54 protein-coding genes and 1 other RNA gene (2 of these 55 running past the window's edge) are annotated in these 57671 nt (G+C 39.5%); 18 read left to right on the top strand and 37 right to left on the bottom strand.

Annotation, left to right across the window (positions count from 1 at the left end; all coding sequences use genetic code 11):
* The 5 genes from rpoD to tig form a co-directional block, all read right to left on the bottom strand.
* Positions 1-830: the 5' portion of an RNA polymerase sigma factor RpoD gene (gene rpoD, locus DBT49_RS04595; protein WP_070558029.1), read on the bottom strand. 376 nt of this gene lie to the left of the window's left edge; only the first 830 of its 1206 coding nucleotides appear in the window; the start codon lies at positions 828-830; the stop codon falls past the left edge of the window.
* Positions 831-2696 carry a DNA primase gene (dnaG, locus tag DBT49_RS04590; RefSeq protein WP_111872349.1) on the bottom strand — a complete coding sequence of 622 codons (1866 nt, stop codon included), beginning with the start codon at positions 2694-2696 and terminating at the stop codon, positions 831-833. It abuts the gene before it with no gap.
* 112 nt (positions 2697-2808) lie between these two features.
* Positions 2809-3411, bottom strand: coding sequence for a ribosome biogenesis GTP-binding protein YihA/YsxC (gene yihA, locus DBT49_RS04585; protein ID WP_070558032.1), 603 nt, complete (start codon positions 3409-3411; stop codon positions 2809-2811).
* Positions 3412-3581: 170 nt separating this feature from the next.
* Positions 3582-4838 (bottom strand): ATP-dependent Clp protease ATP-binding subunit ClpX, encoded by a 1257-nt coding sequence (gene clpX, locus DBT49_RS04580; RefSeq protein ID WP_070558034.1) that lies wholly within the window; start codon positions 4836-4838, stop codon positions 3582-3584.
* Positions 4839-4951: 113 nt separating this feature from the next.
* Positions 4952-6232, bottom strand: coding sequence for a trigger factor (gene tig / locus DBT49_RS04575; RefSeq protein ID WP_070558036.1), 1281 nt, complete (start codon positions 6230-6232; stop codon positions 4952-4954).
* A gap of 292 nt (positions 6233-6524) precedes the next feature.
* Here tig and recU point away from each other — a divergent pair, with 292 nt between their 5' ends.
* On the top strand, positions 6525-7133 hold the full coding sequence (gene recU, locus DBT49_RS04570) for a Holliday junction resolvase RecU (RefSeq protein ID WP_070558038.1): 609 nt from the start codon (positions 6525-6527) through the stop codon (positions 7131-7133).
* A gap of 7 nt (positions 7134-7140) precedes the next feature.
* Positions 7141-9609 carry a transglycosylase domain-containing protein gene (locus DBT49_RS04565; RefSeq protein WP_101560463.1) on the top strand — a complete coding sequence of 823 codons (2469 nt, stop codon included), beginning with the start codon at positions 7141-7143 and terminating at the stop codon, positions 9607-9609.
* A gap of 222 nt (positions 9610-9831) precedes the next feature.
* On the opposite strand, the gene DBT49_RS04560 is transcribed toward DBT49_RS04565, so the two are convergent.
* Entirely contained in the window at positions 9832-10992 is a 1161-nt protein-coding gene (locus tag DBT49_RS04560; RefSeq protein ID WP_070558042.1) for an ATP-grasp domain-containing protein, read from the bottom strand.
* A gap of 165 nt (positions 10993-11157) precedes the next feature.
* On the opposite strand from DBT49_RS04560, the gene DBT49_RS04555 reads away from it, so the two are divergent.
* Positions 11158-11958: an alpha/beta hydrolase gene (locus DBT49_RS04555; protein WP_111872348.1), complete on the top strand. Its 801-nt coding sequence runs from the start codon at positions 11158-11160 to the stop codon at positions 11956-11958.
* Positions 11959-12130: 172 nt separating this feature from the next.
* Positions 12131-12565, top strand: a complete 435-nt coding sequence (locus DBT49_RS04550; protein WP_070558046.1) for a BlaI/MecI/CopY family transcriptional regulator — start codon at positions 12131-12133, stop codon at positions 12563-12565.
* 5 nt (positions 12566-12570) lie between these two features.
* On the opposite strand, the gene DBT49_RS04545 is transcribed toward DBT49_RS04550, so the two are convergent.
* On the bottom strand, positions 12571-13245 hold the full coding sequence (locus tag DBT49_RS04545; RefSeq protein ID WP_070558048.1) for a uracil-DNA glycosylase: 675 nt from the start codon (positions 13243-13245) through the stop codon (positions 12571-12573).
* A 107-nt stretch (positions 13246-13352) separates the two neighbouring features.
* On the opposite strand from DBT49_RS04545, the gene DBT49_RS04540 reads away from it, so the two are divergent.
* Both DBT49_RS04540 and DBT49_RS04535 read left to right on the top strand, forming a co-directional pair.
* Positions 13353-14261: a Cof-type HAD-IIB family hydrolase gene (locus tag DBT49_RS04540; protein ID WP_070558050.1), complete on the top strand. Its 909-nt coding sequence runs from the start codon at positions 13353-13355 to the stop codon at positions 14259-14261.
* Entirely contained in the window at positions 14251-14820 is a 570-nt protein-coding gene (locus tag DBT49_RS04535; RefSeq protein ID WP_083300377.1) for a low molecular weight protein-tyrosine-phosphatase, read from the top strand. The genes DBT49_RS04540 and DBT49_RS04535 overlap by 11 nt, the downstream gene beginning before the upstream one ends.
* Positions 14821-14925: 105 nt before the next feature.
* Here the strand turns inward: DBT49_RS04535 and DBT49_RS04530 are convergent, their stop codons facing one another.
* On the bottom strand, positions 14926-15573 hold the full coding sequence (locus DBT49_RS04530) for an HAD family hydrolase (RefSeq protein ID WP_070558052.1): 648 nt from the start codon (positions 15571-15573) through the stop codon (positions 14926-14928).
* Between the two features lie 191 nt (positions 15574-15764).
* Between DBT49_RS04530 and DBT49_RS04525 the strand changes: the two genes are divergently transcribed.
* Complete coding sequence (locus DBT49_RS04525; RefSeq protein WP_070558054.1) at positions 15765-17396, top strand: ABC-F family ATP-binding cassette domain-containing protein; 1632 nt, start codon at positions 15765-15767, stop codon at positions 17394-17396.
* A gap of 107 nt (positions 17397-17503) precedes the next feature.
* On the opposite strand, the gene DBT49_RS04520 is transcribed toward DBT49_RS04525, so the two are convergent.
* The 6 genes from DBT49_RS04520 to DBT49_RS04495 all read right to left on the bottom strand — a co-directional run bounded on the left by DBT49_RS04520 (position 17504) and on the right by DBT49_RS04495 (position 21964).
* Positions 17504-17632, bottom strand: a complete 129-nt coding sequence (locus tag DBT49_RS04520) for a hypothetical protein (RefSeq protein WP_256374752.1) — start codon at positions 17630-17632, stop codon at positions 17504-17506.
* A gap of 185 nt (positions 17633-17817) precedes the next feature.
* Positions 17818-18555: an amino acid ABC transporter ATP-binding protein gene (locus DBT49_RS04515; protein ID WP_013668510.1), complete on the bottom strand. Its 738-nt coding sequence runs from the start codon at positions 18553-18555 to the stop codon at positions 17818-17820.
* Positions 18556-18567: 12 nt separating this feature from the next.
* Positions 18568-19257: an amino acid ABC transporter permease gene (locus tag DBT49_RS04510; RefSeq protein ID WP_111872347.1), complete on the bottom strand. Its 690-nt coding sequence runs from the start codon at positions 19255-19257 to the stop codon at positions 18568-18570.
* A gap of 4 nt (positions 19258-19261) precedes the next feature.
* Positions 19262-19954, bottom strand: a complete 693-nt coding sequence (locus DBT49_RS04505) for an amino acid ABC transporter permease (protein ID WP_070558058.1) — start codon at positions 19952-19954, stop codon at positions 19262-19264.
* Between the two features lie 158 nt (positions 19955-20112).
* On the bottom strand, positions 20113-20967 hold the full coding sequence (locus tag DBT49_RS04500) for a transporter substrate-binding domain-containing protein (RefSeq protein WP_064293130.1): 855 nt from the start codon (positions 20965-20967) through the stop codon (positions 20113-20115).
* Positions 20957-21964 (bottom strand): uroporphyrinogen decarboxylase family protein, encoded by a 1008-nt coding sequence (locus tag DBT49_RS04495; RefSeq protein WP_070558060.1) that lies wholly within the window; start codon positions 21962-21964, stop codon positions 20957-20959. Before DBT49_RS04495 ends, DBT49_RS04500 begins: the two co-directional genes overlap by 11 nt.
* Positions 21965-22348: 384 nt before the next feature.
* Here DBT49_RS04495 and DBT49_RS04490 point away from each other — a divergent pair, with 384 nt between their 5' ends.
* Together DBT49_RS04490 and DBT49_RS04485 are read left to right on the top strand one after the other, a co-directional pair.
* Positions 22349-24085, top strand: a complete 1737-nt coding sequence (locus tag DBT49_RS04490; RefSeq protein ID WP_070558062.1) for an ABC transporter ATP-binding protein — start codon at positions 22349-22351, stop codon at positions 24083-24085.
* Positions 24075-25874 (top strand): ABC transporter ATP-binding protein, encoded by a 1800-nt coding sequence (locus DBT49_RS04485; protein WP_111872346.1) that lies wholly within the window; start codon positions 24075-24077, stop codon positions 25872-25874. The genes DBT49_RS04490 and DBT49_RS04485 overlap by 11 nt, the downstream gene beginning before the upstream one ends.
* Before the next feature lie 114 nt (positions 25875-25988).
* On the opposite strand, the gene DBT49_RS04480 is transcribed toward DBT49_RS04485, so the two are convergent.
* Genes DBT49_RS04480 through DBT49_RS04470 form a run of 3 tightly spaced genes read right to left on the bottom strand, consistent with a single transcriptional unit; the run spans position 25989 to position 28871 of the window.
* On the bottom strand, positions 25989-27155 hold the full coding sequence (locus tag DBT49_RS04480; RefSeq protein ID WP_070558066.1) for an AI-2E family transporter: 1167 nt from the start codon (positions 27153-27155) through the stop codon (positions 25989-25991).
* A gap of 12 nt (positions 27156-27167) precedes the next feature.
* Positions 27168-28100: a type I pantothenate kinase gene (coaA, locus tag DBT49_RS04475; RefSeq protein ID WP_070558068.1), complete on the bottom strand. Its 933-nt coding sequence runs from the start codon at positions 28098-28100 to the stop codon at positions 27168-27170.
* Between the two features lie 15 nt (positions 28101-28115).
* The gene (locus DBT49_RS04470; RefSeq protein WP_070558074.1) at positions 28116-28871 is read right to left on the bottom strand and encodes an acyl-[acyl-carrier-protein] thioesterase; all 756 of its coding nucleotides are present in this window, start codon (positions 28869-28871) and stop codon (positions 28116-28118) included.
* A gap of 202 nt (positions 28872-29073) precedes the next feature.
* On the opposite strand from DBT49_RS04470, the gene DBT49_RS04465 reads away from it, so the two are divergent.
* The 3 genes from DBT49_RS04465 to DBT49_RS04455 all read left to right on the top strand — a co-directional run bounded on the left by DBT49_RS04465 (position 29074) and on the right by DBT49_RS04455 (position 31461).
* Positions 29074-29367 carry a HesB/YadR/YfhF family protein gene (locus DBT49_RS04465; protein WP_070558076.1) on the top strand — a complete coding sequence of 98 codons (294 nt, stop codon included), beginning with the start codon at positions 29074-29076 and terminating at the stop codon, positions 29365-29367.
* Between the two features lie 20 nt (positions 29368-29387).
* On the top strand, positions 29388-29654 hold the full coding sequence (locus DBT49_RS04460) for a hypothetical protein (protein WP_070558078.1): 267 nt from the start codon (positions 29388-29390) through the stop codon (positions 29652-29654).
* 211 nt (positions 29655-29865) lie between these two features.
* Positions 29866-31461: an ABC1 kinase family protein gene (locus DBT49_RS04455; RefSeq protein WP_070558079.1), complete on the top strand. Its 1596-nt coding sequence runs from the start codon at positions 29866-29868 to the stop codon at positions 31459-31461.
* Between the two features lie 119 nt (positions 31462-31580).
* On the opposite strand, the gene DBT49_RS04450 is transcribed toward DBT49_RS04455, so the two are convergent.
* Positions 31581-32738, bottom strand: coding sequence for a YcjF family protein (locus DBT49_RS04450; RefSeq protein WP_070558081.1), 1158 nt, complete (start codon positions 32736-32738; stop codon positions 31581-31583).
* Positions 32739-32912: 174 nt separating this feature from the next.
* Between DBT49_RS04450 and trhA the strand changes: the two genes are divergently transcribed.
* The 3 genes from trhA (at position 32913) to rnjA (ending at position 35615) form a co-directional block, all read left to right on the top strand.
* Complete coding sequence (gene trhA / locus DBT49_RS04445; RefSeq protein WP_111872379.1) at positions 32913-33590, top strand: PAQR family membrane homeostasis protein TrhA; 678 nt, start codon at positions 32913-32915, stop codon at positions 33588-33590.
* Positions 33591-33723: 133 nt separating this feature from the next.
* The gene (locus DBT49_RS04440; RefSeq protein ID WP_060778127.1) at positions 33724-33942 is read left to right on the top strand and encodes a DNA-dependent RNA polymerase subunit epsilon; all 219 of its coding nucleotides are present in this window, start codon (positions 33724-33726) and stop codon (positions 33940-33942) included.
* On the top strand, positions 33942-35615 hold the full coding sequence (gene rnjA / locus DBT49_RS04435) for a ribonuclease J1 (protein ID WP_070558085.1): 1674 nt from the start codon (positions 33942-33944) through the stop codon (positions 35613-35615). The genes DBT49_RS04440 and rnjA overlap by 1 nt, the downstream gene beginning before the upstream one ends.
* Before the next feature lie 74 nt (positions 35616-35689).
* On the opposite strand, the gene DBT49_RS04430 is transcribed toward rnjA, so the two are convergent.
* From DBT49_RS04430 to DBT49_RS04380, 11 genes are all read right to left on the bottom strand, one after another.
* Positions 35690-35875 (bottom strand): DNA-directed RNA polymerase subunit beta, encoded by a 186-nt coding sequence (locus DBT49_RS04430; protein ID WP_070558087.1) that lies wholly within the window; start codon positions 35873-35875, stop codon positions 35690-35692.
* Positions 35872-37185, bottom strand: coding sequence for a UDP-N-acetylglucosamine 1-carboxyvinyltransferase (gene murA, locus DBT49_RS04425; protein ID WP_070558088.1), 1314 nt, complete (start codon positions 37183-37185; stop codon positions 35872-35874). The genes DBT49_RS04430 and murA overlap by 4 nt, the downstream gene beginning before the upstream one ends.
* Before the next feature lie 54 nt (positions 37186-37239).
* Positions 37240-37881 carry a uracil phosphoribosyltransferase gene (gene upp / locus DBT49_RS04420; protein WP_060778123.1) on the bottom strand — a complete coding sequence of 214 codons (642 nt, stop codon included), beginning with the start codon at positions 37879-37881 and terminating at the stop codon, positions 37240-37242.
* Between the two features lie 35 nt (positions 37882-37916).
* Positions 37917-39134: a serine hydroxymethyltransferase gene (glyA, locus tag DBT49_RS04415; RefSeq protein WP_070558091.1), complete on the bottom strand. Its 1218-nt coding sequence runs from the start codon at positions 39132-39134 to the stop codon at positions 37917-37919.
* Positions 39135-39206: 72 nt separating this feature from the next.
* A complete protein-coding gene (locus DBT49_RS04410; protein WP_111872345.1) occupies positions 39207-40238 on the bottom strand; it encodes an L-threonylcarbamoyladenylate synthase in 1032 nt (343 codons plus the stop codon).
* A 1-nt stretch (position 40239) separates the two neighbouring features.
* On the bottom strand, positions 40240-41118 hold the full coding sequence (prmC, locus tag DBT49_RS04405) for a peptide chain release factor N(5)-glutamine methyltransferase (RefSeq protein ID WP_111872344.1): 879 nt from the start codon (positions 41116-41118) through the stop codon (positions 40240-40242).
* Positions 41102-42184, bottom strand: a complete 1083-nt coding sequence (prfA, locus tag DBT49_RS04400; protein WP_111822352.1) for a peptide chain release factor 1 — start codon at positions 42182-42184, stop codon at positions 41102-41104. Before prfA ends, prmC begins: the two co-directional genes overlap by 17 nt.
* A 15-nt stretch (positions 42185-42199) precedes the next feature.
* Positions 42200-42820, bottom strand: a complete 621-nt coding sequence (locus tag DBT49_RS04395; RefSeq protein WP_111822351.1) for a thymidine kinase — start codon at positions 42818-42820, stop codon at positions 42200-42202.
* Between the two features lie 156 nt (positions 42821-42976).
* Positions 42977-43624: a type 1 glutamine amidotransferase gene (locus DBT49_RS04390; RefSeq protein WP_111822350.1), complete on the bottom strand. Its 648-nt coding sequence runs from the start codon at positions 43622-43624 to the stop codon at positions 42977-42979.
* A complete protein-coding gene (locus DBT49_RS04385; protein WP_111822349.1) occupies positions 43621-44976 on the bottom strand; it encodes a Mur ligase family protein in 1356 nt (451 codons plus the stop codon). Before DBT49_RS04385 ends, DBT49_RS04390 begins: the two co-directional genes overlap by 4 nt.
* A 136-nt stretch (positions 44977-45112) precedes the next feature.
* Positions 45113-46357, bottom strand: a complete 1245-nt coding sequence (locus tag DBT49_RS04380) for an AI-2E family transporter (protein ID WP_083300378.1) — start codon at positions 46355-46357, stop codon at positions 45113-45115.
* Positions 46358-46457: 100 nt separating this feature from the next.
* Between DBT49_RS04380 and DBT49_RS04375 the strand changes: the two genes are divergently transcribed.
* Both DBT49_RS04375 and DBT49_RS04370 read left to right on the top strand, forming a co-directional pair.
* Entirely contained in the window at positions 46458-47471 is a 1014-nt protein-coding gene (locus DBT49_RS04375; protein WP_111822348.1) for a lactonase family protein, read from the top strand.
* A 104-nt stretch (positions 47472-47575) separates the two neighbouring features.
* The gene (locus tag DBT49_RS04370; protein ID WP_111822347.1) at positions 47576-48403 is read left to right on the top strand and encodes an undecaprenyl-diphosphate phosphatase; all 828 of its coding nucleotides are present in this window, start codon (positions 47576-47578) and stop codon (positions 48401-48403) included.
* A gap of 68 nt (positions 48404-48471) precedes the next feature.
* On the opposite strand, the gene ald is transcribed toward DBT49_RS04370, so the two are convergent.
* From ald to lysA, 3 genes are all read right to left on the bottom strand, one after another.
* Complete coding sequence (gene ald, locus DBT49_RS04365) at positions 48472-49575, bottom strand: alanine dehydrogenase (protein ID WP_111822346.1); 1104 nt, start codon at positions 49573-49575, stop codon at positions 48472-48474.
* Between the two features lie 124 nt (positions 49576-49699).
* The gene (locus DBT49_RS04360) at positions 49700-50671 is read right to left on the bottom strand and encodes a diaminopimelate dehydrogenase (RefSeq protein ID WP_111822345.1); all 972 of its coding nucleotides are present in this window, start codon (positions 50669-50671) and stop codon (positions 49700-49702) included.
* A 30-nt stretch (positions 50672-50701) separates the two neighbouring features.
* Complete coding sequence (gene lysA / locus DBT49_RS04355) at positions 50702-52018, bottom strand: diaminopimelate decarboxylase (protein WP_111822344.1); 1317 nt, start codon at positions 52016-52018, stop codon at positions 50702-50704.
* Positions 52019-52370: 352 nt separating this feature from the next.
* Here lysA and phoU point away from each other — a divergent pair, with 352 nt between their 5' ends.
* Positions 52371-53042, top strand: coding sequence for a phosphate signaling complex protein PhoU (gene phoU / locus DBT49_RS04350; protein WP_013669817.1), 672 nt, complete (start codon positions 52371-52373; stop codon positions 53040-53042).
* A gap of 560 nt (positions 53043-53602) precedes the next feature.
* Here phoU and DBT49_RS04345 read toward each other — a convergent pair.
* The 5 genes from DBT49_RS04345 to DBT49_RS04325 all read right to left on the bottom strand — a co-directional run.
* Positions 53603-54814, bottom strand: a complete 1212-nt coding sequence (locus tag DBT49_RS04345; RefSeq protein ID WP_111822343.1) for an MFS transporter — start codon at positions 54812-54814, stop codon at positions 53603-53605.
* Between the two features lie 69 nt (positions 54815-54883).
* Complete coding sequence (gene pyrE, locus DBT49_RS04340; RefSeq protein WP_111822342.1) at positions 54884-55519, bottom strand: orotate phosphoribosyltransferase; 636 nt, start codon at positions 55517-55519, stop codon at positions 54884-54886.
* Entirely contained in the window at positions 55520-56215 is a 696-nt protein-coding gene (gene pyrF, locus DBT49_RS04335; protein ID WP_060778107.1) for an orotidine-5'-phosphate decarboxylase, read from the bottom strand.
* 393 nt (positions 56216-56608) lie between these two features.
* Positions 56609-56970: a transfer-messenger RNA gene (gene ssrA, locus DBT49_RS04330) on the bottom strand.
* A gap of 130 nt (positions 56971-57100) precedes the next feature.
* Positions 57101-57671, bottom strand: the 3' portion of a protein-coding gene (locus tag DBT49_RS04325; protein ID WP_060778105.1) for a histidine phosphatase family protein. The gene runs 149 nt beyond the window's last position; the window shows 571 of its 720 coding nt (coding positions 150-720); its start codon lies beyond the right edge, outside the window; the stop codon is at positions 57101-57103.

The raw sequence follows: 57671 nt of genomic DNA, 5'->3' as shown, positions 1-57671 counted from the left end.
AGGTCCATTTCCGCACCAATTTCTTCTGGCGTGGGTTCGCGACCGAGTTCTTGGAGTAATTGCCGTTGAATGCGGACTAATTTATTAATAGTCTCCACCATATGTACCGGTATACGAATGGTACGGGCTTGGTCAGCGATCGAACGGGTAATCGCTTGACGAATCCACCAAGTGGCATAAGTGGAAAATTTGAAACCCTTGGTATAATCAAATTTTTCTACTGCCTTCATTAAGCCCATATTTCCTTCTTGGATCAGGTCTAAAAATGACATACCTCTACCGACATAACGTTTAGCAATCGACACGACTAAACGGAGATTGGCTTCGGCCAGCTCTTGCTTGGCTACTGGATCTCCGGCTTCAATTCTTTTGGCAAGGGCAACCTCTTCATCAGCTGTCAGTAAGTCTACTCGGCCAATTTCTTTAAGATACATACGTACAGGATCATTGGTTTTTACCTTTGAACTCGTTGAAGAAGTCGACTTATTAGTATCTTTTTTGTCTTTTTTATCTTTCTTCTTAGTTTTTTCTTCTTCATCTAAGATTTGATCAATATCTTTTTCAGATTCTTCATCGTCTTCTTGCATCTTAAGCGCTTCGTTTTGTAACTGACGGTTAGTTGGGCCCCCATCTTCATCAACAACGGCTACGCCACCGTCTTCAAATTTTTCAATAAGCTGATCCATTTGTTCATCATTCAAAGAATAGGGTTGAGCAATTTTATCACTTAACTCAGTATATAAAATAGAGCCCAATATTTTCTTCTCATTAAGTAATTCTTGACTGGCTTGTTTTAAAGTTTTTTCCTGCTTGTCGGTCGTTTTGCTCAATTAAATCTCTCCTGACTTCTTTTTTGACAGTTTCATTTGTCGCAATATTTGTATTCTCTGTTGATTTAAATCGCTAATTTTAGCATAATCATTAATTTGCTTAGCATCCGCTATATCCCGGTTGATCTGCCTAATTTGGTCCTGATAATGACTCTTATCTTTTATTTGATAAATTAAATCGCTAATTTCCTGACCAGTACACTCAGGCGGAAGATTCATCGCCTGAGCGTCAATAACGATCCGCCTATCAGCATCAGAGCGAAGGGTCTGATAAAAATTCCCAATATCAATACTTTCTCCTTCACTTTGCCGGTAGGCCCATAGTAAAAGATAGACACTTTCAATACTACTACTTTCAAAATGAAAGTTTCCATCAATATTTTTGATTAAATACCAAGCATTCTCAGATGTTAGTAGTCGGTTAAGTAATTGTAACTCAAAGCGCTGTAAACTGGAATATTTTTTTAAGGGGAATTTATCCAGTTGTATTTCTGCTTCCTCGCGGCTAACTTCAGAAAACTGCTCTTCTCGCTGTCCGGTCTCCTGCTCAAAGTGAAGTTGGGCTTGAAGCGAACGTTTATCAACCCCAGTGTCTTCACTCAATTCCTGTAAGTAGACATCTTGCTCAATAGTGGAAGATAAGCGGCTAATAACAGCTAGCATGGCCTTGATGTATTGGATCTTACCCTGGTCATTTGCTAAAGAAAACTCTTGCTGATAAAAGTGCCGATAGAAAGCAATCGGCGTCATTCTTTGCTCTTGGATAAATTGCTGGTAGCGTTGATCGCCATAGCGACCAATAAATTCATCAGGATCCATCCCACTTGGAAACATGAGCAGGTTAACTCGCATACTAGGACTTTGCTGGGCGATGTGTTCAAGCGCCCGCTTACTTGCCTTTAAACCGGGTTTGTCACCATCATAAGCGAGCAAAAGTTGGCGTGAGCTGCGATAGAGGACTTGAATCTGACGATCAGTTAAACTGGTCCCCAAAGAAGCGACGCCTTGCTTGACCCCGGCCTGGTAGGAATGAATGACATCCATAAAGCCTTCAAAAAGAATAATTTCCTTTTCCTTGCGAATGCTGTCTTGGGCTAAATCAAGGTTAAATAGAAAATTATTTTTTTTAAAAATCGGTGTTTCTGGACTGTTTAAGTATTTAGCCTGCGAATTTGCGCTATCGGCTTCAAGAATTCTTCCTGAGAAGCCCAAGACATGACCAAATTTATCACGTAAAGGAAATACTATACGTCCCCTAAAGCGATCGATTTTTTCCGGACCATCACCCACAAAAATGCCACTAGCTACAATTGCTTCACTGTCATACCCCTTGTTTTTTACATGGTTGAAAGTTAACTGGCCATCGTAGGGAGACCAACCAATGTGATATTGGACTAGGGTTTCCGATTTTAACCCCCGGTCTTCTAAATAGGTCAAAGCTTGGTGCCCAGCTTTGGTATTCATTAATAAATAATGGTATAAATTTGCCAGCTCTTCATGGATATCGATAAGCGTTTGCTCTTCTTCATTATACTGACGGACACTGGTCCCTGGGTCTAGCTGGTCAAAATTAAAGTCCAACTTAAGATTAGCTAATTGAGCCACTTCTTTTACAGCTTGAGGAAAGCTATATCCTTCTAAATCCATTAGGAAATTAAAGACATTGCCACCTTTACCACAAGAGAAGCACTTATAAAATTGCTTATTAGCTTCTACAGTAAATGAGGGCGTGTTTTCATCGTGAAAGGGACATTTGCCAAAGTAATTTTTTCCTCGCTTTTGAAGATCCACAAACTGACCAATAATATCTAAAATGTCAACATTTTGGCGGACCTGATCAATAACTTCCTCCGGTATAAAGGCCATTGTATCCTCCCACTTTCTCCACTGGCTATATCAGAGTAAATTATAGTGAAGATAATTTTTGAATGCAAGATAAGAGCGAAAATATTGTCAGATATTTCTTTTCAAACAATAGCTATTCGTCATAGTCTCCAGCCAATAAGGCATTGATGACTTCCCATGCCTCATCACGCCCCTCACGGTTGGCAGAAGAATAAGGTAAAATTTGATCTTCAGTCACCAAGTCTAAATCTTCTTTTATAGCTTGCAGGTGGTTGTGCCATTGATTTTTCTTCACCTTATCCGCCTTAGTCGCAATAATAAAATACGGTACCTGACACTGGTCAAGAAAATCTTTCATATTGATATCATCTTTACTCGGTCGGTGTCTAAAATCTACCAAAAGAAAGACAGCTTCTAAATTTTCCCGTTGGATAAAATAATCTGCCAGTTGTTTTTGCCAGCGACTTCGCTCCGTTTTACTTACTTTGGCGTATCCATAGCCAGGAACGTCAACTAAGTAAAGACTATTATCAAGATTATAATAATTTAACTGCTGGGTCTTCCCAGGCTTACTGGAAATACGAGCAATCTTTTTATGGTTGGTCATGGTATTAATGAAACTGCTCTTCCCCACATTGGACCGGCCAGCTAAAGCAATCTCTGGGCGGTCAGGAACTGGGTATTGTTTAGGACTGGCGGCGCTTAGCATAAATTCAATATTCTGTGCTTGTATCATGAGGTGCTCCTTACGTTATAAAACAGACTTAGGCGAGCTTGAGACTATTATTTAAAAGTGATTTTCCCTAAGCTTACTACAGGCTTAGGCGTCTTATGACTTGCTTAAATAAGGGACTGCATTGAGAAAGAGGCTGTGACTCTTGTCACAGCCCCTCTTCAATTAATTCATTAGGCAATTAACTGACCGTCTTGGTCATAGAGTTCGGGACTTGCATGATCTTTAACGACTTCTTCAGTAATGATAACCTTAGAAACATCTTCACGACTAGGAATATCATACATCACTTCTAACATCGATTCTTCAATAATGGACCTTAATCCCCGCGCTCCAGTTTTACGGTCAATAGCTTTTTGAGCAATGGCCCGTAAGGAGTCATCAGTAAACTCTAACTGAACATTATCCATGGCTAATAACTGCTTATATTGCTTAATCAAAGCATTCTTAGGTTCTGTCAGGATACGTTCCAAGTCTTCCTCATTCAATTCATCTAAACTAGCAATAATGGGTAAACGCCCGATAAATTCCGGAATTAAGCCATATTTTTGTAAGTCTTCAGGAATCACCTGCGTCATGAGGTCATGCTTTTCAGCTTTTGTCGTCTTAGTTGCTTGAAAGCCAATTACTTTATGGCCAGTACGTTCCTTAATGATATTTTCAATTCCATCGAAAGCCCCACCTACAATAAATAGGATATTAGTAGTATCGATTTGGATGAACTCTTGATGGGGATGTTTACGTCCACCTTGAGGAGGAACATTAGCAACCGTTCCTTCTAGAATTTTCAGGAGGGCCTGTTGAACCCCTTCACCACTGACATCGCGGGTAATAGAAACATTTTCCGCCTTGGTTGCTATTTTATCAATTTCATCAATATAAATAATACCTTGTTGAGCTTTATCCACATCAAAATCAGCTGCTTGTAGCAGTTTTAAGAGAATATTCTCAACGTCCTCTCCAACATAACCTGCTTCAGTTAAACTCGTGGCATCCGCAATAGCAAAGGGTACTTTCAATATGCGGGCTAGAGTTTGAGCTAAATAAGTTTTCCCTGAACCAGTTGGACCAACTAATAAGATATTACTTTTTTGTAATTCTACATTATCTTCGTCTTGATTCTTAATTTGGTTGCTGTTAATACGTTTATAGTGATTATAAACGGCCACAGATAAAGCCTTTTTGGCATCTGTCTGTCCAATCACGTAATCATCCAAAATTTGACGGATTTCAGTTGGCTTAGGAGGGTTCACGATAAACTCTTGGTTATCTGATTGAACGTTTAAGTCATCTTCAATAATTTCTTGACAGAGTTTCACACATTCATCACAGATATAAACATCCGGTCCTGCAATTAACTTGGTCACTTGGTCTTGTGACTTTCCACAAAAGGAACAATGGATATTGCTATCGTTATCGTCATTAAACATTCTACGCATTCCTCCTTCTCTATCTAATGTATTGTGACAAAAAACGAGTGTGAAGTCAATCAATGCGACCTCCCACTCGATTTCTGACCTATTTTTTAAAATAGCTGTTCAGATTATTTTTCTTTAGCTGTTGAGGTAATTAAGTTCATGGCTTGTTTTAATTCAATGTCATGTTTGAGCATATCTTCAGTAACCACGTTCTTAACGGCTTCAACTTCCATATTATAGGTTTCTGCTAGGTTTTCAATTTCCTTAGCAATATCCTCTTCACTCACTTCAATGTTTTCTTCAGCAATGATTTGTTCTAATAATAAATTGGTTTTTACCCGAGTATCGGCGTCTTCAGCAAATTGTTGACGTAAGTCTTCTTCAGAAGTACCAGTTAATTGATAGAACATTTCAGGGCTAATCCCTTGACGTTGCATTTCATTCAAGTAGTGGTCTAGTTGACGGTTAACTTCTTCATCGATCATTGCTTGAGGAACAGAAGAAAATTCAGCGTTGTCAACAGCTTGACGGATTGCTTGGTCTTCCACTTGTTCATCAGCTTGTTGGTCTTTAGCTTCTTGAAGTTGTTCACGATACTTAGCCTTCAATTCGTCTAAGCTTTCAACATCGTCATCAACATCCTTAGCAAATTCATCATCAAGTTCTGGGACTGATTTTTCTTTTACTTCATGAACTTTCACTTTAAAAATAGCGTCTTGACCAGCTAGATCTTCAGCGTGGTATTCTTCTGGGAAAGTGACTTTTACTTCTACTTCATCTCCAGATTTTGAACCCACTAATTGGTCTTCAAAGCCAGGAATAAAAGAATTTGAACCTAATTCTAGGGAGTGATTTTCTGCGCTACCCCCGGCAAAGTTTTCCCCATCGACAGAACCTTCATAGTCAATCACAACGGTGTCGCCTTCTTGAGCTTCTCCTTCCTTAATGGAAAGTTCTGCTAAGTTTTCTTGGGCTTGTTTTAAGCGGTTATCCACATCTTCATCAGTTACTTCACGGTCTTGTTTGTCAACAGTTAAGTCCTTGTAATCGCCTAAAGAAACTGAAGGCTTGGTGGCTACTTCAGCTTTTAATTCCCAAGAACCACCCTTGTGCATTTTTTCTACATCAAATTTAGGTTGGCCTACAACATCCAAATCAGCTTCTTTTACGGCATTAGCGTAAGCTTGTGGCAAGGCATAGTTTAAAGCATCTTCATATAAGGCTTCTTCACCAATCATTTTAACAAAAACTGGGTAACTTACTTTACCTTTACGGAAACCAGGAATATTAACTTTTCCTTTAACCCGGTTGTATGCTTGTTTTAAAGCTTTTTGAGCATCTTCTTTAGAAACGGTAAAGTGTAAAACACCTTCATTTGTCGCTGTTTCTTCAAATTTTACTGACATGCGGTCATTCCCCTAACTATAAATAAATTTCTAAATCAAGAATTAATCCTTAAGATTAATCTACACGTTCAGATATATTACACTAATTCCAAGGCTTTGTCCAATTTATCGCAAAATAATTCTTATCCATTGCAATTTTATAGGCTAGTCTTTAATATCTTTAGATGCATATCCATACTGTGCATTGATAAAAAGATTGCCTATATTATAATTATATTAAATAGAGGATGTATTTCTCTTAATAATGCCAATTTTTGCTATAATAAATTAATGGTTTGAGAGGAGGTAGGTCATGTATTATCCCAATGGGAAGAAGTACCATAAAGCTCCCTCGCTGAATAAGCATTCAAGACGTCAGCCAAAGACAATTTATGCTAAAAGAGGCATGTTGCTGGAGGACATGTTAAATGATTCCAATGCCTGGTATCTATCTCATGACTTGGCAGTTATCCATAAAAAACCAACGCCTATACAAGTGGTCCATGTCGATTATCCCAATCGTCAACATGCTAAAATCACGGAGGCCTACTATCGACAAGCCTCAACCACTGATTATAATGGAGTCTACCAAGGCAGGTATATTGATTTTGAAGCCAAGCAAACAAAAACAAAAACCCGTTTTCCCCTCAATAACTTCCATGACCATCAGATTAAACACATGGAAAAATGTAGTCAGCAAGGAGGTATAAGTTTTGTTATCTTACATTTCACCACCTTGTCGCAAAGCTATCTATACCCGCTTAGTGCTTTATTAGAGGACTGGCAAGCTTTTCAAGAGGGGCAAAAAGCTTCAATTAGTCTCAAACGCATCAAAAACCATGGTTATTTGATTAAAATCGGATACCAACCTCCCCTCGATTATTTAGCTGCTCTGGATAAGTATTTACAAAATAACAATTAAAAAGGAAGTGACTCTTTTGTCTACTCATTATCCCCATAATAGAAGGCGTACCTCTAGCTTAAATAAAGAGGAAAAGACACGACAAAGAAAAAATAATAATTTTAGCAATAAGCCCTTGTGGCAGAAAATATTACTGATTGGCCTTGGCGCTGTAGGCAGTGTCTTTATTATTTTAGCTATTATTGCCCTGATCTGGATTGCCCAAGCACCAGAAATTAGCGAAGGCGATTTACAAGGTTCAGTAGCCTCTGTCGTATATGATAACCAAGGAAACGAAGTCTTTGAAACCAGTCAAAATGAGCGGATTATTGTCGAAGGCGATGAAATCTCTCAAGAAACCTTTGACGCAGTGACTTCAATAGAAGATCGTCGCTTTCTCAAACACCGCGGTGTCGACCCTATCCGTATTATGGGCTCTTTATTTGCAAACCTAAGAGCAGGTGGGATTGCCCAAGGCGGTTCTACCCTTACCCAACAATTAGTGAAACTATCTGTTTTCTCTACAAATGAATCGGATCGAACCTATAAGAGAAAGGTCCAAGAGTTATGGTTGGCCTTACAGTTAGAATCACAATTTTCTAAACAGGAAATTTTTGAATACTACATTAATAAGGTTTATATGGCTAATGGTGTCTACGGTATTGGTACCGCCGCAAATATCTATTATGGCAAGCCTTTAACCGAGCTGAGCCTAGATCAAACTGCGCTTTTAGCCGGGATGCCGCAAGCACCAAATGAATACGATCCTTACCATAATCCTGATAAAGCCAAAGAGCGTCGTGATACCGTGCTCTACACCATGTTAGATAATAACACCATCACTCAAGAAGAGTACCAAGAAGCGATTAACCAGCCCATCGATCACGGGTTACTCCCGCTTAATGAACAGATTGATACCAATAATCAACAGAAATTGATGCTGGACTCCTATATTCAGCAAGTCGCTGCCGACGTTAAAGCGGCAGGCTACGACCTTTACTCCGATGGTTTAAAAGTCTATACTCATCTAGATATGCAAGCACAAACTTTCCTACATCAAACTGCTGAAGATAGCAATGGTTTACTTTTCGATAATGATAATATCCAAACAGCGGTATCCGTTCTAGACACCAGCAATAGTCATATCATTGCCCTATTCGGGGGTCGCCATTTAGAAAACCAATTGGGACTAAATCGGGCTACCCAGTTAAATCGTAGTGTCGGTTCATCCATAAAACCCTTATCTGCCTATGGACCTGCCTTTGAATATTTAAATTATTCACCAGGTCAAACTGAAAAAGATGAACCTTATCAATACTCAAGTGGCACCAAAGTTTATAACTGGGACCGTCAATATCAAGGAACCATGACCTTAAGAACAGCCTTGAAGAACTCAAGAAATATCCCTGCTATCAAAGTCTTCCAAGATGTTGGTCCAGAACGTGCCGACGAATTTCTAAAGAAATTAGGAATTACTTTGAATGATGGCAAAGGTCTGGTTGAATCCAATGCTATCGGTGGAGAAATGACTCCCTTACAATTAAGCGTTGCCTATGCTGCAATGGGGAATAATGGTCAATATAATGAAGCTAAAGCCGTTGATTACTTCATTACTACAGACGGAGAAGAAGTTGATGTTCAAGGTGAATCCCATGAAGCGATGAAAGATTCCACGGCCTACATGCTAACCTCTGTCCTAAAAGATACCTTTAAATCAGGTTTATCTTTCTGGATTCATAATCCTAATATCCATGAGGCTGGTAAAACTGGGACGACCAATTACACGGATGACCAAGTTCGCCAATTGAATATTCCAGCCGGAGCTGTCCCCGATCACTGGGCCAGCGGTTACACCAAAAACCATACAGTAACAGTATGGACTGGGCATGATGAGCCTTACCAGGAAAATGGTTACTTAACGAGAGCTCAACAGCAAATTGCGGATCGCCTATACCGGCAAGTAATGGATCACTTAGAAAGTAGAAATCCAAGTAGCGATTGGACCCAACCTGACTCCGTCCATACAGTTGATTTAATATTTGGCTCAAAACCACTCCGCTTAGCTAATCCAGGCGCTGGTCATAGTGTACGAGACTTAGTCAATAATGAATTGTATCAAGAACTTAAGCAAAATTATGGCAGACAAACCACCATCGATATTGACTCCAATTCTTACACTGAAAGTAGCGAAGAAGTCGAAACTTACATTTCAAGAGAAAGTGAAAGTCAAATCGAAGAAAGTAGTCATTCCGGACTGGAAGAAGGCCACTCAGATAGTGAATTATCTGAGATTGAAGATTCGACCTCATCTTATCCAAAAGAGGATGCACCTAACACAGATCGAGGCAATGAATCTGGTTTACAAAATCCACCTAGAGAAACACCAAGCTCTCAAAGAGAACCTAGTGTGAGTCCAGGAAATAGCCAAGGAGAAGGTTATAGTCGACGGACCATTTACAGGTCGGGAGGCGATAGTGGACTGCCTAATGCCAGTTAAAGCCTAGAAACTCTAATAACGATAAAAGCCCCCAAAGTCACTTTGGGGGTTTTTTCTGACTTTTAATAGTAAAGAAAATTCATCAAAAAAAGAGCTGGTGATTTATGGTGGCTCCAATAAGTCGGACTAAGCATCTAACTTTTGGAGTCATTACATTCGAAACCAGCTCTTTTTAGCTCTGCTCTTATATTCTCTTTTCTAGTTAGGAAGAATAAGCTGACGCTAGGCACGGATGTAATCCGTAATTGCTTGACGCTCGTTGTCATTGTCACATAGGATAGCAAATAACTGACTACCTAACAAATCATGGTAGACCTTAGGCAGGTCTTTAACGGCTTTAACATCATTAGCATAGCGTTCCTTAATGTCAGCAACTGAATGTTGGTAATTTTTATCTGCCTGCCTAAATGTCACCACACAATAGCGTGAATTATTGGGGTTAGCAGGAATTTCTTTATCTAAAACAACCTTGGCATACATATCGTATAAGTCGATACTATGAGCGTAGTCATAGGCATCATGACCGAAGCCACCAACAGCACGGTTATTATATTCAATTCCCAGATAAGAATTATCCGGCATCCGGAAGAATTCGATATGGAAGAAACGCTCCTTAATTCCAAAGGCTTTAACGACATTTTCGCCAATTTCTTTGAGTTTTGGATCGACTTCTTTTTCAATCCAGTAGACTCCATCACGGTCACCATTGACCCAATCCAAGGTCGGTTCTTCATAGGTTAGACTTCCATACCAAACAATATTTCCTTCTTGGTCCAATAATCCATCAAAAGTACATAACTGCCCACCTTCAATAAACTCTTCCATAAAGTAAGGCGTCGTGTGGTCCCATTGGGCTTCAAATTTTTCCAAGTCATTATCGTTATCAATTCGGTAAGTATTACCAGCACCTACCCCAACATCTGGTTTTAAGACAACTGGATAACCTAAGGCCTTAGCTGCCCGATTCAGGCTAACTTTAGTTCTAACTAAACGTCCCTTAGCTACTGGGCACTTAGCCTTCTTAAAGTATTTTTTCATTTCTGATTTGTGTTTTATTTTTTTCATTTCCTTTGGTTTCATCCCAACAATGTTAAATTGCTCACGTAATTGAGCATCTAGTTCTAACCAATATTCTTCTTGGGATTCTATCTGGTCGATTGGACCATATTTATGGAAGAAAAAGGCCACTGCCTTCTTCACAGCTAGAGTATCTTCTAAATTATCCACTCGGTAATATTCCGTCAGGGCTTCTTTAAGGGAGGCTGGTAGGATATCATAGGCTTCACTCCCAATGCCCAATACTGTTGCACCATTTTGATGAAGTTTAACAGCGAATTCTTGGAAATTTTGAGGAAAATATGGGGAAATATAGACAAAATTCATAATTATCAAACTCCTTTTAAAATGAGGATTACTACAAGTTGGCTTATTAATAGTTAAATTTACCACGAACGCCAATAATAGGCAAGGCAATTGTCTGACTAGCCTAACTTTTACCTTCTAAAAAATTTCCTATATAATAGTAGCTACAAGAGAAAGGATTCAACCATGTATCAAGAACATCACAATTTAAAGTCTTCCCATCCCGATAAACACCCCTTAGATTACTATAGCTGGACAGCAGACCATCCCGAGGCCATCATTCACTATGTACACGGTATGTCTGAAAGTGCCCTCCGCTATCAGCCCATGGGAGAATGGTTTCAGTCTCAAGGCATCACATTCATTGCCCATGATCAAGTTGGGCATGGTCCCTATGCCAAAGCCCATGATTCCCTAGGCTATTTTGGGCCCTATAATATGAAGTTAATTCTGGTAGAAGACCTCTACCGCGTGATTTGCGATGTCAAAGCGGTTAATCCCAATGTTCCTTATTTTCTGATTGGGCATTCCATGGGGTCTTTTATCAGTCGGCTTTTCCTACAAAAATACAGTCACATGGTCTCCGGAGCCATTCTCTCCGGTAGCGCCGATCATTCTTGTGTAATTGAATTGGGAAAATTATTGAGTCCCCTGTTGACCAAGCTTAGTCGTCCCCAAGCGACCAATTTCTTTTTGCACCGATTCTTATTTGGTGGACTTTTTACCCAGTTTAAACGTCGGCCTAGTGAGCGCGATTTACGGATCTTGAAATACTGGTACCCTCAACCAGAAAAAGTAGACTATCCCCTGGATGGTTTTCCTTTTACTAATGATGGCTTTTGGCATTTAATTAGGTTAGTCGACTCCGCTACCAAAAAGGGTTGGGCTAAGACGATTGACCCCCATCTCCCCCTGTATTTTATGAATGGGGCCAATGATTTTTTGCTAGGTCCAAAAAAAAACTTTCTGGCGCCTACCAGGAATTGAAGCAAGCTCATTTTCAAGATGTCATTTTTCAAATTTATGAAAAACGCGGTCATGAGCTTTTTCTTTATGACAATGAAGAAGTCGTTTACCGTGATATTCTGACTTGGATAAGTCAACATCGTCTGCCCAAACAAGCAAACTCAAGTAATTATTCTCTAAGGAAGTGACGCATATGACAAAGAAAAACTCCATAACCGACAGTGAGCATCAAGTTCTCCGGGTGATTTGGGCTCAAGGAGCAACCACCAGTCGTTTTGTAATCGATAGCCTCAGCGAAAAGACGGGTTGGAAACCCACAACCATCAAAACCCTCTTACATCGTTTAGTCAATAAAGGCTATCTAGCGACTGAAAAAAAAGGAGGACAGTATCTCTACCATCCTCTAATTTCTGAAGCAAGTAGCCAAGTGGCTGATATTAATAATTTACTCAAGCAACATTGTCGCACCCACGCCGATCAATTAATCATTGACATGATCCAACAAAGTGATCTGGACCAAAGCATGCAAGACAATATTTTCCAAGCCCTAAAGGATAAAGAACTTGTCCCAACTGTCACTTGTCATTGCATCCCTGGCCAATGCGAGTGTCACAAAGATATTGGGTAAATTTTTTATTCAGTAAGTTGCCAATTAATTGGACTTTGCCCACTCTCAATTAAGAGTTGGTTAGCCTTCGAAAAGGGTCGGGACCCAAAGAAACCTCGATAAGCTGATAAGGGACTAGGATGGACAGAAGTTAGAACGGCATGCTTATTTTCATCGATAAATCGTCTCTTCGACTTAGCCGCATTTCCCCATAAGATAAAGACAACCCGTTGATTACGCTTATTTAATTGTTGGATAGCAAAGTCGGTGACTTCTTCCCAACCCCGTCCGCGATGTGAATGGGCCTTGCCTTGGCGTACTGTTAAAACAGAGTTTAATAATAAGACCCCTTGCTCGGCCCACTCAGTCAAATTTCCATGGTGAACAGGTTGAAAACCAACATCAGTGCTTAGCTCTTGGTAGATATTGTTTAAGGAAGGCGGAATCGCCACACCTTTCTGTACCGAAAAACTTAGTCCATGGGCTTGATGAGGTTCATGATAAGGGTCTTGTCCCAAAATAACGACTTTTACCTGGTCAAAAGGGGTTAACTTAAAGGCCTCATAGATGTGCCACATATCTGGATAGATCACCCGATTACGATATTCATCTTTTAGAAACTCTCTTAATCTTTGGTAAGCAGGACTTTCAAAAACTGGATCTAAGGCCTCTTGCCATTGGTTATTAATGATTGTATGCACGCTTGATTTCCCCTTTCCTTTATCGCTTAACTTATACCTAGTCTACCATTTTTTAAAATGTTACAATAGCCATAGTTATAACGGATTTTATAAAAAAGGAGATTTTTATGCTGGAATTAATTGTTTCTGATATGGACGGAACATTGTTGGACGGGACCATGCACATCCACCCACGCAATCGTGAGGCCATCATGCATACCTACCAATTAGGTATCCCATTTATCGTTGCTACCGGAAGAAACTTCCACGAAGCCAAGGTACTATTAGACGAAGCCGGTATTCGTTGCCCAATTATCGGTTTAAATGGTGCCATTCTTTTTGATCGAGAAGGTGAGGTAGAGTATGAAATTGACTTAGATGACCAAGTTGCTAAAGAGATTATTCTCTACGGACGTGAACATGGTTATTACATGGAAGCCATGACTTCAAAGAACGTCTACTCCAATTCAAAGCACCAACGCCTTCATTATATTGCAGATATGATTCAAAGAATGTCTCCTGAATTGAGCTTTGAAGAAACCCTTAGTCGAGCCAGTCAATCGAATGAGGTTAACTCAATTGAATATATTGATGATTTAACTGACCTCATTGAAAAAGAAGGCCAGCACATCCTCAAATTAGTCTTTATTCATGAAAAGGGACCGCAAGTCCTCCACCCGATTCAGCAGGAATTAAGTCACCGCTATGATAACATTTATATTACCTCTTCTTTTAAGTCAAACTTGGAAATTTCAGCTAAGACAGCCAATAAAGGTGGGGCTGTCGCCAAGTACTGCCAAGCCCATGGCTATAATCCTAAAAATATCATGGCTATTGGGGATAATTTGAATGATCTAAAAATGCTGGAAATGGCTGGCTATAGCTTCGCCATGGCTAATGCTGATCCCGCCGTTAAAGAAATTGCTGACTATGTCACCGGTCCTCATACCGAAGGCGGTGTCGCTGATGCCATCTATAAAGCCTTGGATTTGAGTCAGACTAATACACAATGGGAAAAAGCACCCTATGGCGACTAAGTCCCCTAACTGGCAGAAGCTTAAAGAGCGGCTAAAGTCTAACTGGCAAAAATTAATTGCCCCAAAAGGCAAAAGCATACTTTTTGTGTGTTTGGCTAATATTTGTCGTTCTCCATTAGCAGAAGCCCTGCTACGTGAAAAAATTAAGCAAGCCCACTTCTCGCAGTCCATAAAAGTTGATTCCGCTTCCATTGAAAATTGGCGCAATGGTGATAAGGCGGATTCTCGTGTAATACAGCTGCTCAAGGAACATCACATACCCTATCAAGGACTAAAGAGTCGCCTTCTCAAGCCCATGGATGCTAAGCGTTTCGATTTGATTATCTGTATGGATACTACCATCTATGATGCCACTAGAGAGCGTCTGGGAGAAAGTTATTTTTCTAAAATCGTGCCCTTCTCTCATTTTCTTGAAGACCAGGCTGACGTTGATGATCCGATGTTAACCAAAGACTTTCAAACCACCTACCAACAAATTGACCGAGGAACTGATAAAATTATTCACTACCTCCAAAATAATACAATGAATCAATCAGCCAGTGATAGTAAAATTCAATAAACACAAAAGCGACAGGAATTAGAACCCTGTCGCTTTTGCATAAAATAGACTAAAATTATTCAATTTACTGATATTTCATACTACTAGCAAAGTGCTTTAGTCAGCTTATTTGACATAGTTAAGGATATCGTCTAGGCGGTCAACAATGGCAAGCGCCTGCGCCTTATTTTTCTCACTAGCTGCGACCAAGTCAGGCACCATGATGGTATCAATCCCCGAACGAAAACCAGCTTCAACCCCTGCTACGGAGTCTTCAATAATTAAAGCACTATCCTTACTTTGCCCCGTCTTCTCTAAGGCCTTTAAAAAGATTTCAGGATGAGGCTTAGAATGTGTAACTTCATCCCCAGAAGTAAAACCATCGATGTAGGAACTAATTCCAGCTCCTTTTAACCTGGAAATCACTTCTGAGCGGTTACTGGAAGAAGCCACATGGATGGTAACTTCCATGTCTTTAAGAGCCTCGAGAGTCTCTTGTAAACCGGCTTTATTGTCGATACCGGATTCAGCCTCAATTTCAACAAATCTTTGCTCTGCTTCATTGAAAAGCGTTTTGGCTAAATCTTGGCTGCCCGTTTTTTCCACTAGGGCCTGTAAGCAGGCTGCTGCTGTGCGACCGGCATGCTGGTCGATATATTCCTGATCGGTAAATTCTATTCCTCGCGCTTGAAAGACCTCTTGATAGGCCTTAAGGTAGACGGATTCTGTATCAATTAAGGTTCCATCCATATCAAAGATAACAACTGATTTCACTGGGTCACTTCCTTCATTCCATGTATTTATATAAATCGCTTACATTTTTTATCATATCACACTGCCCTTATCAGGACAAATTAGAGCTTTTTCTTCTCATTTACTGTTTGCAATCAAAGTTTTAATTCGTTATGATTAGTCAGTATGAGTGACTGAAACTACTCGATCATCAAAAAAAGTGAGGAATCATCATGTTACAAGTTTCAAATGTTAGCCTACATTTTTCTGACCGCAAACTTTACGATAATGTCAATTTAAAATTTAATCCTGGAAATTGTTACGGTATCATCGGTGCCAATGGAGCCGGTAAGTCAACCTTCCTTAAAATCCTATCGGGAGAAATTGCCCCTTCTACTGGTGAAGTCAGTAAAGAAGCCAATGAGCGCATTTCGGTCTTGAACCAAGACCACTTTGCCTTTGAAGAATATAGCCCAATTGATACAGTCATCATGGGAAATAAAGAACTCTACCAAATAAGAGAAGAGAAAGATGCCATTTATGCAAAAAGTGACTTCAGTGAAGAAGATGGTATTCGCGCCGGTGAACTTGAAGCCCAATTTGCGGAAATGAACGGTTGGGAGGCTGAATCCGAAGCTTCTCAATTACTCCAAGGTTTAGGAATTGCAGAAGACAAACACTATCAACTGATGAGTGAACTCGAAGAACGCGATAAAGTTAAGGTACTCTTAGCTCAAGCCCTCTTTGGAAATCCTGATATTCTCTTACTCGACGAACCAACCAATGGTTTAGATGCGGATTCTATCGAATGGCTAGCTGAATATATTATTAACTTTCCTAATGCAGTTATCGTGGTTTCCCATGACCGCTATTTCTTAAACCAAGTATGTACCCATATCTGTGATGTTGACTTTGGTAAAATTAAACTTTACGTGGGGAACTACGACTTTTGGAAACAATCCAGTGAGTTAGCAGCCAAATTACAAGCCGACGCCAACGCCAAAAAAGAAGAAAAAGTTAAAGAATTAAAGGCCTTTATCGCTCGTTTCTCAGCCAATGCTTCTAAATCAAAGCAAGCAACTTCTCGTAAGAAAATGCTCGATAAGATCGAACTCGATGATATTCAACCATCTAGCCGTAAGTATCCCTATGTTGGCTTTGAACCAGAACGTGAAATTGGTAATGACGTCTTAACCGTTGAAGGCCTCTCTAAGACAATCGATGGCGTCAAAGTGTTAGACAATATTACCTTCCACCTGAAAAATGATGATAAGGTAGCCTTTGTCAGTCGCAATGATGTCGCTGTTACTACCCTTTTCCAAATTTTAATGGGTGAAATGGAGCCGGATTCTGGTAGCTTCAAGTGGGGAATAACCACCAGTCAAAGTTACCTGCCACGCGACACCTCAAAAGAGTTTGATAACAGTGACCAATCGATATTAAACTGGCTCTTCCAATACGCTAAGACGCCTGAAGAACAAGACAATACTTTCTTGAGAAGCTTCTTAGGTCGCATGCTCTTTTCCGGTGATGACGTGAATAAACACGTCAATGTGCTATCTGGGGGCGAAAAAGTCCGCTGCATGCTCTCTAAAATGATGCTGTCTAAGGCTAACGTCCTAGTAATGGATAATCCGACTAACCACCTTGACCTGGAATCGATTTCCAGCTTGAATGATGGCTTAATCCGCTTTAAAGGCGTCCTATTATTCTCATCCCACGATAGAGAATTTCTTTCAACCATTGCTAACCGGGTGATCCATGTCAGTCCTAACGGCTTAGTTGACCGGATTGATACCGGTTATGAAGAGTATTTAAACAATGAAGATACTCAAGCTAGAGTTAACGCCTTATACCAAGATTAACAAGTGAATAATAACATTCAAAAAGCCCAAAAGGACTTGATAAACCTTTGGGCTTTTTGAGTGTCTTCTCATTTATTAGCTAGCGATAGCCTCAGGAAAATCTTGGATTATTTCTCTTTGGAATTTCTGAAAGAAAGTAAGCGAATCATTTTTTCGATGATTTTTCCTTGATCCATAAAGACAATGTGATCAGCAACATGACGGGCAAAGGAGATATAGTGAGTAACTACTACCATGGTCGTGCCTTTGTCAGCCAGTTTGCTAATCTAGTTTAAAACGTCATCCACATAGCCGTATAGTCACCACATTAATCAAAGAGATCTATGACAAAATAGACGTTTTATAAACAGAATAGTTTCATCTAAAAAGCCGCAATAGCTAATCGAATAAGCTATTGCGGGCCTCTGATGACCTCATCATCTTAAAAGCGATCTAAGACATTGAGGAATTTATGTACTCTTTGATTTTTCTGAGCGTTAAAGAAACTGTAAGGATCGCCCTCTTCAATCACTTCTCCCTGCTCCATAAATATAATATGATCAGCAACATTCTTAGCAAAGGACATTTCATGGGTCACAACGACCATGGTAGTTCCCTTTTTAGCAAGTTCAGTCATAATATTTAAAACCCCATCGACTAATTCCGGGTCTAAAGCTGAAGTCGGTTCATCAAAGAGGATGAGATCAGGACTAGGTGCGATTGCTCTAGCGATCCCCACTCTTTGTTGTTGTCCTCCCGAGAGTTGATTAGGATAGCGATCCTTGAGTTTAGCCATCCCTACCCAGTCAAGGATTTCTTCACTTCGAGCAACTGCTTCATCCTTAGCCCAGCCTCGCGCTGTAACCAGGGGTTCTAGCAGGTTTTCTAAAACCGTTTTATTATTAAACAAATTATAATTTTGAAAAACAAAACCAATATGTTGTCTAATCTTCAAAATTTCTTTTCGAGTAATTTTGCTTAAGTCATAATGCTCTCCTAAGAGGCCAAATTCACCATGATCTGCCTTTTCTAAGAAGTTTAAGCACCGTAAAAGGGTGGTCTTTCCTGACCCACTAGGGCCCAAAATAGCAATCACATCTCCGGAATCAACCGTTAAATCAATTCCTTTCAATATTTTTTGACCAAGAAAGGATTTGTGGATATTTTTAACATTCAACATCATTAATCACTCCTAGGCATGGGATAGATAATACTTATTAATGACCTGTCCAAGATATTGAATTAAGCCACAAAGTATTAAATAAATAACAAAGATAACAATATAAGCACTGGTAAAATTATAGGAATAGGCTGCTGCAGTCTTTGCAATAGCTGTGATATCTTGCACCGGCATCACAAAAACTAAAGAAGTTCCCTTAACCAGTTCAATAATCAAATTAATAAATGAAGGTAGAGCAACTTTAAGCAATTGCGGAAAAATAATTCTTTCAAAACTTTTCCAAGGACTTAAACCGGCACTTAGGGCTGCCTCCCACTGGCCATAATCAACAGCCATTAAAGCAGACCGAAAAATCTCGGTTAAGGAAGCTAGCGCAATTAAGGAGAAGATAATGTAGGCATAGATAATCGGATTAAAATTAAAGACGTCCACCTTAACATGAATTAAATTGGTGAATTGATTTAAAAGACTAGGCAGTAAACTGTAAAAGAACAGAATAAGAACAATTAAGGGAGTAGCACGTATGATCGCTAAGTAAACTTGAATAAACTTACTAATGACTGGCAGCTCCCTCTGTAAAGCTAAGGCAAACAATAAAGCAGGGGCGATAGAAAATAATACCGCTACCAGCATAATACTAAGGGTCACAGGAATTCCTTTTAAGGAAGCAAAAAATGTATCAATAATAAAATCCCAATTCATCGCCCTATACCTCCCCTTTAGAAATTTCTTTTTCTACTAGATGAATAGAAACCATAATTAATCCAGCAATAATCCAATAGATAATGGCTACTGCCAAATCAGTTTCTAAGGAAAAATTACCCATATTTCGATTAATAAATAATTGTCCTGCCCCCATGACATCAATTAATCCAATGGTATAAGCTAGGGCAGTGTTTTTTAATAAAGAAACCGTCGAGTTACCAATATTTGGTAGGGCAATCCTTAAGGCTTGAGGCAGTATGATTCTAAAGAAAGTCCTAGCTTCTGACAGGCCCAAAGCTAAGCCAGCCTCCCTTTGTCCCTTATTGACCGCATCATAACTTGCTTTGAACACAACAGAAATATTGGCTCCATATAGCAAAGTTAAGGCAATAATGACAAAGACTGCTTGTGAGAAATCATGAATGTTAATCTTAAGCCACCACTTCAATAGCTGGGGTAAACCATAAAATACTAGAAATATCATCACTATCGGTGGCGTGCAGCGCATAATAAATATATAAGACTTCGTTATTTGCTGATACCATCTTTGCTTTGCCTCTAAGCCATAAGCTAGAATAACTCCTAGTAAATTGCCAAGGGTAAAGGAAATAATTAATATAAATAATGATACTGGTATAAATGGTATCAATTCCTTAAATAAAGGGAATATGGATTTTACATCAAAATTAACCATATTATCTCCTTTCTACACTAGTCAGTGAATGGCAATAGCCCTGCTAACTTAGATTGAACTGACTGCTTACTCTGAAAATAATTATTCAGAAGACTTCATTTCATCTAGACTTAATCAGGGCTAAGTAACACATCCTCGTCTTACATCAGATTGCCATTTTAATCTTTAATATAATCAAATACATTTTTATTTAAGTATTGTTGGGATAATTTTTCTAATGTACCATCTTCACGGAGTTCTTTAATCGCTTGATCATAATCTTTGACTAATTGTTCATTTTCATCAGTCCGTTCAAATAATGGATAGATTGGAATCCCTTTATAAGTCACGTAGGTCAATTGATCAGCTTTATCATGGTAAGGACCATCTTCATCTTCTACAGACTTTTTATAGGATAGGTCAATAGAGAAGTAAGCATCATAACGTCCTTCAAGCACCCAACCATAGGCATCGGATAAGTCAAATTGATCAGCAGGAACCAAATCAATAGGATGATCAGGATTCTTTTTATTATAATCTTGAATCACATCATATTGACCGTTTTGTGGCGAAATAGGAACTAATCTCCCCTTAGCCTTAGCGAAATCATCGATGTTTTTATATTTATCCTTATCTTCAGAACGAATGGTCAACCCAATCACACTCGCCCCATGATAGTTTTTCGGAATAATAAACTTCTTAGCCCGCTCATCGGTATACCAGCATCCTTTAATCCCTGCGTCATACTTACCTGACTCTAAGCCAATGAGTAAGTCTTCATTAGATGTTGGGACAAAGTCAAAGTGATACTGAGGCAACTTCTTTTCAACTTCTCTAAAAACGGCAACCTCATAACCATCGGCTTCGCCCTTATCATTCACGAAATTATAGGGATAATAATTTTGCCAAAAAGCAACCTTCACATTGCGTGCATTTTCTTTACTTGGTTCATTACTTCGGTTTCTGATTAAGAAGCTGGCTAATACAACGACTACCGCCACTAAAATACCGATAAATAATTTTTTATTTTTCATTTTCAGCTGCCTCCTCTATACTTGCTTGGCGAACCCATTCAAAATGTTCTCTTGGTGTATCTGCTGGAATGGTACAATCTGCGCCAATCACATAAGGTGTATCACCAGCTTCTTTAATTAATTGCTTGGTATAAGCCTTAATTTCTTCCTCTGTTCCCTTGTAGATGAGGTCATCTGCTGTATTTTGGAAACCACCCACAACAACCTTATCTTTAAAGATCTTCTTGCCGTCTTCAATCGATAATTTTTCCGGCCCAGTTGCCCAATTAACCGCACTGGCTGGATAGTCAGCAAATTTTTCTAATCGGTTATGGGCGCCTAAGTAACCACAAACATGGAGGATATGGTGAGGTTTAAGTTCTTTAGCACGATTTAATAAAGCAGTATCCAATGGCTTAACCAGTTCAATAAAGTCTTGGTCAGTAAAATCATCGGTTTGTAAATCTTGAGTAGAGTAATAGATCCCGTCAACGGTAGTCTCTGATAAGATTCCTTCAATGACCTTTTGAATATCTCCCGCAATGACTTTTAAAATTTTTGCGAAAAGTTCAGGATCTTCCTGATAGAACCGGCTGACACGTTCATCTTGGTCATCATATAAGATTTTGAAGGTAGTTAATGGACCGAAAATATTATAAAAACTATACAATTGGTTATTGTGTAGGGCTTCGACCTCCTTGGCAAACTGAATTTGTTCTTGAATCCAAGGATCATCATTTGCTAGCGGTTCAATTTCTCCAACTTCCGATAAATGCTCAGCTTTTTGTAACTTTTCATTAGGATATTGAAAATAACCATCAGTCATTATCTTTATATAGTCAGGCTCAATGTCCTTAAGAAATTGTTGGTGGCCAGCTAAATTAGCTGGTTTGATTTGATCATCTTTCAACGCATTAGCATGGTAAACATCTTCTACAAAGTGGTGCCAGAAACCAACCGGTGTTCGCTCAGCTTGATGGCCATCAAAGACTGTTTTTACTAATTCCTTCTTACTCATTTTGTTTTCCTCCTTACTAGTAAAACTCCAATTCCTCAAATAAATAAAATTGAAGTTTAACTAATTTTTTGTAAGTTATATTTTTTATTGACTTAATATTAGTTAGGGACGACCTAAAAATCAATAGTTTTAAGTTAAAAATGATAATCTATCTTTCGATCAAATCTGATACACTCCCGCTCGATCAAATACGTTCGCCGGGTCCTTGAGTTGATTACAATAAAAAAGGCCCCAAAGTTAGGCATGATCCTAGACTGAGAGGCAAATAAATGGGGCTATCAATGTTTCTTTTTTTATTATATATTTAGTGTGAAAACAATTATTGTCTAATTTTTCTATCGTCTTTTATGATGGTAAATAGTTTATTTATTGAGGGGAGTTTTTATGAAATATATTTGGTCTTATATCAAGCCCTTTAAGAAAGAGTTAGTATTTATCTTCCTGGGTATGTTGATGTTTTCAGTGGTTAACCTAGGTTTACCAACCATGTTAGCAATGATTATTGATAACGCATTAATACCAGGTGACTTATCCAACCTTTACTTTTTCCTAGCAATTATGCTCTTTATTTCTTGTTTAGGGATTGCTGGACAGATTTTTGGCTCTTATTTTATTAGTAAGTTGTCAACGATGATGACAATGAATTTGCGTAATGATTTATTTAAAAAAATGCTTAAGCTTTCTCATCACGAGTTTCAAGATTACGGGGTCCCCTCTTTAACCAACCGGATGACTTCCGATGCTTTTATCCTCATGCAGTTTACTCAAATGACTCTTAGGACTTTGGCAACTGCACCAGTGATGATCATTATTAGTATTTATATGATTACACGGACTTCGCCCGAATTAGGTTTGTATGTTTTCCCCGTGGCACCTATGATAGTGGCCATGATTATCATTATTGCCTGGTTAACCTTACCGATTTCCCGTGCCCAACAAAAAACTTTAGATAGTATTAACCGGATTCTCAGAGAAAATATTACTGGTACTCGAGTCGTTCGTGCCTTTAACCGGGAACAATTTTTCGAAGAACGTTTTGAAGAAGTCAACCATACTTACCGGCAATACTCTAGTCGTCTGTTTAAAACCATGGCCATTACGCCCTCTCTCTTTTCTTTAATCATGAATATTACTATCATATTAATCGTCTGGTTTGGTGCTGGTTTTGCTGCTAGGGGGAGTGTTCAAGTAGGGACCTTAGTCGCCTTTATTGAGTACGTATGGCTAGCCCTCTTCTCCTTAACCATTTTTGCTAATATTTTCATGATGTATCCACGAGCAGTTGTTTCAGCAGGGCGACTCGACGAAGTCATGCATACACCAATAACCGTCCCTCACCCTGAAAATCCGATTATGGAGACTGATGGTAGTGGGCGCTTAGAATTCAATCACGTCGACTTTGCTTATCCGGATGCTGATGAACCCGTCCTAAGAGATATTAGCTTCTCATCAAAGGCTGGGGAAACCATCGCCTTTATCGGTTCCACTGGGTCGGGAAAATCAACCATTGTGAAGTTAATCCCCCGTTTCTACGATGTCTCCAGTGGGGAAATTAAGCTCGATGGTATTGATATTCGTGACCTAGACTTACAAGTTCTACGCTCTAAAATAGGCTACACGCCTCAAAAAGCCAACCTTTTCTCTGGTCAAATTGCCACCAACCTTCGCTATGGTAAGTTTGATGCGGACGAGGAAGACATGGACCACGCGACTTCGATCGCACAGGCTAGTGAATTTATCAATCGGCTAGCGACTCGTTACTACACCGAATTGACCGAAGGCGGCACTAATCTATCAGGTGGCCAGCGCCAACGCCTATCCATTGCCCGTTCAATTATTGGGGACCGGGAAATATATATATTTGATGATAGTTTTTCCGCTTTGGATTATAAAACTGACGCTGCTGTACGCCAAGCGCTTAAGGAAGAAACGAAAGACGCGACAACAATTATTATTGCCCAACGAGTCGGTACCATCATCAATGCTGATCAAATCATCGTTTTAGACCATGGTCAAATAGCCGCAAAAGGCACCCACAAGGAACTATTAAAGTCATCTCCGCTATATTATGAAATTGCTTCGTCACAACTTACCAAGGAGGAATTAGAATATGGAGAATAATCGTCAATTAATGAAGAGTCTCTGGCACTTTATTTCTCCCTACCGCTTTAAGTTCAGTTTAAGTGTTATTTGTACAATCGTTCTATGTCTATCAAATGTCCTTGAACCGATTGTCCTAGGCTTAGCAATTACTGAAATCTCTAAAAATATATTAGCCATCATGAACAATGTGCCAGGAGCTGGAATTAACTATGACTACTTATTAAAAATCATGGCCCTCTACTTTCTACGGGGAATCTTCTACCATGGTTCTTTTTACCTCAGTCAATACTGGTTAACTGATGTCGTGCAGCATTCGATTTATGATTTGCGTAATGCCATTAGTCATAAAGCAAATCGCCTACCAGTTTCCTATTTCGATAAAAATCAAACGGGAGATATTCTTAGCCGAATGACTAACGATGTGGATACCTTATCCAATGCCCTCCAGCAATCAGTTCTTCCCCTATTAACCGGCGTTTTACAAATTAGTTTTGCCTTAATCAGTATGTTTATATTGCATTGGAAGCTGGCCTTGGTTAGTGTCATCTCTATGCCTATTACTTACTTGAGTGCAAAATCTATTTTGAATTACTCCCAACCAATCTTTAAAAAACAAGCAGATGCTTTGGGACACCTCTTTGGCTATACCCAAGAGCAATTATCCGGCTACACCGAAATAAAAGTCTATAACAAAGAAAATGAGTCGGTTGATGAATTTGAAAAACGTAATCAAAATCTGCAGGAAGTTGGCTTTAAAGCCGCATTCCTAGCTGAAATTCTCCAACCCATTTTAAGCTTTATTTCTAATTTAGCCTATATTGTAATCACTGGTCTCGGTGCTTATTTCGTCTTTATCCAACAATTAACCATTGGTAACTTACAAGCCTTTGTTCAATATGTCTGGCAAATTAACCAACCCATCCAAACTATCACCCAACTCATCGGAGTGATTCAAAGTGCTGTAGCAGCCAGTCAGCGAATCTTCACCTTCCTTGGCGAAGAAGAGGTCTACCAAAAACCAGTGACTGAACATCTTCCTCTAACAATTAAAGGACAAGTTAGCTTTGACCATGTGATATTTGCCTATGATGAGGATAATATCTTAATGCACGATGTCTCCTTTACCGTAGAACCTGGTCAAACAGTTGCCATTGTTGGCCCAACTGGAGCAGGTAAAACTACCCTGATTAACCTGCTCATGCGCTTCTACGATGTCCTGGACGGGTCCATTAAGATTGATGGCATGAATATCAAAGATATCAGCCGACATGATTTGAGAAGCCATATTGGGATGGTCTTACAGGATGCTTGGCTCTATACAGATACTATCCGTGAAAATATTCGCCTTGGTGATCTAGAAGCCAGTGATTATGAAGTGATTGATGCTGCTAAGATAGCCAATGTTGATCATTTTATCCGTACCCTACCTGGGGGCTATGACATGGAAATTAACGAAGAAGGTAGTAATGTTTCTCTAGGGCAAAAACAACTCATGACTATCGCCCGGGCGATCGTTTCTGATCCTGATATTCTCATTCTCGATGAGGCAACTTCCTCGGTTGATACTCGTTTAGAGCAATTAATTCAATCTGCAATGGACCGTATCATGGAGAACCGCACCAGCTTCGTCATTGCCCACCGTCTATCAACCATCCGTAATGCCGACATCATACTAGTCATGAAAAATGGTGATATTATCGAACACGGTAACCATGATAGTCTCATGGCTAAAGACGGTTTCTATGCGGATCTTTACAATAGTCAATTTAACCAAGAAAGTGCCGCAGAAATTCACATGGGCTATTAGCGAATTCATTTTTTAATAACGATGACTATAAGTTTTCTTGCTGCTAGCTTTACTAAAAACCATTAAAATATTGTATAAGAAAAAGGCTGGAACTTTTGTTCCAGCCTTTTGCTCTTATTTAGGATCGATTTCTGCGCTCCAGGTTTCGATATCTAATTCTTTCAGATCAAGTCGATGATTAATGGTAGCTGCTGTGAGTTGGTAGATTACCGATACCGTAGGAACACTGAGTAACATTCCTGGTAAGCCAAAGAAGGCACCGCCGACAGTCACAGCGACTAGGGTCCATAAGCCAGGTAAACCAACGCTTCCCCCAACAACACGAGGATAAATAATATTCCCTTCCAGTTGTTGCACAACAGTTATAAAAATGATAAATAAGATCGCTTTGGTCGGACTAGTCACAACGATTAGCAAGGCCCCAGCAACAGCTCCGAAGATTGCTCCAAAAATAGGAATCAAACCCGAAGCTCCCATTATCACTGAAATAGTTAAAGCATAAGGAAAATGACAAATTAACATGCCAATGTAAACCAAAATTCCAAGTATAAAAGCTTCAAGAACCTGGCCACTAACAAAATTAGTGAAAACATCATTGGCTAACTTTCCCACATTGACTAAGTAATTTGCCCAAGGTAAATTACAAATGGCATAGATCACTTTCTTTACTTGTCTGGTTAAAGTTTCCTTGGCCGAAACCACAGTAATCCCAAAAACCAAAGAAATAAATAAATTAAACAGGCTATTCACCAGGCCAATACCGATGGTAAAGGTTTGTGAAAGCAAATTGGTAGCTAAGGATTGCACGAAGGCGATGGCTCTTTGGGCTAAATTATTTAAATTGATATCCAATTGTTGGATATAAGTCACTAATTCGGGATGACGGTCAATAAAACGCATGACCTTAGAGATGAGTTGACTAATGGTTGTAGGCACGATAGAAATGAATGAAGTGATCGTATCTTCAAAATCAGGTAGGACTAAAAAAATTAAAAAGTAAATCAGTAAGATGATTAGAATCAAGGAAAGGATAATAGCTAAGCCACGCAAGGTTTTCCGATGCCTTTTAAAATAATCGATTCTTTTTAAGTATTTTTCAATATAATTTACCGGAATCGATAGAATAAAGGCAATTGCTGCCCCAACTAAAAATGGACTAATTACATTTTGAATCTGGCCCATAAAATTACTGATAATATTTAAATTATTCATTATCCAAAGGACCGCCAAAAGAATGGCTATTCCACTAAAAACTTTTATCCAATTTTTTTCAAAATTCATTTTTCATTTCTCCTAATAGCGTCGCATTCTAATTGAATCAATATAGTGATTTTCAATTTTATGAATAACTATGTCGGCCCGATCTCGAGTAGGTAAAATATAGTCTTCCAAGTTAACTAAATTAATGTTTTCCCAAGTCCGCTTAGCTGAACGTAAAGCGTCATCTAAGGGCATCTTACTATAACGTTGGTTGTAGTGCTCGGGGTCTCTCTGGGCATTTTCACGAAGTAAAATAAACCGTTCCATATACCATTTTTCAATTAATTCAGTATCAGCATCAACATAAATAGACAGATCAGCATATTCACCAATAAAAAACTGGTCTGACCCGACAAATTGTAAGACATTGATCCCCTCAACAATTAAAATATGGGGCGATTTAATTTCCCGGTAGGCATTAAGTCGGTCATAACTTTCGTGAGAGTACAAAGGCACCTTGAGGCGCTGCTTATTGCTCTTGACAGCCATAAAAAACTTCTTTAATTCATGCATATCATAGCTTTCCGGGAAGCCCTTACGGTGCATTAAATCCCAATGTTCTAATTGCTCATTAGGATATAAAAAACCATCGGTAGTAATTAATTCAACATCTAAATAAGGAAAAAATTGTGATAAAAAGAGCTGTAATAGACGCGCCGTAGTACTTTTACCAACGGCAACACTCCCCGATATACCAATAATAAAAGGGGGTATTTTATCATTGATCCCTAAAAATTGATTGCGTTCACTAATCAACCTCTGATAATTTTTAAAGTATATACTAATTAATTGTGTGAGAGGCTGATAAATATCATTAGCATCTTCTAAAGTCAGATGGTCATTAAAAGCCAGCAAGTCCTCTAATTGCTTTTCAGTTAACTTCACATTAATATCAGATGTAATTTCGTTACGATAAGCATGCCAATCGTCACGATCAATAATATGATACATATTATTGAAAGCCATTCCCTAAACCCCTTACTAGTCTTTTCTATTCCAAGATATTTCAACACTTGCATGAATATTGTCATCAAACGATACTATCTTATGCTTGGTCAATAACTGCCTATCTCCCGCTAGATTGATTTCCGATTTTAACCAGCCGCGGTCCCCTTCATAGAGCTCGTGCTTATAGATGATGGTCAGCTGTTTCACCTGCCAGCTCTCTAAAAATTCTTGCCCCACTTGCCTAAATATCCAATCCAAATAAACTAAATTGTTAACATGCTTGTTTCGATCAATCGCCTGATGATCAACCAAGAATTCACTCAGCAAATCGTTATCTTTTGTTGGTGAAAATTTAATTTTACTCAAACGAATGCGCTTGCTAACATCAATACCTAGTTTGGCATCTAAGGAGAGCGTATCAACCCGCTCGATTTGACGACTGACAAAATCAATCAAAGTAAATACCATGGTACACTTGGCTAAAAGGGCTCTTTCTTGATCAACTAAGCTAAAGCTTCTTTTTACAAAGAAGGCGTTAGCCCCTGTTAACTCTGTGGCCACAGTGACAGATTCATTACATTCTGCTAGACGGTTAATACTTAACTGATTTTCAACGATTACCCAGATATAACGCGAGTCCAACGACCAAAGTCCGGCCTGCTTGAGGGCTTGGTCGTGGTCAGCAGAGAGGGCTAAAAAGAGAGCAATGAGGCTCTTAATTTGAATACGACCTTCTTGATCACATTGATCCTGACTGATAATAATATCTTTTTGATAAGACGCTGCCATTGAACCCCTTCTTCACAAAATTGTACTTGAACATTTAGAATATATCGACTTCCATTATAGCATTTAACTGTACTATAAATAAATAATAAAATAAGAAAAGCTCTAATAAACTCAGGCATTTTGACCCCCAAGCCTTTGACTAGTCAAGTATTCTCTTTTCATCTATAATGGAGCTAGTTTAAAGATACAGGGGAGTGAAAATATGCAAATTCGAATTAGTGATCAGGCATTAAAGTTTTTCAAAGAAGATATGGATTTAGGTTCCGGGGATGCTGTCCGTTTCACCAGTAAAGTCTATGGAAAAACCAACATTCATGAAGGGGTGTCGGTAATGGTTCAAGTCAGTCAACCACAAAAAGTCCTGGTAAGTGAAACAATCGATGGCATCACCTTCTTTGCTGAAGAAGATGATGCTTGGTTTTACAATGATCACTCTCTAGAAGTTGACTACGATGAAGAAGAAGAAAAATTATTATTTACTTTTGTTGATGACTAATTAAAAGGGGCAATGTAATTATGGATAATCTAAAAAAATTATTTTTAGCTGCTATCGGTGGAACTAGCCTAACCTTAGAAAAAGCTCAAGAAATGATCAAACAAGCCATTGATAAGGGACAAATAACCGTCCAAGAAGGTAAAGAACTGACTGAAGACTTAAAACGTAGCTTTACCGACCGAACTCAAAAACAATCGCTTTCTGAACAAATCGAATCCTTGCAAGTACAAGTTGATAATTTATCTGACCAAGTAAATCAGTTATCAGAAAAATTAAATGAGATCTAAGAAAATGTTTTCTGAACGCTTATCTAAGGGTAAGCGTTTTTTCATAAGGCTGAATTGCCATAGAATATAACTGATTAATCAGAATTCAAGGATAAATATTTGGCTTAGACGTCAGTCAAGAGTTAATCAGCTCATTGAGACTTTTTACTTTTAAGAGAACAAGACTGGGCCGAGTAATTATTTAACCCCATCTTTTTTAGGAAGTGATCGCATGGCAAATAAAACACATCGCTTAAGCGAAATCATTCAAGTTTTAGCTAACTTTGGTTTTGGAGAAGTTTACCAGCGCAGTTTTAAAAAATTGGATATCCAGGAAAGTGCTAAAAATTTAAGACAGGCTTTTGAAGCCTTGGGGCCTTCCTTCATTAAAATTGGTCAAATACTCTCCACTCGAAACGACCTCCTCTCAGAACCTTACATCTTAGAATTGCAAAAGCTACAACACTCTGCCCCTCCCTTTTCTTACCAAGAAGCCGAACAAATTATTAGAGAAGAATTAGGAGAAGCTCCTGACCAATGCTTCGCAAGTTTTGCTAAAGAAGCCCTAGCTACTGGATCGATTGCCCAAATCCACCGGGCCCAATTACAGACTGGTCAAGAGGTCGTGGTTAAAATCCAACGTCCCCAAATCAAAGAGCAATTAATCTCCGATATTGATTTATTCATTCACGTTATCAATAAAATCCCTACTATTTTCACCAATATTATCTCCAATCCAGTGGCTATTCTCCGGGAAATTCGCCAGCAGAGTCTTTTAGAGATGGATTTCTTAAATGAAGCAAATAATATGCGACGTTTTCAAAGCAACCATGACAAGCGTTGCTTAATTGGCGTTCCCAACTATTATGGTGATTTAACCACCCACAAAGTATTGGTTATGGACTATATTGCGGGGGTTTCTATTGGTAATGTCTCAAAGTTAAAACAAATGGGCTATGACTTGAATAATATCGCCGAAAAGCTGGTCTATTCTTTTCTTTACCAGGTATTTGAGGATGGTTTTTACCATGCCGACCCTCACCCCGGCAATATTCTTATTAGTCAGGAAAAAATTTATTTTATTGACCTAGGAATGATGGGGACACTCTCCTCCTCCGATCAAAAATTATTAATTAATTTATTAGAGGCCCTCGCTTTTAAGGATATTGATGAATTAGTCCGCCTCCTACAGATCATCTGTAAGGGACCTCGGATCACTGACCAGTATAGTCTGTATAAGGACGTTCAGTGGTTATTTGAGCGTTACCTCACCACTGGCCTGGAAGCGATTGATATGGGAGAAATTTTTCAAGAAGTCATGAAAACTGCCTTAAAATATAAGTTAACTTTTCCCACTAAGTTCGTCCAATTAAGTAAAACCGTGATTATCCTAGAAGGCATCTGTGAATCCTTGAATCCTGAATTTGATTTTATGTCTATTTTTATGGATTTTACCTTCCATCACTCCTTATTAGAGCAGAGTCATTTATTCAACAAGGATCACTTGCTCCGCGAATCCACTCGTTTATTGCGGTCGGGTATTTCTCTCCCCCAGCAAGCCAACCAGGCCCTCTCTGAATTCATTAAGGGCCGTACGACAATAAATATCTCCATGCGAGAAGTTAAAGAGTTAACTAAAGAACTTAATCAGATCATTAACCGAATTGTTACAGCCCTCATTTTGTCAGCAATAATCATCTCATCCGGCTTTATCGTTTCCCAAAACAATAGCCACTATGCCGGCAATATCGCCCTATTATTCTTTGTCATGGGAGTAGTCCTGGGGCTTTACCTGCTCTATTCCTTTGTTCGTTCACGAAAAAAATAATAGTTAATATTAAACCAGGAGAATGGAGCTTTTGGCTCATCCTCCTGGTTTTCCTCTTTTATTCTTTTAACATGTCTAGTCAATCGATAAAAACTAGTCTCACGCTCTTCACATGACGATTAATCTTTCATGTCTTCGACATCTTGAAAGTCTTTATCTTTCTTCCCGCGTCTTAGACGTTTTCTAAAGTGCGTTTTCATTAATTTATTAAGACTTTCAAGCGAAATTTCTTCGCCCTTCGCCTCTGATACTGCAATAATGGTTAAAACTTCAATATAGGACATCGCTAAAGCAGTCGTCACCATAGCAGCAGTCGAGCCCGAGATAAGTCCTCCTAGGGCAGACCCTAAACCTGGAATAAACTTCACCAAGTTTGAGGCAATGGTTCGCCCGAGATAAGTCGCCCCACCGGTTCCAATCACTGCCCCTAGGATACTAATGACTTGCTTACTTTGCATAGAGATGCCGAAAATAGCTGTTATCCTAGCTAGCATAGTAATTTGAATTGGCACGAGCAAAGTGGCGTCAGAGAAAGGAATCGGGGAAAAACCGACTCCAAAAGTCATGGCTACTGACTTTTTTGCCCAACGGCGAGCAGCCTTGGCCTTCCGTTTAATATCAATCCGTTGAGCATTGGTAAAAGCGGGATGAACGTTTTCTGGAATAACTAAGAAAGTTAAATTAAGTAAGTCTTCCAAGCCGAAAGCTTCAATAGTGACTTGATCATTAATCCTGTAATCGGCTGCCATGACTGGAATGACACCCTGGATAGGTAAATTAAGACTTTCAATATAAGCCTTCATGGTATCACCTGCTTCACCAATTGATTGGGTCAAAACGACAATAACTGGCATATGGTCAGCGAGCTCCTCAATCAAGTCAATTTCCATTTCTTCAATCCGTTGAGAATTCGCATTGATACAGTAATAAGCTGCGTGCAAATAGCTACCCTCTTTAGTGAGATCAGCTTGTAAAGCATTAATTTCTTCTTTAATTTGCTTTTGTACCTCTTTTGAAAGTTCTAGTCCCCGACTATCATATAAATTGATGGGCATGTCTTCTTTACTAAGCTTTTGAATATGTTGGGTGATGGGTTTTCCTACGCCCGTTTTAGCCAGTTCTTCTCGAAAGATATTATTAATTAAAGTACTTTTACCCACACCAGTTTTTCCAACGACAAGAATTTCAATTTTTTCCATTTCATTAATAGTATCGCCGGCCTGGTTGAGTAAATCGTCTGCGAGTGAAAAATCAAAGTTTTTAGGATTAAATGCCATTCTGCTACCTCCTCAGTTCCCTACAATTATAGCAGAAGACGCTATTAAAGATAAATTAGGACGACTTTAAGTCAAGCTTGCAAGACAAAGTCCACATTTTCTTCCTCCAACACCGATTAAGGACTTGTGTTATTATATAATTATAAAGTGAGCTTAATGGAAAGTAGGATGACCATGGAAAAGCAACCAAACCTCTTGTTTTCAAATCCCCAGATATTGAATTCGCGATCCTATCAAGTAACAAGTCAAATTTTTAGTGCGATTAGCCATGGCATCGGCTTACTCTTAGCCTTAATTGGTACGGGACTTTTAATTAGCAAAGCTCTCCATTTTCAAGAACTTAATCGGCTAATGGCTTACACTATTTATGGCTTGTCGATGGTTAACTTATATTTCTTCTCAACCATGTACCATGCGCTATATTTTACCAAGGTAGCCCCAATCTTCCGCTTTTTTGATCATTGCAGTATTTATTTTCTCATTGCTGGCTCCTATAGCCCCTTTTGTTTAATTGCTTTAAACAACTCCCTGGGCTGGCTAATTATCTTCATTGAGTGGTTAATTGTAGCCTTAGGTCTTTATTGTGAAATCTATAAGCGGCATTGGTTGAAAAAATACTCAACCTACATTTATTTAAGTATGGGCTGGCTAGCTGTCTTTATTGTTTACCCAATCATCCAGTCGGTATCTCTGGCTGGCCTTCTATGGCTTTTAGCCGGGGGACTTTTTTATTCGCTAGGAACTTCTTTCTATCGTTTCGATCATAAATATGTCTATTTCCATACCATTTGGCACCTATTTGTTCTATTAGGGACCGCCTGCCAATTTATATCGATTTATTTTTATGTTTAACTCGCCTAATGAAGCAGGAACTTGCTAGAACAACTTTATTTAGGCAAAGCTCTGTCATTATGCTAAAATAGAACAAGCGATATTGATTCAATTCCAATAAACAAGCTAATTAATACTAGAAAAGGAGAATTTTATGATATTTAAGGTGACTTATCAAGAAAAAGCTAACGAAGCACCTGTTCGTGAAAAAACTCAAGCACTCTATATCGAGTCCGATAGCATTATCGATGTACGCCAACAATTACGAGAAAATACCCCTTATCTCGTTGAACACATCCAAGCATTAGATGAAGCCCATCTGGCCTATGAACAAAAAAGCCCAGATTTTCATCTTACGGAGTTTGATAAATAATGAGTTTTGAAGTAAAAGATAATGAAGTTTATGTCTTTGCCATTGGTGGTCTTGGAGAAATTGGGAAGAATATGTACGTGGTCCAATACCAAGACGAAATCATTATTATGGATAATGGGGTTAAATTTCCTGACGATGAATTACTTGGCATCGATTATGTAATTTCAGACTATAGCTACCTCATTGAGAATAAAGATAAGGTAAAAGGAATCTTTGTTTCCCATGGCCACGAAGACCATATCGGTGGAATTCCTTGGTTATTAAAACAAGTGAATTTTCCCATTTATGCTGATCAATTAGCACTGGCTTTAATTCGAGGTAAATTAGAAGAACATGGTTTATTAGGTGATGCGATTTTACATGAAATCGATGACGAATCTATCATTAATTTTGATAAAACATCCGTTTCTTTCTTCACAGTAAACCACTCAATTCCTGGCGCCAAGGGAATTTTAGTTAAGACTCCCGTTGGAGCCGTTGCTTTCACAGGAGACTATAAATTCGATTTTACTCCAATTGGTAAGCATGCAGACTTGCACAAAATGGCTCGTATCGGTGATGAGGGTCTCTTACTCTTATTAGCTGATTCAACCAACTCTGAAGTTCCTGGTTGGACCATGTCTGAACACTATGTGTCCAATTCATTGAAAGATATTATGACGCCAATCGAAGGCAGAATCATTTTTGCTTCCTTCGCTTCTAATATCTCCAGGTTAAGTGAAGCCATAGAAATAGCTGTCAACACTGGCAGAAAAATCGCCGTATTTGGGCGCTCAATGGAGAACGCCTTCCGTAATGCCCAAGAAATTGGCTATTTTAATATTCCAGAAGGTACCTTCATTGAATCAAAAGAAATTAACGACTATCCGGATAACGAGATCATGATTATGTGTACAGGGTCTCAGGGGGAACCACTAGCTGCCCTAAGTCGGATTGCTAATGGCACCCACCGTCAAGTAACCTTGCACCCAACAGATACCGTCGTATTTTCTTCTTCCCCAATTCCTGGTAACTTATCCAGCGTCAATAATCTGATTAACAAGTTATTAGAATCTGGTGCAGAGGTGGTTCATGGCAAGATTAATAATGTCCACACTTCGGGACATGCTAGTCAAGAACAACAAAAGTTATTACTTCGCTTAATGAAGCCAAAATTCTTTATGCCTGTTCATGGGGAGTACCGCATGCTGTGTGTTCATGGTGAAACCGCCCAAGCTGTTGGTGTACCTGAAGAAAACGTCATCATCCATGATAATGGACAAGTTGCTGCCCTAACCCAAGACTCCTGGCGAGAGGCTGGTAAGGTCCCTGCTGATGCTGTCTATGTTGATGGTAAGGGGATCGGTGATATCGGTAATATTGTCCTCCGTGACCGGCATAATCTTTCCGAGGATGGTATCGTCATCGTTGTCGTTACCGTTAACTTTGAAAATAACGAATTAGTTGCAGGTCCTGACATTGTCTCACGTGGATTTATTTATATGCGTGAATCTGGCGACTTAATTAAAGATGCCCAAAAGGTTGTTCAAACGACGGTTATTGGTCATCTCAACTCAGGAAAGGAAGTCAATGAGAAGATACTCCGTGATAGTATTCAAAACGCCCTCTATCCTTTCCTACACAAGCGTACCAAACGTAACCCAATGATTCTACCTGTTATCATGCCAGTTTAAACCAATAAGCATGTAAAAAAGGAGCGACTCCAGTGAATAATCTTTCACTGAAGTCGCTCCTTTTCTTTTAGTTGTTATTGAAAGAAAGCGTATAAATGGTTCCAAACATCTTGGTTAAAGACATTAAATAGCTGGTGGTCACTACTAATACCATAACCAAGTAATAAGCCAATTAAAAATAAGAGAACCATTCCTAAAAGGCAGATAAGTAACCACTTAAAAAGGTTTTTAAATCGACTGACTAAAAGCTCCTTGTTCATGATCCAACCTCATCTAAGCGGCTCTCAATTTCTTCCTGACTATATTTATCAAGATCAAGCCGAATAACCTTAGCTCCCAAAGCTTGCAATTTTTTATCAAAATTCGCGTAACCGCGATCGAGATATTCTAATTTACTTACCTTGGTAATGCCTTCTGCCACTAAGCCAGCAATAATTAGAGCTGCTGCTGCACGTAAATCAGTTGCCACAACTGCTGCTCCCTGTAAGTGGTTAGGGCCATCAATCGTCGCAGTATCACTGGTAATATTAAAAGAAACGTTCATCCGTCTTAATTCTTCTAAGTGCATAAAACGATTTTCAAAAACGGTCTCTTCTAATTTTGAACTTCCATGGGCAATGGCTTGGGCAATGCTGAATTGGGCCTGCATATCTGTAGGGAAACCGGGATAGGGCATGGTTTTTATATTTGTGGCCTTTAATTCTTTCGGACCGATAACCCGTATTCCTTCCATTTCTTCTTCAATTTGAACCCCCATTTCCTTTAATTTAGAAATTAAGGGAAGATTATGTTCTGCTACCGCATCTTTAACCAGGACATTGCCTCCAGTGACTGCTGCAGCTACCATAAATGTTCCCGCTTCAATGCGGTCATGGATGACGGCATGCTGGGTACCATGCAGAGACTCAACGCCTCGAATTCGGATGATATCGGTACCTGCCCCAGATATCCTTGCCCCCATACGGTTGAGGAAATTAGCCAAGTCAACAATTTCAGGTTCCTTAGCAACATTTTCTAAAATGGTGTCCCCTTTAGCTAGTGTTGCCGCCATCATAATATTTTCAGTTGCTCCTACACTAGGAAAGTCCAGGTAAATATCAGTACCGACTAATTCATCACAACGAGCTTCAATATAACCATTTTCGGTCGTCACCTTAGCTCCCAGGGCCTCAAAACCCTTAATATGTAAGTCAATGGGCCGTGAGCCAATAGCACAACCCCCTGGCATGGCCACTTTGACACAACCTAAGCGAGCTAATAAAGGTCCCATAACGACGACACTGGCGCGCATCTTACTGACAAATTCAAAAGGCGCTTCACTTTGGATAGCCCCACTAGCATCCACTGTTATCACTCCAGCTGCTTCATCAAAGTCCACTTGAGCATCAAGATAATCTAAAACCTTATTCATTAAATAGACATCAGAAAATAAAGGACAATTTTCAATGACACTTTTTCCTTCCTCGGCTAATAATGTTGCAGCCAAAATAGGAAGCACCGTGTTTTTGGCTCCATCGACTTGTACAGTTCCTTCTAAGCGCTGACCGCCTTTAACGACCATCGTTTCCATTTATTTAGACACCATCCATTTTCCTATACTTTCTAACGAAACTTTTTCCTTAAATTAAAGGGTACCGAACAAGCGGTCACCAGCGTCCCCTAAACCAGGAACAATATAGCCATCTTCATTGAGCTTTTCGTCAAGAGCGGCTGTATAAATTTCCACTTCAGGATGGGCTGCTTGTAAAGCTTCTACCCCTTCAGGAGCAGCAACCATACATAAGAACTTAATATCGGCAGGCGAAACATTGCGTTTCATCAAGGCCTCAATGGCTAGAATAGCTGACCCACCTGTTGCTAACATAGGGTCTACAACAAGTACTTGACGTTCTTCAATGTCACTAGGCATTTTAAAGAAATACTCGTGTGGTTCTAAAGTTTCTTCATCACGATACATACCAATATGGCCTACTTTAGCAGCTGGTGACAAAGATAGGATTCCGTCAACCATACCTAAGCCAGCCCGAAGAATAGGAACAATGGCCATCTTTTTACCAGTAATCATTTTTTGAGTCGTTTTTGTAATCGGGGTTTCGACTTCAACTTCTTTTAATGGCAAGTCACGTGTCGCTTCATAACCAACAAAAACCGTGATTTCATCAACCAGTTCACGAAAGTCCTTACTCCCTAAGTCTTTATCGCGTAAAATCGCTAATTTGTGTTGTACTAAGGGGTGGTTAACAATATGTAATCCTTCTTTGTTCATAAGAAACTCCTTCTTTTTAAATCTATTTCCCTACTTTACTCACTGAGCGGATATTTTTGGGTCAGTTGCTTAACTTGTTCCTTAACCTTGGCAATGACTTGATCATCATCAAAATATTTGACAACTTGAACAATCAATTGTGCCAGCAAGCGACAATCATCTGCGGTAAAGCCACGTGTCGTTATCGCTGGTGTCCCGATGCGAATGCCACTGCATTGGGTAGGCGGCAAAGTTTCACCTGGAATGGTGTTCTTATTGACCGTGATATGGACTTGACCAAGCTTCTCTTCGACTGCTTTACCCGTTAAATCAAAGTCACTGACTCTAAAAGCGATTAAGTGGTTATCCGTTCCACCAGACACCACATGAATACCAGCTTTACTAAATTCGCTAGCCATGGCCCGGGCATTGATCACTACGTTTTCCATATAATCTTTAAAGTCACTATTTAAAGCCTCTTGAAAAGCGACCGCCTTAGCAGCAATAACATGGAGTAAGGGACCACCTTGGTTACCGGGGAAAATTCGGCTATTAATTTTTTTAGCGTAGTCAGGATTATTGGTTAAAATAATCGCTCCCCGGGGACCTCTCAGGGTTTTATGGGTAGTTGAAGTCACTACATCAGCATAGTCAACTGGATTTTCATGGATTCCAGCTGCTACCAAACCAGCAAAATGAGCCATATCGACCATTAAAAGAGCCCCGACTTCATCAGCGATTTGGCGAAAGGCTTTAAAGTCTAACTTTCTAGAGTAAGCAGAATACCCTGCCACAATCATTTTTGGCTTTGCCTCCAAGGCAGTTTGACGAATAGCGGAATAATCCAGCTGTTCGCTTTCGGGATCGACACCGTAGGAAACAAAATGATAGCGCCGCCCAGAGAAATTAACTGGAGAGCCATGGGTCAAATGCCCACCATCGGTCAGATTCATTCCTAAAACCGTATCCCCAGCTTTAAGGAGGGCATCATAAACGGCCATATTAGCTCCCGAACCGGAATAAGGCTGGACGTTCACAAAGTCTGCGTTAAATAATTTCTTAGCGCGGTCAATGGCTAATTGTTCAATCTTATCAACGACCTCACAACCGCCATAGTATCTTTTTCCTGGATAGCCTTCCGCATACTTATTGGTTAAAATACTCCCCTGTGCGGCTAAAACTTCCTTTGATACCCAGTTTTCGCTAGCAATTAACTCGATACCATTTTCTTGACGCTGTCTTTCTTGATCAATTAAGGTAAAAACTTCATCCATTATCTCACTTCTTTCAATACAGATCGTATCTGTTGATACTAAGTCGATTTTACCATAGATCGTGATAGATGTTTACGATTCTATCTTTTTACTGGCAGCTTTTAGTAAACGATTACGGTAAGCGGTATTGGCCTCTGTATCAGCTAATAATTCAACATATAGTCTTTTAATTTGATCATTATCATCAAAGGCCCGTAACCCCGCAAATAAAAGGTGGGTAGCTGTTGCTTCATTAGTCCCTAAACTAAAAGTAGGCAGGTTAGCATCTAAGTGACTCAATATTTCATCGCTAGCGATCACCGCACTCTCAGGAGATAATCCCTGCTTCGAAGCAATAAGTTCAAGGAGCTTGTCATGACTGATGGCAATAACTTCTTGATGGGGACTATAGTGGCGATATTTCATCCCAGGTGCCTTGGGATGTTCCTTAGAATCTTCAGCAATTTGCTGGGTGGCGTCGATAATTCTTTGTTCCGGTAAGGCATTCCGTAAGTCTTTTAAGGTGATCGCACCTGGTCTTAAAATAGCCAATTCTTCTGGATTACTAATATCTAACACCGTCGATTCCACGCCAATATGGGTAGGTTGACTATCTAATACTCCCGCGATTTTACCATCAAAATCATGTAAAACATGGTCAACCGTCGTTGGACTCGGTTTGCCTGATAAATTAGCAGATGGTCCCACAATCGGAAAACCTGTTTCTCTAATGACTGCTAAGGTGAAGTCGTGGTCGGGCATCCGAATGCCCACTGTCTTTAACCCCCCGGTAACGGTTGGACCAAAAATTCCAACCTTAGTCGGAACAATCAAGGTCAAAGGCCCTGGCCAGAATTGATCAGTCAGTTTTTTAGCAATTGCAGCTTGCGCTTCATTGACTATATTAGAATAACGAAATAAATCTTCTTTACGGCAGACATGAACGATAAGGGGGTTATCACTAGGACGCCCCTTAGCTTGATAAACAGAAGCCACTGCCCTTTCGTTATTCGCAATCGCTCCTAAACCAAAGACAGTTTCCGTAGGGAAGGCAACCAATTGGCCTTGTTTTAAATATTCTGCTGCCTGAGCAGTCTGTTCAAATGTAAAGCGCTTGGTAATCATTTTATTTATCCTTCTTCCATTGCACATAGATTATTCGATCAATACCATTATAATCTTTAATCGATTTCACTTCAGCCTTAGGATTTGACTTTTTAAAGAGACTGATAATCTTAGCGGCTTGGTGACTTCCACATTCCATTAATAGGATCCCGTCAGCCTTCATAAAGGACTGGATGTGGCGGGCGAATTGCTTATAGTAATAATAACCATCGTCTTTGGCAAAGAGAGCTAGCTTCGGCTCATACTTTAAGACGTCCGCCCCCATTTCATCAATTTCATTTTCACTGATATAGGGCGGATTAGAAATAATCAGATCAAATTTTCGCTGAGGAACAGCGTTTAACATATTCCCCTGGATCCACTCAATAGTAACTTGGTGAAAATGGGCATTCTCCTTAGCAACTGCTAGGGCATCTGAAGAGATATCAACAGCCGTCAAATTCAAATCAGGAAATTCTTTAGCTAAAGTTACTGCAATTGCCCCTGACCCTGTTCCTAAATCTAAGACATCAGCTTGTTTGACCAATTGGCGTGTTTCTCTTAAGGAGTGAACGCAATCAATCAAGCGCTCCGTATCAAAACGAGGAATCAAAGTAGCCTCATTCACTCGAAAGCGGTAGCCATAAAACCATGCCTCCCCTAGTAAATACTGGTAAGGCATATCCTCATCGACTATTTTTTTCACCATTTCCTGGTAGTCTTTCATGATCACTAGATCCATTTGATCTTGTTGCTTACGATACCAAGTCGTTACATCCCAATCCATCATGCCTAATAAAAGGTGATAGGCAATTGCTGGGTCCTTACTGTTTGATTCCAAAAAAGAAGAAGCCCATTGCTGAGCTTCTATAAATCGTAGCTGATTAGATGGTAGTTTCATTGAGTTCCTCTAATTTTTGCGCTTGATCAGCAAGAATCAGGGCATCGATTATTTCATCTAATTCTCCGCCCATAATGCGATCTAATTTTTGTAAAGTTAGGTTAATACGGTGGTCAGTTACCCGGTTTTGTGGGTAATTATAGGTTCGGATTCTCTCAGACCGGTCCCCTGTTCCTACTAAGTTCTTTCTTTTTTCGTCGTATTCATCTTGTTCTTGTGATTGATAGTAGTCATAAACCCGTGACCGCAAGATAAGCATAGCTTTTTCCCGGTTTTGTTGTTGGGAACGTTGGTCCTGCATAGCTACTTGAATACCGGTCGGAATATGGGTCATCCGTACCGCTGAACTAGTCTTGTTAACGTGTTGTCCACCAGCACCGGAAGCGCGATAAATATCGGTTCTAATGTCCTTCTCATCAATTTCAAAGTCTAAATCTTCCAATTCTGGCATAACACCAACCGTAGCTGTTGAAGTATGGACACGACCTTGGGATTCGGTTTTAGGCACCCGTTGCACCCGGTGAGCACCACTTTCATATTTTAATTTTGAATAGACTTTGTCCCCTGAAATTTGAAGAATAATTTCTTTATAGCCCCCTAAGTCATTAGATGAGGCGTCAGCAACTTCAACATGCCAGCCTTGGGATTCTGCATAGCGCGAATACATTTCAAAGAGGTCAGCTGCGAATAATTGGGCCTCATCCCCACCAGCTGCCCCACGGATTTCCATAATAATGTTCTTGTCATCATTAGGATCACTAGGCAACATTAAAACCTTAATTTCTTCTTCTAAATCGTCACGCTCAGCTTTTAATTGATCGAGTTCATTCTTAGCCAGCTCTAACATGTCCTCTTCAGATGTCTCTTTAATCAGCTCTTCAGTGTCTTCGATGCCTGAAACAACTTCCTTATAGTGCTTAAAAGTATCTACTTTAGGACGTAGATCAGCTTCTTCCTTAGCTAGGTCTCGGAAGCGTTTATGGTCATTAATCACATCTGGATCACTTAAAAGCTCAGCAAGCTCTTGATAACGAGCGATAAAAGTATCTAATTGCTCTTCTAACATTTAATCAACCTTCCCTTATTGGCATAATGATGCACGGTGAACTGCGATTTTCCCATCTTCTAATGGGGGGTGGTTATAATGTTTACGACATACTGGATAATAAGATTCATTACCACCAATTTGAATTTGTTCACCAGTATATACCGGTTTGCCATTATGAATTCGTAAGTTCATTGTTGCTTTTTTAGCACAGAACCAACAAATTGTTTTTACTTCTTCGATTTTATCAGCCAAAATTAACAAATAGTGGGAGCCTTCAAAAAGTTCATTTTGAAAATCATTTTTTAGGCCAAATGCCATCACTGGTATGTTTAACTGGTCGACCACTTTAGCCAAATCAAAAATATTCTGCTTACTTAAAAATTGTGCTTCATCAACTAAGACACAGTAGATTTTTTCCTTTTCATTTTCAGATTCAATATAGGAAAAAATATCAGTATCAGGATCGATACTATAGGCCTCACGATCTTCTCCTATACGACTCGAAATAACGCCGATGGTCCCTGACCGGTCATCGATCGCACTAGTCATTACTTTGACAGGTTTACCTTGCTCTTCATAATTATGGGCAACTTTTAAGATTTCAAAAGATTTTCCACTATTCATTGCCCCGTATCGATAAAATAACTGTGCCATGGATTTTATACCTCACTATTCTCAGTTATTTATAATAACTTTAGTCAAGTCAATAGTCAACAAACAGCTAAACTTTAAAAGCTAAAACGTATGGCCACTGAAGCTGTTTTTACTCATAAAAAAAACTGGCAGATGCATTCATCCGCCAGTATCCAGCTAATGGGCTTTTTGATCGATAGCCAGATCAATCAATCTTTCAGCCAAATGGGGATTATTAACTAATAGAGGGCCGTGAAAATAAGAGCCAAAGCTATTCTTATAAATAACCCCTTCTACCTGATCTTCATCATTATTCCCATAGCCTTCAATCATCCGCCCCAAAGGCTCTACACCAGAAGCGAGATAGGTCCGACCGGCATGGTTTTCATAGCCTACATAGTCCTCATCAAAACGGTCACAATGCATTTTTGTGGTTCCAATCAGTCGTTCTGGATAGCTCTTAGTATAGAAATCAATGGCCCCAATACCAGGGTACTCTTCCCCATTAGTGGTCTGATAATAATTCCCCAAAAGTTGGTAGCCCCCACAAATTCCTAACAGCACCTTATTGGCTTCGATATAATCAAGCAAGGCAGCTTTCTTATTTTGCAAGTCACGGCTCACTACCGATTGCTCATAGTCTTGTCCGCCGCCAAAGAAGATAAAATCATAGCGGTCACCGTCTAAGGTGTCATCAATAGAAATAATCTCTTTTTCTACCTGAAGTCCCTTTTCCTTGGCAAGGTACTGGAGCATAAGCAGGTTTCCATTATCGCCATAGGTATTCATTAAATTGCCATAGAGATGGCCAATTCTAAAGATCATGATTTCATCCGCTCCTTCACAAGATGTTGGTCAGCTAATTCTCGTCTAAAATCGAGCATGGCAGTATAGGTGGCTAAGACATAGACTTTTTGGCTGGGGACAGATGCAATCCATTGTAGGGCTCCCTGTGAATTAGAAAGTTCTTCTAAGCGGTCCTCATCAAAACCGGCCACTTGCATCCGAACTTTAAGGTCTTTTACCCGTATGCCCCCTACCGCCGTAGCTTTAATGTTAGGTAATTGGGCGATATTTTCAAACATGGCGTCCCAAATCCAGGAAATATCCTGACCATCAGCAGGATTATCATTGAGGAGAACTAGTAGAGAAAACTCTTCTTGGTCTAACTCCAATAAAGAAACGATTTGGTTAAAACCAACCGGATTCTTAATGAGATTAATACGGGTGTCCTTGCCATGAATGGTCAAGGCTTCTTGACGACCAAACATCCGCTTGGCTCCCTGCAAGCCCTCATGAATAGCTGTTTGACTTAGCCCTAAATAACGAGCAATTGAATAAGCCGCTAGGGCATTATATATATTATAAATTCCCGCGACTGGGATGGTAAAGGATTGACCCTCAATAGTAAATGTCGAAGTTTCTGGAGTTAACTTATCCACCTGGTCCACTGAATAAGTTAAGCTTGGCCGGTGAAACTGACAATTAGGACAGAAATAATCCCCTAAATTACTATAAGTAATCATATGATAGTGAAGGATATGCTCGCAGCGGGGACATAGGACCCCGTCGGTATTATAATGGGCCATCTTATCAGTCGTTTTATCCGAATTACTAAAACCAAAGTAAGCCACATTATGATGAAAATCCCGTGACGCAAAAATTGGCGCGTCACCATTCATCAAGAGCAAACTTTTGGGACTCTTATGAGCCCCCTCTAAAATGTAATCGAAGGTCGTATAAATCTCCCCAAAGCGGTCCAACTGATCTCTAAATAGATTAGTTACTAAGATCAATTCCGGTTTAATGTATTCGGTAATGTGGCGAACGCTAGCCTCATCAACCTCAAGGACAGCTATTTTATCCCCCTGTCCTTTGGAATTAGCATTCAAGAAAGTGGATATAATCCCTTGTTCTAGGTTTGAGCCGGTATCATTGGTTAATACTTCATCAAACTTTTGCCGCAAAATATTAACGGTAAGAGCCGTGGTAACTGATTTACCATTGGTTCCGGTAATGATAACTACCCGGTAATTTTTGCCCAGTTCAGCTAAAATAGCCGGATCCAATTTTTTAGCAATTTTCCCTGGCAAACTGGATCCGCCTTTGGTTAATTTCTTGAGTAAAATTTGCACCAAGCGGGCGCTATGCTTGGCAACTTGTGAACGCAATGTCATTAAAAGCTACTCTCCTCTTTTTACTTACATCTTCAAATTCATTTTCCTGTAGCTATCGAGTTAGCTCGCTTAGCTAGGAAATTTGCTTAACTTTTTCTTCGTCAATAAAAGGTTTAGACCAGGATCACTAAGATTATTATTTATGGTCTTGGTCGACTAGGGGTTCCTTTAATTCCCGTTCTTGGATTAAATCTTCTTCATAGAGGCCCGAAACTTCCCGATACCATTCAAAGATATAGGTGAAAATCACCTTTAAAACGGCATAAACCGGAATAATAATGATAATTCCCACCACTCCAAAGAGGTCTCCACCAGCAATTAGTAGAAGCATAATGGTAATGGGGTGAATATTCAAATTACTGCCTAAAATGAGTGGGGAAATAATCCGACTTTCGATGGTTTGTTCAATAGCAAATACGATAAGTACCTTGATAACCATAAAAGGATCTTGAACTAAACCAACAATTAAAGACGGCAAGATTCCAAAGAAAGACCCTACATAGGGGATAACATTCAAGGCCCCTGCAACAACCGCTAAGATGGTCCCGTAATTTAAGCCGATAATGGCATAACCTATGGCAAACATCACTGCTACCGCGATTGCTACAAAGATTTGCCCTCTGACATAGGCTGAAATTTGCTGGTTCATATCCGCCAATAGCCGCATGGTCTTATTACGAATCTTCACTGGAATAAAGGAAGCAAAATTATCCCTAAATTTCTCACCATCAGCAATCAAATAAAACAAGATAATAGGTGCTGTCACTAAGGCAATAATCACCCGGGTAATCACACCGAAAACAGAACCAATACTGGACAAGGTTGTATTCATGAGCTCGCGCCAATTAAAGTTAAATTGATTTAAATTAAAATTATTTAAGTATTCTGCTAAAGTCTCCTGACTTCTCTCGAACCAGCGACCAAAGATAATATTTTCAATTTCTGACTGGTACTGGGCCCAAATATTTGACCAATTGCCGATTAAATGTTTGGCTTCATCAATTAAATTAGGAATGAATGAAATTAACCATAGAATGATTAAAACCAGTACCAGGAGCACAATTCCAGCTATCCAATAAGAATTCAAGCCCCTTTTCCTTAGAAAATTAATTAGGGGTGAAGACAAGTAGTAAAAGACCCCAGCAAAAATAATGGGTAAGATTATTGTTTGGATAAATTCAATAATTGGGGTAAAAACAAAAGCGATTTGGGTTAATAATAGGATAAATAAAGCGAATAAGATTAAAATGACTAATAGCGATACATAACGATTGTCTAGGACACGACTAACGATATCGGGCATTTTTAGCCAGGAAAAGCCTTGCTTATTTTGCTTTTTATCCTTATTTTTTATTTCTGTATTCTGCTTGTTTTGAGACATATAAACACCTACTTTTCCAAATGATTTTACCATACTTGTTCGCTAAATAAATTAACATAGTGTAAAATTTAATATATCAGAGATTGTAAAGGAGATTATTATGGAAAAGATCTATTTAGCTGGCTATACACGTCAAGACAACCAAGGCATCCATCTACTAAAATGGGATAGTCATCATGAGGAAATTAAAGGACATGAATTAATAATTTCTGAATCAAATCCAACTTACCTGGCTCTTTCTACTGATGGTAAAGAACTCTATACGCTCACTGACCAACCGAGCCCTGGAGTCAGCCATTATCGAAAAGAAGGTCAGCATTTCGTTTTTGTTGATCACTGTGCCTTCTTGGAACATAACGGCTGTTACCTAGCTCTAGATGAAGAGCGCCAATTATTACTCAATGCCAATTACCATGAAGGGACATTGGCGCTTATAAAAATACAAAGTGATGGTCAATTACAGCTCCAACAAATAATCAGCCGGACTGGCCAAGGGCCTCACCCCAACCAAGAAAGCTCTCACTGCCATTATTTTAACACCAGTCCAGATGGCAAATACTACCTAGCCTGTGACTTAGGGACAGATAGTGTGATCAGCTATCAATTTGACCAAGAGGGCCAATTACAGGAAAAAGCCTCCTACCAATGTCAAGCAGGAACTGGTCCCCGGCATTTAGTTTTCCACCCTAAAGAAGACATTCTTTATGTGATTGGTGAGCTTTCACACACCATCGATATTTTGACTTATGATGAGGGTCACTTTTCCTTTGTCGACCGGGTGAATTGTTTACCAGAGACTTATAGCGGTGAAAATAGTAGTGCTGCAATTCGTATCTCCCAAGATGGAAACTTCTTATATGTCTCCAATCGAGGTTACAACAGCCTAGAAGTATTTGAAGTTTCTAAAGATGGTTCTCAATTAAGTCATATTCAATCCATTCCCTCTGGTGGAGACTTTCCACGTGATTTTAACTTTGACGCTAACCAAAGTCACGTCATTGTAGGACATCAAAAAGAGAAGAAAGTGACCTTCTTTAAACGTGACCACAATACCGGACAGTTAAGCCCACTCAATGTTAGCTGTCCCCTCAATGAAATTGTTTGCGTCCAATAGGCTTAAGCAAATTAAAAAAAGCTAAAAATTACGCCTAGGCCTAGTCAAGACCCCGTATTTTAGCTATACTACAAAAATGCTAGTGAAAGGATGCGTTTATTTTAATGTTAGATATTATCAAAGTTTTCATCATGGGGATTGTCGAAGGAATTACCGAATGGTTGCCAATTAGTAGTACTGGCCACTTAATTTTGGTAGAAGAATTTATTTCCATGGATTTTAGACCGGAATTTTGGAATATTTTTGTATACGTTATCCAATTAGGGGCAATCTTAGCCGTTGTTTGGATCTATTTTGACCGCTTAAATCCTTTTTCAAGTCAAAAAAGTTCTGAAGAGAAAAAGCAGACTTGGGAAACTTGGTTTAAGGTGGTAGTTGGCTGTATTCCCGCAGGTGTTATTGGTCTTTTATTTAACGACTTCGCTGAAGAACATTTCCAAAATTGGGTGGTAGTATCTGCTGCACTGATTATTTACGGAATTGCCTTCATCGTCGTTGAAAATCGAAATAAAAACCGCCCTGTAACCGTCCATTCAACTCAAGACTTATCTTACAAAAAAGCCTTTCAAATTGGACTCTTCCAGGCCCTATCAGTCATTCCTGGGACCTCAAGGTCTGGTTCATCCATCCTAGGAGCAACGATTTTAGGAACCTCCCGCCCTACTGCTGCCGATTTTTCCTTTTTTATGAGTATTCCCATTATGTTCGGAATGACTTTCTTAAAACTAACTAAGGGATTCCTCGACGGATTTCGCTTTTCAACCGAGGAAGGCTTCCTACTAATCTTAGGAATGGTCATCGCCTACATTGTTTCGATTTTAACGATTCGCTTCTTACTACGCTATGTCCAAAAGAATGATTTTAAAGCCTTTGGTTGGTATCGGATTGCTTTAGGAATTATAGTAATTATCTTCTTTGCTATTTTTCAATAATCACTAAAATGGCTAAACGAAAAGAGAGACTGTTTTCACAGCCTCTCTTTTACTTTAGCTAAAGACTATTAGAATTTTAACTCTTTGTAATCATGCTTACTGGTTTCAGCTACATCGGCGCTAGTTAATTCACCCTTGTAGGTGTTTACCCCAGTAAATACTGTATGGTTAGCTTTAGCAGCTTCTTCAATACCTAAATTAGCAATTTGTTGAACATAAGTCATGGTAGCGTTAGTTAATGCTTCTGTAGCTGTCTTTGGTACAGCTCCTGGAATATTTGCAACGGTATAATGAACAATACCATGTTTAGTATATACGGGATCATCATGGTTGGTTGCATGGTCAGAAGTTTCAAAGTTACCACCTTGGTCAATAGCAACGTCGATTAAAACAGAACCTTCTTCCATGGTCTTCACCATCTCTTCTGTTACTAAAATTGGTGCCTTACGTCCAGGAATAAGAACGGAGCCAATGACTACATCAGCATCCTTTACTTCATTAGCAATGTTATAAGCATTGGACATTAATGTATTAACGCGACCTTGGAAGAGGTCATCTAATTCAGCTAAACGTGCTGGATTCAAGTCAAGAATAGTTACATTAGCGCCTAAGCCAACAGCCATCCGAGCGGCATTATAACCAACATTACCGCCGCCGATAATAACCACTTTCCCGGCTTGAGTTCCTGGCACACCACCTAAAAGTTTCCCTTTACCACCATTAGTTTTTTCAAGATAGTGAGCACCGACTTGAATAGCAGTCCGTCCAGCCACTTCACTCATTGGGTTAAGTAAAGGCAATTTTCCATTTAACTCCATAGTTTCATAAGCTACACCTGTGGTTTTATTTTCAATTAAAGCATCCACCAAAGGTTCGTTATCCGCTAAATGCAGATAGGTCATAACAATTAAGTCTTCACGGAGATATTGGTATTCAGATTCAAGGGGTTCTTTAACCTTAACCACCATATCAACGTCCCATGCTTCTTTAGCAGAGCTTACGATCTTAGCTCCTACTTCTTCATATTCACTATCTTCATATGAAGAACCTACACCAGCTGAGCTTTCGATAAGCACTTCATGACCAGCTTGGACAAGGTTAAAGGCATTGGCCGGTGTCATTGCCACCCGATCTTCATGATTCTTGATTTCTTTAGGTACACCAATTCTCATTATACAAAGCCTCCATTCACATATTTGACTCAAAACAGTTAGAGGATCAGAGCTGATCCTCCCAATTTCCAACTGACTTCAGTATATCAAATATGTGATGTAAATGCTTTCTTTATGCTCAAGGCTAGAGCAATTCGTGGCGGAGTTGTGCACCAGATTTTGCAGAAAGATAAGCTGGGGCAATATCAAAGACTGTTTTAGCCCCAAATTGTTCTTCCTTAGCTAAACGGTAAGCAGCTCGCGCATAGCAAGTATTCACTGCACCGGTGAACTCAGGGTTGCTACCTAATTGCAGAGCAAAATTATAAACTGCGTGGTGGTCAGCGCTGGTTTGTCCTTGGCGCACCACTTCGCCCCCATGAGGAATTCCTTGATGGTTTTGATCTAATTCTTCTTGAGAAATAAAATGCACATCGACTTGGTTATAGGGAGCGAAGTAATCTGGCATGGTCTTGATCGCTTTGGCAACTTGGTCTGGATCAGCGCCCTCTTCTAAGACCGCATAGACTTCACGACTATGGGCAGTCGCTTGTTGGTAATCAATAGGGTCACCAGCCTTTGCTGCCTCTAGCATGGCTTGATTAGGCACGGTATATTGAATAGCTGCCTTGACGCCATCTACCCGGCGTACTGCATCAGAATGGCCTTGGCTAACCCCTCTGCCCCAAAAAGTATAGCTTTGCCCTTGCGGTAAGATTGTTTCAGCTAATAAGCGGTTAAGTGAGAACAGACCTGGATCCCAACCCGTAGCAATCACAGAGACATGGCTATTTTCTTTAGCAAGTTGATCCATTTGATCGAAGTATTCTGGAATCTTATCGTGGTTATCGTAGGCATCCACGGTATTAAAGTTTTCCGCTAGACGAGGAGCTTGAACAGGAATATCAGATTGAGAACCACCACATAAAATTAGGACATCAATTTTGTCTTTAAAGTCAAGAATGTCATCAATTTGATAGGCCGGGCTCTTTGTATCTAATTGATCTGGATGCCGTCTAGTAAAAATCCCCAGCAATTCCATATCTTCCGCTGCATTAACTGCAATTTCCACACCTTTACCTAAATTACCATAGCCAACAATACCAACTTTAATCATTTTTGTTTCCTCCTTTAAATTCTAATAAAACTAATCTTCTTTATTCTTATAATTATAGTCGTTTCTGAGCAAATCTTGGTAGCTTTCTCGTTTGACAGCCAAATAAGATTGCCCATCCTCGACAAAGACCAGGGCTGGACGTCCCAGACGATTATAATTCGAACTCATTGTATAAGTATAAGCCCCTACTCGAGGAATCACCAAGAGGTCCCCGATCCGAGCCTCTGGCAAGGGAGCATCTTGAACCAACTGGTCACCAGTTTCACACAATTTTCCTGCCACGCGGTACTCCCCTTCGACCTCATCATTCATCCGATTAGCTAAGGCCGCTTCATATTTGGCTTGATACAGGGCTGGGCGAATATTGTCTGACATCCCACCATCGACAAAGACAAAGGGTTTACCAGCCAGGGTATGTTTGACACCCCCAACGCTATAAAGAGCTGTCCCGAAATCATTAATTAAAGCCCGTCCCGGCTCAATGCTTACGGTATCGACATGCTCTAAGCCATATTGATCAATTGCTGCTTCAATGACCTGAATATAGCTTTGTAAAAATTTCTCATAATCAAAAGGACGATCTGCTTGGCTATAGTACACGCCAAAACCGCCGCCCAGGTTAATCTCTCTTACCTGGCAGCCGGTTTCTTCTTCCATTTGCCGACAGAATCCCAACATTAAATCGGCTTCTTCAAAGAAGAATCTTTCTTCTAATATTTGTGAGCCGATATGACAATGGAAACCGGCAAAGTCGAGCCAATCGCTCTTAACCATCTCTTTAACCAAAGCCACCGTATCCTCATCATGGCTACTCATACCAAATTTAGAATCATCGCGGCTAGTTTGGATATATTTATGGGTGCTTGCTTCAATCCCTGGATTAATTCTCAAAAGGACCTTAGCCTGTTTATTAAGCGATTTAGCAATTTTCTCTACTTTATAAAAATCAGTCTGGCTATCAATAACAAATGTTCCAATCCCTTGCTCAAGAGCTAGAATGATCTCTGACTCTGTTTTATTATTGCCATGGAAATATATTTTTTCACCTGGAACACCAGCTGCCAAAAGGGTGTAAATTTCCCCACCACTAACGGCATCAAGATAACAGCCCTGTTCATTGATTAGTTGAGCGATATAAAGGTTTAAAAAGGCCTTGGAGGCATAGATAATATGAGTAGTAAACTTTTTAGAATGAAAGCCATTGATAAATATTTTCGCTTGATCTTTAATCCCCTTTTGATCATAAATATAAAGCGGAGTTCCGTACTCTTCCTTCAGACGAGAAACAGGAATATCGGCAATGTTTAATTCATTATTAACCACTTGCATGTGTTGCGTCAGTTTCATATTTTGCCTCCTAGATATTTTTTCATGATACTAACTATTTTACCCTAAAAACTGCTTTTAGTGATCAAATTGTCAGTCTACTCATTAAATTTATTGAAAGATTAGCAATATATAAGCTAAAAGTCAACAAATAATATATTACGGAAAAGAAGCCAATATTAGAAACATTTTTTAACTTTTATTAAAAAGCTATCACTTTTAAACGATAATTATTCAGAACATTCATGTTAAAATAGAGATACGAAAATGAGTATTCCAGTAATCAATAATATTGTAAGGGCTTCCTTTTACTTTATGAGTGGATTATGGTAAAATACTATTTCTATATAAGATATCGGGGAGTGAGTTTTTAATGAAAAAGACACAACTAAGAAAGGCCTTTGTCGAAGAATTAAAGACCTTAGATGGTCAATTTACACGTATGGGAATTGATACTACTAAAGCTATTGAAGAAGCTGTTGATGCGCTTCTCAACCATGATAATGAAGCCGCTGAAAAAGTGATTAAAAATGACGAAAAGATTAATGCTTATGAAGTGGCCATTGATAAGGAATGTTTCCGACTAATTTCCCTACAAAGCCCTATCGGCGATGAATTACGCTTTATTATTTCCATCATTAAGGCCAGCGCTGACCTTGAAAGAATGGGTGACCATGCCGTCTCTATTGCAAAAGGAGCTCTACGGATCGCAGATGAACCCCGTTTAGAAAATATTGAATCTGACCTAGAAATAATGACTGATACAGTCATTGAAATGGCCGAGCTAGCTGTTAACGCCTTTGTTACCCGTAATGACCAACAAGCTAAGGCGGCAGCAGAAATGGACGCCAAAGTTGACCACTACTTTGATAAACTAATCCCACAAGTCGTGTCAGATATGAAGAAGGATAACAGCTTAGTGGTAACTGGTGCTTCATATATTTCCATGATTTCTAATCTAGAACGCATGGGTGACTACGTGACCAACCTCTGCGAACGCATTATCTATTTAGATGAAGGCAAGGTTGTCGATCTTAACGGCTAAATAAGAAAATATAATTTTCACTTTATTAGGTGCTGATAAACATTATGGCTTATCAGCACCTTTTATATATTCTTTTTATTATTGACGCGCATAAGAATTAGTGAAAAAAACAAAAAAGAAGCTGGGACAAAAGTCCTAGCCTCTTTTCAAAATACAAACTATCTATTCAAAACGTGTTCCAAAAGTCAGCCCTGACGTCCACTTCATACAGGGTGTAAGATTTGGCGTATAGGCTTGGATGGTTGGAGTAAGTCAGAATAAAAGCGAAGCATTCGCTTGTTTCTGACTTGTGAAACCACTCCAAGTCTGCCAAATTGAACCCAACTACGAACTATGTGCGATAGGCTCTCGCCTATCTTCCATAGTTTGTTCCAGTTGCTATAGCTGTTCGAAGCGAAGAGCGAGTTACAGATATAGTATGCGTAGCTCTTCAGGGCTCTTTTGACTTTTGTCACACTCTCCTTTGTCTTAGCCACACCGATCTCAATACGGTTTGGTTATTTATCATTGACTTGGTAAGCCTTTAATAAGCTATAGGCTTTCTATGAATAACTCCTAATTTATTGGGCATAAACTTTTTTAAAAGATTTTTGCTTGATCCCAGGAATGGTTAACATGACCACAAAAGAGAAGATATAAAGACATGATAGGAAGAGCATAACCATGGTCACATTACCATGTTCCATAATGATCCCAATAATCATTGAAGAAAATCCACCTACTGCTCGTCCAACGTTTAAGATTAAATTATTGGCCATACTTTGGACGGACTTAGGGTATAGGTAAGAAACCGTTGCTCCATATCCCGGGAACATCCCATTGACAAAGAATCCCATCATGGCTCCGCCAAATAGCATTCCAAGTGGTGAGGTAATTTGGCTAAACAAGTAGACACCAAACGCTGATGCAAGTAAGAAAGCACCAAACATTAGCCGAGGGCCAAATTGGTCAAATAGTCGGCCAAAGACAACCATACCCAAGGACATGCCCAAAATGGTACTAATCATCCATAATGATGAACCTTGCACACTGAGGCCGGCTTGTTCTTGCATAATGGTTGGCAACCAATTCATCATGCCAAAGTAGCCAGCAATTTGAACCGTACACATTAACATAAGTGCAATGGTTTGGTAACTGGTCCGCAAGTCTTTAAATAAAACAGCAAAATTAATTTTTTCACTTTTATCGAGAGCTGAATCATTTTTTACCGGGTAAAATTCTTTTTCATCTTTAATAGCTACTTGCATATATAATACAAGGAGTAAAGGAGCGAGACCAAATAAGAACAATCCGCGCCAACCTAGGTGACTCAAGAATAATCCCGCTAGAGCAGCTGAAGTAATCGAGCCGACTTGGCCAGCTACCCCATTTAAAGCAGAAATCCGTCCCATTTTATGAACGGGGACAATTTGAGCCATGATTCCTAAAGCGATTCCGTACTCACCACCGACACCAATACCGGCAATGAAACGTAAGATATAAAGCATAGTGATCGAAGGCGCAAAAGCAATTGCTCCTGAGGCTAAAGAAAAGATAAGCAGGGTTATCTTTAAGATGTTTAGCTTATGGTAACGGTCGCCCAGATATCCAAAAATTAATCCACCTAATAACATCCCCAAGTTAGTTATGGTAGCGATAGCTCCCGCTTGGGCACCTGATAGTGAAAACTCACTAATAATGCTTGCCATTGAAAAGGATAGAAACATTACGTTGAGGTCATCGGTACCTGAGGCAATGATACTTGAAATAACAGCTTTTTTCTTATTTTCCATTTTTACACTCCTTAAACAAATACTCACAGGTATTTATTATTTAACTCTTTTGACTGTTAGCAGTCACTTTTACTTATTGGAAGACTGGTTCAGTTGACGGTGCCAATCCAAGATATTATCCATGTCTGCTTGGCTAAAGTCATGTTTTTCTTTAGCAACTTCTAATAAACTATGGAAATCGCTCAGTACGGCTAGTGGGATATTAGCAGCTTGGAAGTTTTTCTTGGCCCGATCCAATTCATAGGTGAAAATTGCAGCGACGCCAATCACTGAACACTCTTTAGCAACGGGTTGACAAGCTTCCAAGACGCTACCACCTGTTGAAATGAGGTCATCAATCAATACCACTTGGTCGTCAGCCTCTAGGTGACCTTCAATTTGCGATTGTCTCCCATGGTCTTTAGCCTTAGAGCGAACATACACCATAGGTAAGTCTAAAATTTCACTCACCCAAGCAGCATGAGGAATCCCGGCTGTCGCGGTCCCAGCAATACAGGTCACATTAGGATATTTTTCTTTGATCAAGTTAGCTAGGGCTTGAGCCACCAACTTACGGGCCTTGGGATAACTCATTAATTGACGATTATCACAGTAAATTGGGCTCTTAATCCCACTGGCCCAGGTAAACCAATCCTCATTACGGATAATCACGGCTTCATGATCTAATAATGCTTCGGCAACTTCGCGTTTAATATTTTGACTCATCTATTTACCCTCCCAATGTTCTTTCATTTCTTCATAAGCTCTCACTGGATCGTCGGCCTGAATAATCGGACGGCCCACTACAATGTAATCAGCACCGTTGGCTCGGGCTTCTTCTGGACTAGCAATTCTTTCTTGGTCATCGTGAGCATTCTTATTCAAACGAATCCCTGGTGTTAAGCTAAGTAATTGCCCTTTGGAAACTTCCTTAATCATTTTACTTTCTTGCACCGAAGAAACTAGGCCATCCACGCCACTGTCTAATGCTAAGCGGGTCAAATGTTCGACCGATTCAGCGACAGTGCCAGGAATTTGTAATTGATTATTTAACATTTCTTGGTTCGTTGAGGTCAGTTGGGTGATTGCAAGAACTTTTGGTTGATGTTTGCCTTCTTGAACCCCTTTAACCGCAGCTCGCATCATTTCTTTACCACCCATGGCATGAATGGTCACGAGTTCAATCGGTAATTGACTAAGCTGTAACATGGCTAGGTAAACCGTATTAGGAATATCATGACACTTCAAATCAAGAAAGACTTCATGTCCCATATCACATAAACGCTCAATGATACTTGGTCCTGACATATAAAATTGCGACATACCTACCTTGACCCCGATTTGGCGGCCTTCAAATAATTTTAAAAAATCAAAAGTTTCCGCTTCTGTTTTAAAATCCAACGCCACATATAATGTTTCCATTTTTTCACCTCTTTAACGAAAAAAGACCTAGACAATTCTGTCTAGGCCCTTAAAGTCATCATAATTAGCTATAAGTATGCACACTTATAGGTATTCTTATCATCACTTTTCGTGCCTCTCTGGACAGAATTAAAGTATAGAGTCTCGCTCTAAATCACAAGTATTGTAGCAAGGACACTTGCTTATGTCAACACAAAAAGTAAAAATATTTCATATGAAAGCAAAAAGTTAAAATTGCTTGGTTTCGTGCAAGCTTGAATGGGAATAAGGTATATTTGGTTCAAAGTAAGTTAAACAGTGAGATGATTTTGGATAAAATTAGAAGTAAATAACAACATCTAAAAAGCGATTAAAGCAAAAAAGCGGCCACTAACGACCGCTTATGCTTACTATTTATGGAGGTGAGGGGAGTCGAACCCCTGTCCAGACACCCCGCTAATACAGCTTTTACACTCATAGTTTATTGTTGATTAAGCGTACTAGAGGTCAATAAACAAACCTACTAGCTTGCGTACCTGATTATTCTCTTTCTATTGCTCCAGGCGGAAGCGCAAGACGTATCCCACTTCAATGAGACCTGTAACTAATACATGGGCGATACTAGGCAGATCTTAGCATGCTGCTAGGCAGCGAATGCTAAAGATTGACTTTCGTTTTTGTCAATTAAATTTAAGTTAACGTTTATGACGGAGACGTAACCTCCGAAATGTAGCTGTACCCCGGTCTGATGCCTGTCGAATCCAAAAAACACCCCCAAAGGGATACTTTTCTAATATAACAAACATCTTACCGAAAAGTCAAGATTTACGCTCCATTCAAAACTTCAACTTCATTTTTCTTATAGTTAACTTGATCCCCGTAATTTGTCAAAGGTCTTGCTGAGACTTATTCTTTTCTTTCCCGGTCCTTATTCACATCATCAATTTTTTCCTCTAAAGCAAAATGATCAGTTTGATTATAGGCTTCCAAATGGTAAAAACCATCTTGATACCTAACAATAGATACACTAGCATTATCTAAGGGTTCACCTAGAGAAAATTCTGGGATTAATTCATGGATCATATTGCGAATCGTCATGCCATGACTCACAATCAGAATATTTTGATCAGTTTCACGATGGGCGGTAATCACATCGATCAAGCCTAATTCAACCCGTAGCCAGAATGTCATAAAATCCTCGGCATCATGGGTGGGATCTAATTCATGGAAAGTATCCATTTCTACCTTCACACGGTCATTTGTAGTTAACAAGTCCTGCTTTTCATTCTCGATATAGTCAGAGACTTTTCCCCAGATCCGTTCAACTTCTAGCCCTTCAAAGCTCCCAAAGAACTGTTCCCGAAAGGCTTTACGTTTATTAATTGGAAGGTTGGAACCAGCATGGTAATTATATTTTAAAATAATCTCCGCTGTGGCTACAGTCCGTTGCAAATCACTGGTATAGACAGCCGAGAAA

It is taken from the genome of Aerococcus mictus, assembly GCF_003286595.3.
Classification (GTDB): Bacteria; Bacillota; Bacilli; order Lactobacillales; family Aerococcaceae; genus Aerococcus; species Aerococcus mictus.
The sequence above is the reverse complement of the archived record's forward strand: the minus strand, read 5'-3'. Positions and strand labels throughout refer to the sequence as shown.

Bases quoted from the DNA above. Each gene is read 5' to 3' on its own strand.
- dnaG (WP_111872349.1), bottom strand. From the start codon at position 2,696: ATGGCCTTTATACCGGAGGAAGTTATTGATCAGGTCCGCCAAAATGTT.
- yihA (WP_070558032.1), bottom strand. From the start codon at position 3,411: ATGATACAAGCACAGAATATTGAATTTATGCTAAGCGCCGCCAGTCCT.
- clpX (WP_070558034.1), bottom strand. From the start codon at position 4,838: ATGTTTAATGACGATAACGATAGCAATATCCATTGTTCCTTTTGTGGA.
- tig (WP_070558036.1), bottom strand. From the start codon at position 6,232: ATGTCAGTAAAATTTGAAGAAACAGCGACAAATGAAGGTGTTTTACAC.
- recU (WP_070558038.1), top strand. From the start codon at position 6,525: ATGTATTATCCCAATGGGAAGAAGTACCATAAAGCTCCCTCGCTGAAT.
- DBT49_RS04560 (WP_070558042.1), bottom strand. From the start codon at position 10,992: ATGAATTTTGTCTATATTTCCCCATATTTTCCTCAAAATTTCCAAGAA.
- DBT49_RS04555 (WP_111872348.1), top strand. From the start codon at position 11,158: ATGTATCAAGAACATCACAATTTAAAGTCTTCCCATCCCGATAAACAC.
- DBT49_RS04550 (WP_070558046.1), top strand. From the start codon at position 12,131: ATGACAAAGAAAAACTCCATAACCGACAGTGAGCATCAAGTTCTCCGG.
- DBT49_RS04540 (WP_070558050.1), top strand. From the start codon at position 13,353: ATGCTGGAATTAATTGTTTCTGATATGGACGGAACATTGTTGGACGGG.
- DBT49_RS04535 (WP_083300377.1), top strand. From the start codon at position 14,251: ATGGCGACTAAGTCCCCTAACTGGCAGAAGCTTAAAGAGCGGCTAAAG.
- DBT49_RS04525 (WP_070558054.1), top strand. From the start codon at position 15,765: ATGTTACAAGTTTCAAATGTTAGCCTACATTTTTCTGACCGCAAACTT.
- DBT49_RS04520 (WP_256374752.1), bottom strand. From the start codon at position 17,632: ATGGTAGTAGTTACTCACTATATCTCCTTTGCCCGTCATGTTGCTGAT.
- DBT49_RS04515 (WP_013668510.1), bottom strand. From the start codon at position 18,555: ATGTTGAATGTTAAAAATATCCACAAATCCTTTCTTGGTCAAAAAATA.
- DBT49_RS04510 (WP_111872347.1), bottom strand. From the start codon at position 19,257: ATGAATTGGGATTTTATTATTGATACATTTTTTGCTTCCTTAAAAGGA.
- DBT49_RS04505 (WP_070558058.1), bottom strand. From the start codon at position 19,954: ATGGTTAATTTTGATGTAAAATCCATATTCCCTTTATTTAAGGAATTG.
- DBT49_RS04500 (WP_064293130.1), bottom strand. From the start codon at position 20,967: ATGAAAAATAAAAAATTATTTATCGGTATTTTAGTGGCGGTAGTCGTT.
- DBT49_RS04495 (WP_070558060.1), bottom strand. From the start codon at position 21,964: ATGAGTAAGAAGGAATTAGTAAAAACAGTCTTTGATGGCCATCAAGCT.
- DBT49_RS04490 (WP_070558062.1), top strand. From the start codon at position 22,349: ATGAAATATATTTGGTCTTATATCAAGCCCTTTAAGAAAGAGTTAGTA.
- DBT49_RS04485 (WP_111872346.1), top strand. From the start codon at position 24,075: ATGGAGAATAATCGTCAATTAATGAAGAGTCTCTGGCACTTTATTTCT.
- DBT49_RS04480 (WP_070558066.1), bottom strand. From the start codon at position 27,155: ATGAATTTTGAAAAAAATTGGATAAAAGTTTTTAGTGGAATAGCCATT.
- coaA (WP_070558068.1), bottom strand. From the start codon at position 28,100: ATGGCTTTCAATAATATGTATCATATTATTGATCGTGACGATTGGCAT.
- DBT49_RS04470 (WP_070558074.1), bottom strand. From the start codon at position 28,871: ATGGCAGCGTCTTATCAAAAAGATATTATTATCAGTCAGGATCAATGT.
- DBT49_RS04465 (WP_070558076.1), top strand. From the start codon at position 29,074: ATGCAAATTCGAATTAGTGATCAGGCATTAAAGTTTTTCAAAGAAGAT.
- DBT49_RS04460 (WP_070558078.1), top strand. From the start codon at position 29,388: ATGGATAATCTAAAAAAATTATTTTTAGCTGCTATCGGTGGAACTAGC.
- DBT49_RS04455 (WP_070558079.1), top strand. From the start codon at position 29,866: ATGGCAAATAAAACACATCGCTTAAGCGAAATCATTCAAGTTTTAGCT.
- DBT49_RS04450 (WP_070558081.1), bottom strand. From the start codon at position 32,738: ATGGCATTTAATCCTAAAAACTTTGATTTTTCACTCGCAGACGATTTA.
- trhA (WP_111872379.1), top strand. From the start codon at position 32,913: ATGGAAAAGCAACCAAACCTCTTGTTTTCAAATCCCCAGATATTGAAT.
- DBT49_RS04440 (WP_060778127.1), top strand. From the start codon at position 33,724: ATGATATTTAAGGTGACTTATCAAGAAAAAGCTAACGAAGCACCTGTT.
- rnjA (WP_070558085.1), top strand. From the start codon at position 33,942: ATGAGTTTTGAAGTAAAAGATAATGAAGTTTATGTCTTTGCCATTGGT.
- DBT49_RS04430 (WP_070558087.1), bottom strand. From the start codon at position 35,875: ATGAACAAGGAGCTTTTAGTCAGTCGATTTAAAAACCTTTTTAAGTGG.
- murA (WP_070558088.1), bottom strand. From the start codon at position 37,185: ATGGAAACGATGGTCGTTAAAGGCGGTCAGCGCTTAGAAGGAACTGTA.
- upp (WP_060778123.1), bottom strand. From the start codon at position 37,881: ATGAACAAAGAAGGATTACATATTGTTAACCACCCCTTAGTACAACAC.
- glyA (WP_070558091.1), bottom strand. From the start codon at position 39,134: ATGGATGAAGTTTTTACCTTAATTGATCAAGAAAGACAGCGTCAAGAA.
- DBT49_RS04410 (WP_111872345.1), bottom strand. From the start codon at position 40,238: ATGATTACCAAGCGCTTTACATTTGAACAGACTGCTCAGGCAGCAGAA.
- prmC (WP_111872344.1), bottom strand. From the start codon at position 41,118: ATGAAACTACCATCTAATCAGCTACGATTTATAGAAGCTCAGCAATGG.
- prfA (WP_111822352.1), bottom strand. From the start codon at position 42,184: ATGTTAGAAGAGCAATTAGATACTTTTATCGCTCGTTATCAAGAGCTT.
- DBT49_RS04395 (WP_111822351.1), bottom strand. From the start codon at position 42,820: ATGGCACAGTTATTTTATCGATACGGGGCAATGAATAGTGGAAAATCT.
- DBT49_RS04390 (WP_111822350.1), bottom strand. From the start codon at position 43,624: ATGATCTTTAGAATTGGCCATCTCTATGGCAATTTAATGAATACCTAT.
- DBT49_RS04385 (WP_111822349.1), bottom strand. From the start codon at position 44,976: ATGACATTGCGTTCACAAGTTGCCAAGCATAGCGCCCGCTTGGTGCAA.
- DBT49_RS04380 (WP_083300378.1), bottom strand. From the start codon at position 46,357: ATGTCTCAAAACAAGCAGAATACAGAAATAAAAAATAAGGATAAAAAG.
- DBT49_RS04375 (WP_111822348.1), top strand. From the start codon at position 46,458: ATGGAAAAGATCTATTTAGCTGGCTATACACGTCAAGACAACCAAGGC.
- DBT49_RS04370 (WP_111822347.1), top strand. From the start codon at position 47,576: ATGTTAGATATTATCAAAGTTTTCATCATGGGGATTGTCGAAGGAATT.
- ald (WP_111822346.1), bottom strand. From the start codon at position 49,575: ATGAGAATTGGTGTACCTAAAGAAATCAAGAATCATGAAGATCGGGTG.
- DBT49_RS04360 (WP_111822345.1), bottom strand. From the start codon at position 50,671: ATGATTAAAGTTGGTATTGTTGGCTATGGTAATTTAGGTAAAGGTGTG.
- lysA (WP_111822344.1), bottom strand. From the start codon at position 52,018: ATGAAACTGACGCAACACATGCAAGTGGTTAATAATGAATTAAACATT.
- phoU (WP_013669817.1), top strand. From the start codon at position 52,371: ATGAAAAAGACACAACTAAGAAAGGCCTTTGTCGAAGAATTAAAGACC.
- DBT49_RS04345 (WP_111822343.1), bottom strand. From the start codon at position 54,814: ATGGAAAATAAGAAAAAAGCTGTTATTTCAAGTATCATTGCCTCAGGT.
- pyrE (WP_111822342.1), bottom strand. From the start codon at position 55,519: ATGAGTCAAAATATTAAACGCGAAGTTGCCGAAGCATTATTAGATCAT.
- pyrF (WP_060778107.1), bottom strand. From the start codon at position 56,215: ATGGAAACATTATATGTGGCGTTGGATTTTAAAACAGAAGCGGAAACT.